We start from the raw sequence: 56,247 nt of genomic DNA on the forward strand, positions 1-56,247 counted from the left end.
GCCGTCGGCGGTGATGAGCGTGGAGAGGATCTTCACGGCGGTGGTCTTGCCGGCGCCGTTCGGGCCGAGCAGCGCGAAGACGGACCCGGCCGGGACGGCCAGATCGATGCCGTCGAGGACGGTCTTGTCGCCGTAGGACTTACGCAGCCCGTTCGCCGCGATGGCCAGGTCGGTCATGGGAGGGACTCCTTCTTCGCAGGTTCTTCTAGAGGCTGCGGGCGGTGATGTCGCCGTAGGCGGTGGTCGCGTGGAGGGTCAGGGCGGCGTCGGCGCCGTCGCTGTTCTTGAGGGAGTTGCTGATCCGGCCGTAGGCGGTGCCGGCGTCCAGGGAGGCGGAGACGCCCTGCGCGGCACCGACCGAGATGTCGCCGTGCTCGGTGCGCAGCGTGACGGTGCCGCGCACGGCCTCGGTGACGCGGACGGCGCCCTTCTGGGTGCTGATCTCGCCGGGGCCGCCGAGCCGTCCGACCGTGATGTCGCCGGCGAGCAGGGTGAGGCGGGTGTCCGCGGACTCGTCGAGCTTGACGGAGCCCTGCGCGCCCTCGAAGACGACGTCGCCGAGCCGTCCGACGCCCCGGAACTCGCCGGCGGCGGTCTTCGCCTCGACACGGGAGCCGGCGGGCAGTTGGACGGTCACCTCGACGGAGCCGGAGGCGCCGAGGATCCGGTTCTTCGCCGCCGGCACCTCGATCCGCAGGACCCCGTCGCCGTAGACGACCTCGGTCTGCTCGGCAGCCTTCACGTCGCGGCTCTTGGTGGCGTCCGCGGGGAGGACCTCGACGGTGGTGTCGGCCCGGTCGGCGGCGATGAACCGGATGTTCCCCGCGGGGACGTCGAGGACGACGGAGACCGGGGCGGGGGTGTCGAACTTCTGCATGGTGCTCTCCTTCAGCCGTGTCGCGGGCTTCTCGCGACTCGTTGTTTCTGATGACGTGAACGCTACGTTGCGTTCATGATTCGGGCAATAAGTTTGTTGCACTGGTTCTTTATTGATGCAGCTCAGAGCGGCAATATCATTGCAATGGCTCTGCCGATAACGCAACGGCATCCATGCAGAACGTTGCAATGGAATGAGAGTGAACGCTATGGTGGAGCCCTCACGCACCACGAAGGAGGCCGGGATGCCGGGAGGCAGACTCACCCAGCAGGAACGTCAGCAGATCGCGCTGGGACTGGCCGACGGCCTCGCCTACGCGGAGATCGCCCGACGCCTCGACCGCCCCACCTCGACGATCACGCGCGAGGTGATGCGCAACGGCGGCCCCACCGGCTACCGCGCCGACCTCGCCCACCGCGCCACGGAGCGCCGCACCCGGCGACGCGGGCAGGCCGCGGCCCAGGGCGCGGAGGCCGCCCCGCAGCCCCACGGGCGCGACGCCGAGGCCGTGCGCGCGTACGAGGAGCTGCTCACCTCCGTGTTCACGCACTCGGGCATGCCCGCGATGATGTCCCGGGTCATGGCCTGTCTGACGATCACCGACGAGGGCAGCCTCACCGCGTCCGAACTCGTCCAGCGCCTCCAGGTCAGCCCGGCGTCCGTCTCGAAGGCGATGGCGTTCCTCGACGGCCAGGGCCTCATCCGCCGGGAACGCGACGAACGCCGCCGCGAGCGGTACGTCGTGGACGACGAGGTCTGGTACGAGTCGATGATGGCCAGCGCCCGCGCCATCACCCAGGTCGTCGACACGGCACGGCAGGGCACCGCCGTCCTCGGCCCCGGCACCCCGGCGGCCGTCCGCCTGGAGAACATCGCCCGCTTCCTGGACTACGTCTCGGAAAGCACGGCCCGCGCGGCGGAACAGGCCCGCGACATACTCCACACGACGGCGGGGACGGTGCCGGCCGAGGATGCGGATCCGGGAACGGATTCATGACGGTCGCGGGTGCTCACCAGCGGAGGAACCGGCCCTGTGGTCGCGCGGGGGTCCCCGGCGCGACCAGGTCGGCGGGTCTGCGGCGCAGCCGGTTCCAGTGATCGCCCGGACGACGGCCGCGGGCGCAACGGCTGTCGTCGGTTCTGCAGACGCGGTACGTCGCCGCGTGCGTGATCCAGCCTTGTTGAACGTCTGTTGCTCGGTGCTCAGTTGCATGCGATGCGGCGAGAGGCAACCTGCCGCTTCACCATGAGTACACGTACTCATGCCCATGCCGGCGTGCGACTTTAAGTTGACGTCATGCCTCGAACAGCAATCACCGCAGCCGCTCTCGCTCTGGGCGCGCTCACCCTCACCGCCTGCTCCAGCACCCCCCAAGCCGCCACCATCGAGACGGACAATGTCGTCTCCGTACCCGAGGGCGAGAACGCCGGCAATCCGCAGCTTGACTTCATGCAACTGTCGCTCAAGATCATCGATGGCTGTCCGCCGCTGGACGGCACCAAGGGGGGCAAGACCTACGGCCCCAGCGACATTCCCATCGTCCCTCAAAGCCCCTCAAGCAAGCGCACCGGCAAGCCCGGCGACCCCGTCCCGCTGCCCGCCGACCCCGCCGACCCGCCCGCCACCGACGACCCCGTTCCGCCCATGCCCGATGGGAACCTCCTGGAGCCGGTCACGCTCACCAAGCCGGAGACCTGCTACGCGGACAAGTTCGCCGCGCACGTCACCACCGCTCTCAAGGGCGTGGGCGAGAACGCCGCCGCGGTGCGAACCGCGCTCCAGCGCGCCGGATACCCCGACGAGCGGATCGTGGACATGAAGCCCGAAGGCGGCTCCCCCCGCGTGCGGATCGACCTGCGCCAACAGGACACCCGCGTCGCCCTCCAGGTCGTGCACGTCGGCACCGGCGGCACCATCGTGGAAAGGTTCGGCGCACAGCCCACAGCGCCCCTCAAGGATGTCCGGTATATCCCGGAGTTGGCGGAATCCCTGAGCTGAGACTCTTTCTCGGCTGGGGCCCAACGTCAGGGGCGGCCTACCAGTGGTGCCAGACCTCAGGAGACTGTCGATCCGCCAGTCCACCGCGGCCGCGGTCTTGCGCTGCGTGGCCCGTACTCGGCGCGGTGTGTCGAGGGTTGTCCGCGAGTGCCCTCCGGGGCGGGGCAGGGTCCCTGGGGCGGAGCGCCCCGTACGTCAGGCGCTCCGCCCCAAGGCGTGGCCGGGGTCAGCCGAAGGCGCGGACGGCCTGGTAGTACGTCCAGGCGGTGCTGTTGCAGGCGGTCTTGGTGGCGCCGCTGTAGCCGTTGCAGACGCGCTTCAGGTCCTCGTAGAAGGCGCTGTCGAGGCGGGCCTTGTTGGCGCTGAAGGAGCCGGCGGCCTTGTAGTTGCGGTACCCGAAGTCGTGGCGGGCGCAGGAGGTGGAGAAGGGGAAGCCGAAGGGGTTGTCGGGCGAGGAGGAGCAGTAGTCGGTCGACCAGTCGAATCCGTACGCGGCCCAGGCGCCCTGGTTGGCGCGGGCGGCGTTCCAGGCGTTGTAGCTGGACGCGCTGGTCTGCGTCCAACTGGACAGCACCTGGGGCTTGTCGGCAGGAGCGGCCCCGGCGGTCGTCGCGGTGGCGACGACGGTGACCAGGGAGAGGGTCGCGGTGGCGAGAGCGGTCGCGAATCTGCGGTGCATTCCCACACCTCCATGAGGCTGTCGCCCGCCTGTCGGGCTACAGGTTCATGACAAGATGATTGACATCGCAACAGTTCCTTCACACCTCACGAGCCCGACAGATCCCTGAACTCTCGGCGCGGACCGGGGATCGGAACGTGAACCTCCGGGGCAGAAGTGACAGAACGTCAATTATTCGCGCCCCAATGCCTCTTGGTTCGGAGCCCGGACACGACTCGGCCGCGGCGGCTCCCCTCCGCGCCGCCGCGGCCGTACCCCGTCGGGATGGCTCAGTTGGCCGGCTCGCTCGTCGCGTGCTGGTCCAGCGGCGCGGCCTCGCCGCCGGTCGCGTGCTGGTCCTGGGTCTTCAGTTCCCCGCCGGTCGCGTGCTGGTCGAGGAGCTTGGCTTCCCCGCCGGTCGCGTGCTGGTCGAGGAGCTTGGCTTCCCCGCCGGTCGCGTGCTGGTCGAGGAGCTTGGCCTCGCCGCCCGTGGCGTGCTGGTCCTGAGTCGTCACCTCGCCACCGGTGGCGTGCTGGTCCTGCGGCGTGACGACGGGCTCGGTCTTCTTCTCGCTCATGACGGTCAACTCCCAGTTCATTTCTCAGGCCAGAGGTCCGACGCCCGGACGGCGACTCCCCCGAGGGCCGCCGTCCGGGCGTCGAGCGGCCGATCAGACTAACCTCACGGCCCGCGTGTCGCTCCGCATCCCCCGCTTGCGGAGAACGACATGACCGAGGATGCCGGACCCCGATAAACGTTCGCTGAACGCCCGAACCCCGCGACGCACTTGGCTCCGCCTCGGCTCGGCCTCGCCACCCTGATGGCGCGAGGACAACGGACCTTTGCCTGGCCGGAGTCCGGCTTCCGGGCCGTGGCAGCGTGTTGGCCGCAGCAGGGCGTTGCTTCAGGGTCTGCGCCGACGGGCTCTCAGGCGTCGGCGCAGCCCTTCGCCGACCTCACCGACGACGACCAGCAGCGCGGCGGACGCCGCGCACGCCGCTAGGGAGGTGCGCTGGTCCAGGGCCTTGCTCAGAAGCCACAGGGCGAGGGCCAGCAGCACCCACCATGCGGTGACCGACCGGACGGTGCGCCACCGGCTGCGCGTGTCGGTCATGACGGGGGTCGCCTGCGGCCCGCCGTCGGCAGCCAGTGAGCCGGCCGACACGCGAGTCCGGTGATCAGGACGGCGAGGCCGGTGACCAGAACGGGGAGACCAGGACCGGGCAGGACGTACAGGGCGGCCCCGGCCGTGGTGAGTGCGGCGCCGACGGCTGTGAGCGCGGTACCGGTGCGTCTTCGCGTCATGGGGTTCCTCATGGTCCGAAGGGTCGGGGACGGTGGGTGCCTGGAGTACCAGGTCGTGGGGGAGTTCCCGAAGGGAAGTGTCCGCCCCCGCGCCCCCTCAAGCCACCGCCACCGGTGTCAGCAGTCCCCGGACCTCCTCCGCCTCCGGTGCGTCCAGTTCCTCGTAGATGCCGAGTGCCTCCCGCCAGCAGACCTGGGCGCGGTCCGTCTGGCCGATGTCGTTCAGGGCGCGGCCGAGGACGGTGAGGACCAGGCCACGCCGCCACTCGCCGCCGATGCCGCGCAGCACGGTCAGCGCCCGGTCCGCGTGGGACGCCGCCTTGGCGGGGTGCCGGGCCGCGAGGTCCACCTCGGCGAGGCGGAAGAGCGTCATGCCGCCCCAGAGGCGCTGGCGGCTGTCCTTGAAGGTCTCCAGCGCCTCGCCCAGGCTCTCCGCCGCGAGCCGCAGGTCGCCGCTGCGGGTGAGCGCCAGCCCCAGCGCGTAGCGGGCGTTGGCCCCGCGCAGCGCGTTGCCCATCCCGTCGTAGATGTCGATGCCCTGCCGGGCGAGGGCGATGGCGCTGTCGACCCGCCCGGTGGCCAGGTGGATCCGGGACAGGTTGCACAACGCGCTGGCCTCGCCCGGCCGGTTGCCGTCGTCGCGGAAGTTGTCGATGGCCGTGTTGAGGTGCAACTCTCCTTCGGCGTGGCGGTTCTGGTAGATCGCGATGATGCCCCGGGTGTTGGGGGCCCAGCAGCCGACCACCGGGTCGGCCGCGTCGCGCGCCATGCGCAGGGCCTCGACGGCCGCCGCGTCGGCCTGGTCGAAGCGCCCGGCGACCATGTGGACGTCGGTGAGCGTGGTCAGCGCGCGCCCGGCCGCCCACGCGTCCCGGGCGGCATGGGCCCGCTCCAGCGCGGCGTTGGCGGCGATCTCGTACTCGCGGGCGTTGGCCCCGGACTCCGCCAGGTCCTTGGCCGCCCACAGCAGGTCGACCGCCCGCCGCAGCCGCCCGTCGCCGACGGACCGGCGCACGCAGGACAGCAGGGCGCCCGCCTCGGCGTACAGCCAGTCCTGGGCGGCGTGCCGGTCGGCGAAGGACAGCCCCGGGTACCTCGTCGCCTCCAGGTGGTCCACCAGCCGGTCGCCGGGCCTCTCCATCGCGTAGACCTCGGCGGCGGTGGCCAGATAGAAGTCCAGCAGCCGCGACATCGCCGCCGCCCGCTCGCCCGGCGGGTGCTCGTCCCGCTCGGCGCACGCACGCGCGTAGAGCCGTACGAGGTCGTGGAAGCGGTAGCGGCCGGGTGCCGCCGATTCGAGCAGCGACATGTCGACGAGGGACTCCAGCAGGTCCTCGGCGTCCTCGGCGGCCAGGTCCAGCACCGCCGCCGCCCCGGCCAGCGAGATGTCCGGCCCGTCGGCGAGGCCCAGCAGCCGGAACGCCCGTGCCTGGGCGGGCTCCAGCTGTCCGTACCCCAGCTCGAAGGTCGCCTTCACCGCCAGGTCGCCGGCCTGGAGTTCGTCCAGCCGGCGGCGCTCGTCGGCGAGCTTGGCCGCGAGGACCGAGACCGTCCAGGTGCGGCGGGCCGCGAGGCGGGACGCGGCGATACGGATCGCGAGCGGCAGGAAACCGCACGCCGCGACCACGTCCAGGGCCGCCTCCCGCTCGGCGGCGACCCGCTCCGCACCGACGATCTTCGTGAACAGCGACAGCGCCTCGTCGGGCGACATCACGTCCAGATCGACCAGATGCGCCCCGGCCAGGTCCACCATCCGCACCCGGGACGTCACCAGCGCCGCGCACCCGTCCGCGCCGGGCAGCAGCGGCCGTACCTGCGCGGCGTCGCGGGCGTTGTCCAGGAGCACCAGCACCCGGCGGCCGTCCAGCACCGAGCGGTACAGCGCCGCGCGCTCCTCGAGCGAGTCGGGGATCGCCGAGTCGGCCGTGCCGAGGGCGCGCAGGAACGAGCCCAGCACCGCCTCTGGCTCCGCCGCCCGCGAACCGGCGCCCTGCAGGTCGACGTACAACTGCCCGTCCGGGAAGACCGTTCTGGCCCGGTGCGCCACATGGACGGCGAGCGTGGTCTTGCCGACCCCGCCGATCCCGGCCAGCGCCGACACGGCCATCACCCGGCCCTCCGCCGACGACAGGACCTCGCTGAGCTCCGTCACGAACGAGGCGCGTCCCGTGAAGTCGGGCACGGTGGCGGGCAGCTGAGCCGGGCGCACCGGGGCGGCCGGCGACTCGGCGACCGGAGCCGACGGCTCCGCGAGACCGGGGTCGGCCGTCAGGATGCGCTGCTGGAGCTCGCGCAGTGCCGGGCGGGGATCGACCCCCAGCTCGTCCGCCAGCAGGCGGCGCGTGTCGGCGTACACCGCGAGCGCCTCCGCCTGCCGGCCCGACCGGTACAGCGCCAGCATCAGCAGTTCCCGAGGCCGCTCCCGCAGCGGGTGCGCCGCCGTCAGCGCGGTCAGCTCGGAGACGGCCTCCGCGTGGAAGCCCTGCTCCAGGTCCATGTCCAGCCGTGACTCCTGGAGTCGCAGCCGCCACTCCTCCAACCGGACGCGCTGCGCCTCCGCGTACGGCCCCGGCACGCCCGCCAGCGCCTCGCCGTCCCACTGGTCCAGCGCCCGCGCCAGCGACTCGCGCGCCCGGCCCAGGTCCCCGGCGCCCCGCGCCCTCTCGGCCTCCGCCGCCAGGTCCTGCGCGACCGCCAGGTCCAGGGCGCCGTCGCCGACCGAGCGGATCGCGTAGCCGCCGGACTCGCTCACCAGCACGTCCGCATCGAGCACCTTGCGCAGCCGGGAGGCGTACGTCCGCAGCGCCGCCAGCGCCTGCGACGGCGGCTCCTCGCCCCACAGGGCGTCGATCAGCTGCGCCGCGGTGGCCGTACGGCCACCGCGCAGCAGCAGCGCGGCCAGCAGGGCGCGTTGCTGCGGGGAACCCGTGGCCAGCGGCTCGTCGCCGCGCCAGGCACGCACCGGTCCGAGCACACCGAAGCGCAGCGTGACGGGCTCTCCCGCTCCGTCCGGACGCCTCTGTGCCGGCACCCCGTCCATAGCCGTCCCCCTAGACAACATCACCGATGCTGCCAGTCTGCCTTGCCCGGGCGGATGCGTCAGCCGCCCGAGACGGCGCTCACAGCCGGGCGTACGGGATCCCACAGGCCCCACACACCCTCTTCGCACACTTCCGCACTGAACTGAGCGCGAAGGGCCGTACGAGATACACCCCTGCCCACGCCCACTAGCTGACGGACCGTCAGATCAGCGCTACCGTGCCCCCATGGACACTGGATTCCCGCAGATCATCTCCGTCGACGACCACACCGTCGAACCTCCGGACGTCTGGCAGGACCGCCTCCCGAGGAAGTACGCCGACACCGGCCCCCGCATAGTCCGCGCCCCACTGAAGGAGATGAGCTTCCTCGGCGGCCGCTTCAAGCCCGTCATGGGCCGGCCCGGCGACGACGGCCCGATCGGCGACTGGTGGATCTACGAGGACCTGCACCGTCCCCTGACCCGCCTCGACACCGCCGTGGGCTACAGCAGGGACGAGATCAAGCTGGAGGTCATCACCTACGAGCAGATGCGCCGGGGCTCGTACGACGTCCCCGCCCGCCTCGCCGACATGGACGTCAACCACGTCCAGTCCGCCCTCTGCTTCCCGACCTTCCCGCGCTTCTGCGGCCAGACCTTCACCGAGGCCAAGGACCACGAGCTCGGGCTGCTGTGCATCCGGGCCTACAACGACTGGATGGTCGAGGAGTGGTGCGGGCCGCAGGCGAGGGGCCGGCTCCTCCCGCTCACCATCATCCCGCTGTGGGACGCCGGGCTCGCGGCGGCGGAGGTCCGGCGCAACGCCGCCCGGGGCGTGCGCGCCGTCGCGTTCTCCGAGATCCCCCCGCACCTCGGCCTGCCCTCCGTCCACACCGACGACTGGGACCCGTTCCTCGCCGCCTGCGACGAGACCGGCACAGTCGTCGCGATGCACATCGGCTCCAGCAGCCGGATGCCCTCCACCTCCGCCGACGCGCCGCCCGCCGTCGGCTCCACCATCACCTTCGCCAACTGCTGCTTCTCGATGGTCGACTGGCTGATGAGCGGCAAGTTCGAGCGTTTCCCGAACCTCAAGGTCATGTACGCCGAGGGCCAGATCGGATGGATCCCGTACATCCTGGAGCGCGCCGACGTGGTCTGGGAGGAGAACCGGGGCTGGGGCGGCGTCGCCGACAAGGTCCACCGGCCGCCGTCCGAACTGTTCGCCGAGCACGTCTACGGCTGCTTCTTCGACGACGCCTTCGGGCTGCGCAACCTGGACTCCATCGGCGTCGGCAACGTGCTCTACGAGACCGACTACCCGCACTCCGACTCGACCTGGCCGAAGTCCAGGGAGGTCGGCGAGGCCCAGATGGGGCATCTGGACGCGGAGGTGGTCGAGCGGATCGTGCGCGGCAACGCGATCGAGCTGCTCGGGCTGACGGAGGACGGCCTGTGGCCCGGGGCGACGCGGTGACCGGCCCGGACGGCGCCGGCGGCGGCGTTCTGGAGTACGGCATCCAGCTCCCGGTCCAGTCCCAGAGCACGATCTACGCCGAGCCCTGGGAGGCCGGCGCGGGACCGGACGACCTCGTGGCCGTCGCCCGCGCCGCCGACCGCGCCGGGTTCGCCTACGTCGCCTGCTGCGACCACGTCGGCGTCCCGCGCCGCCTCGCCTCCGCGATGAGCACCGTCTGGTACGACCCCGTGGCCACCCTGGCCCACCTGGCCGCCGTCACCGAACGCGTCCGGCTGCTCTCCCATGTCGCCGTGGTCGGCCTGCGCCACCCCCTGCTCACCGCCAAGCAGTACGCCACCCTCGACCGTCTCAGCGGGGGGCGGCTGATCCTCGGCGTCGGCGCCGGTCACGTACGGGAGGAGTTCGAGACGCTCGGGGTGGACTTCACCCGGCGCGGGGCCGTGCTGGACGAGACCATCGACGCGCTGCGGGCCGCGCTCGGGCCCGAGGAGTTCCCCGTCCACCACGGAAAGCTCTACGACTTCGAGGGACTCGGGCAGCTGCCCCGGCCCGCACAGCCGCACGTCCCCCTGTGGGTCGGCGGCTCGTCCCCCGCGGCCGTGCGCCGGGCCGCGCTCAGGGGCGACGGCTGGCTGCCCCAGGGCGACCCCCGCGACCGGCTGCCCGGCCAGATCGCCACGCTGCGGCGGCTGCGCGCGCGGGCCGGCGTCGACACGCCGCTCACCGTCGGCGCGATCGCCGAGCCGCTGTACGTGGGCCGCCCCGACTGGGACGTCGGCCGGCGCACGCTCAGCGGCCCGCCCGAGGCCCTCGCCGAGTCGCTGCGCGAGTACCGGGCGATGGGCGTGGACCAGATCCAGGTGCGCTTCCGCAGCCGGGGCACCAGCGAACTCGTCGACCAGATCGAGGCGTTCGGCGCGCGGGTCGCCCCGGCGCTGTGAGGGCGGGCGCCGCCCTCAGGAGCGCCGCGCGTCGTCGGAGGGCGGCCTGACGAGATAGGTCGCCCCCGGGTCCAGGCGCGGGGCGTTGAAGAGGGTGGGGAGGTCGTGGTCGGTGAGCCCCGCGAGTTCGATCGCGACCTTCCCGACGGCGTGGGCCCCCCGGAGGGACTGTCCTTCGCACAGGGCGGTGTAGAAGCCGGCCGCGTAGGTGATGGCGTCCATGTCCCCGATGGAGTCGGACATGCCGATGGCGAAGGGGACCGTGCCGATCAGCTTCTCGGCCTGAGGCGCGGACGCGCAGGAGTTCAGCACGACCAGTCGCGGCGGCTCGTCGACGGCCGCGAGGGCTCGGGCGAAAGCCTGGGCCGTGACGGCGGCGCCGTAGTGCCGTTCGTCGATGTCCCGCTCGAAGTAGAGCAGTTCCTCGCTGCTATGACCGGAGAAGTGGACGACGTGCGGCCGGAAGCGCGGGAGGTGGGTGACCAGATGCGCGGCCGTCGCGGCCGGGTGCGGGTCGATCTCCACCAGGTCCCGGTGCGTGGCGGCCTGTACGGCGTCGCGGATCCTGGCCTGCTCCCGGGCGATCCGCAGTTCCCCCTCGGGCCCCGCCCCGAGCATGAGCACGCGCAGCTTCTCCGGCCTGGCCGTGTTCGGCCCCTCGCCCTCGTGCTGCTCGGCCAGTCGCAGCAGGGCCTCGATCACCGCCGACTCACCACGCAGTTCGGTCACTCTGCGGCTCCACAGGTCGGCCTCCCGGGCGGCTCGGGCGGCCTGGCTCTCGTGCTGTTCGGCGATGGCCAGGTCCGCCGACGCGTCCACGCCCGTCCCGCTCGACGCGCTCGCGCGGGCCTTTGACGCGAACGCGCGTTCGCGGGCCTCTTTGCGTCCGAATGCGGCGGCCGACTGTTCCGCCTCACTGCGTTCCCTGCGTTTCTGCCCCAGCCGTTCGCGAAGGTCGCTCGCGTTCATCTCCTGCCTCCTTCACGGAATGATCACTACCGGATTGTTGGGTGCCGTGGTGTCGCATGGTTTCCGTTCTGGGTGGGAATCGACCCTCCACATCTTCTTCACGGATCGGGGGGTAATGGACGCCGATGACTACTTACGGCAGATGGTGAGCGAAGCCGACCCACGCGTTGTCGACTTGCTCAACAGATACGCCGCCGCCCACGATTCCGGCGACGCGGACGGAAATGCGGACGGCAACTCGGACGGTGACGGCGGCGGGCACGACTGGGGGGACGGACTGGCGGCCGCCGGAGGTCTCGCGGCGATTCTCTCAACGGGGAACAACGCGGTGAAGTTCTTGCGCAGAAAGTGGCAGGGCCGCACCACCGCACCGGCCACCGCGCCGACCGCGGCACAGGCCACCGCACCGAAAGAGCTGCCGGAGCGGCGGAGCGAACCGGACGCCGACCGGCCCGCGGGCGAAGGGGAGCCCGCGCAGCTCTCCAAGGACCAGCTGGTGGATGTGGCGAAGCGCTACCTCGTGAGAAAAGAGGGAATCTCCGAGAGCAACCTGACTCTTCGCTGGGTGAATGAGGATGTCCAGGATTCGTGGTGCCTGGTCTCGTTCGACCTGGCGAAGGGCGGCGTGTGGCACGTGCTCATCAAGACGGTGAAGGGCCACGCCGCGGTCGACAAGGCGAAGTTCCTGACAGAGGAATGAGGGGGGAAGTCGAATGAGTTCGGACAGGCCCGGACATGTGACGGCACACGATCGGTTCCAGGTCGACGTCAGGCTGAGGACGGGAGCCTCGACGACGTTGCTCGTCGAAGACGTCCAGTTCCAGATAGCGCCCCACGAGCAACTGCACAGGCTGCTCCACAGCCGGAATCCGGTGGTGCGGCACTTCCTGGCACTTCTGGACGACGGCCCGGTGGACGTCGCGTACCACCCGGGGCTCGCGTCGAACGCGAAGCACGTGGCGGAGGAGGCCGCCCTGAGCCTGTTCCACGGGCTGGCACTCGCGGAGATGCTGAGGAAGACGGACGGGAAGTACCGGGACAGCGGGACGGAGATAGCCTCCGCGTCGACGGGCGGGTACGCGCCGGCCTACTCGTACCACACCCCCGCGAAGGTCATGGACGCCCTGGGCATCGTCTCTGCCGGGGAGAGGACGGGAAGGCACCTCATCGGGGGCTTCAAGGACGCCCGGGCGACGCTGAACGATCTCGTGACGTGGGCCATGGGGCTGCCCACGCAGGGGTACTACGTCGTCGAGGACGGCACGCCACAGGTGCTGCCCGTGATCGAGCACGAGATCAGGTTCCGCGACCTGGATCCGGTGGGCGGCCGGCACTGACGGCCGCTCCGCCCCGAAGAGAGGGTGCCCATGCCCACCACCGGCGGTGGCCTCCTGCTGCTGGTCGTGCTGCTGCTGCCCGGACTGACGTTCGTCGTCCTGCGGGAGCGCCGGAGCAGTGAGCGGCGGCCCAGCGCCTTCCGGGAGAGCGGTGCGGTCGTCTTCTGGAGCGTCTCGACGGAGTTCGTGACGCTGGCGCTGTTCGCGCTGGTGAGGAGTCTTCTGCCGGGGCTGACACCGGATGTCGGCCGGCTCGTCCGGGAGGGCGGGGCCTATGCGCGGGAGCACTACGTGTCACTCGGCTGGTGGGGAGCGGGCCTGCTGGCCTTCTCGTGCGGTCTGGCCGCGGCTGCGGCGATGCGCGCCGCGGCCGGACGCCACCCGTCCGGCATGTCCGCCTGGTGGATGCTTTTCGACGGGTGGTACCCCGGGGAGAACCCCGTGGTCGGGTGCCTGTTGGAGGACGGCTCCTACCTGGAGGGCCGGCAGGCGTCCTTCAACGTGAGCGCCGACGACTCGCCGGACCGGGACCTCGTGCTGGTGCAGCCGCTGAAGTACCGGCCGCCCGGCGGCACCGAGGTGCGGCCCCTCCCCTGGAGCGCCGCGTGCGTGTCGGCCCGCCGGATCGTCACGGTCTTCGTCAGCTACCCGCTCGCTGAGCCGGGGGCGGCGGCGGGGGAGGCGGGGGCGGCGGCGGGTGAGGGGTCCGGCCCGGCCGCACCGTAGCGTTCTGGCCGCGTTTGCCTGATGCCATGGGAGCCTCTCCTCACGCGGGGGTGCCACGCCTCGCCGCAGGACGACCTCGGCGGCCCGTCCTCTCGAGGGTAGCGGCCCCGCGTCCGCCCCGGCATGGTTCCGCCGGGCTTCTGATGTGACGACTCGTCAGCTACCGTGCCCGACGCCGTTTCCTGAAGGAGGAGCGATGGGCAAGCTGGACGGACGGGTCGTGATCGTCACCGGTGCGGCGAGGGGGCAGGGGGAGCAGGAGGCCCGGCTCTTCAGGGCGGAGGGCGCCGACGTCGTCGTCGCCGACGTCCTCGACGACCAGGGTGAGGCACTCGCCAAGGAGATCGGCGCGCGCTACGTCCATCTCGACGTGGGCCGCGAGGACCAGTGGTCCGCCGCCGTGGCCGCCGCCAAGGAGGCGTACGGCCGGATCGACGGGCTGGTGAACAACGCCGGCATCCTGCGCTTCAACGCCCTGGTGGACACGCCGTTGGCCGAGTTCATGCAGGTCGTGCAGGTCAACCAGGTCGGCTGCTTCCTCGGCATCAGGGCGGTCGCCCCGGAGATGGCGGACGGCGGCACGATCGTGAACACCGCCTCGTACACGGGGATGACCGGCATGGCCGCCGTCGGCGCCTACGCGGCGACCAAGCACGCCGTCCTCGGCCTGACCCGCGTCGCCGCCCTGGAGCTCGCCCCCCGCCGGATACGGGTGAACGCGATGTGCCCCGGCGCCATCGACACGGCGATGTCCAACCCGGCCGCGCTGGACCCGGACGCCGACCCCGAGGCGGCCCGCCGGGGCCTCGACGGTTTCTACCGCAAGCTGGTGCCGCTCGGCCGGGTCGGGCGGCCGGAGGAGGTGGCCAAGCTGGCCCTCTTCCTCAGCTGCGACGACTCCTCCTACATCACCGGCCAGCCGTTCGTGATCGACGGCGGATGGCTGGCCGGGGTCACCGTCATCTGACCTCATCTGATGGTTCGTCAGCTATTGACGGTGCACACCGCTGGTGCCAGAGTCGGCCACACAATGATCTGACGAAGTGTCAGAAACAGAGGACGGTGAACCTCCGTGGAATTCGGGCTCTTTGTACAGGGATACGTGGGCAAGCGCGCCGGGACCGACCCGCTCGCCGAGCACAAGGCGCTGATGGAGGAGACCGAGTACGTCATCGAGGCGGACCGGTCCGGCTTCAAGTACGCCTGGGCGTCCGAGCACCACTTCCTGGAGGAGTACTCGCACCTCTCCGCCAACGACGTGTTCCTCGGCTACCTCGCGCACGCGACCGAGCGCATCCACCTCGGCTCCGGCATCTTCAACCCGCTCGCCCAGGTCAACCACCCGGTGAAGGTCGCCGAGAAGGTCGCCATGCTCGACCACCTCAGCGGCAACCGCTTCGAGTTCGGCAGCGGCCGGGGCGCCGGTTCGCACGAGATCCTCGGGTTCCTCCCCGGCATCACCGACATGAACCACACGAAGGAGATCTGGGAGGAGACGATCGCCGAGTTCCCCAAGATGTGGCTCCAGGACGAGTACGAGGGCTTCCAGGGCAAGCACTGGTCGCTGCCGCCCCGCAAGGTGCTGCCCAAGCCCTACGGGAAGTCCCACCCCGCGATGTGGTACGCGGCCGGATCGCCGCCGTCGTACGCCATGGCGGCGCGCAAGGGGCTCGGGGTGCTCGGCTTCAGCGTGCAGAAGGTGTCCGACATGGAGTGGGTGCTGGAGCAGTACAAGACGGCCGTCGTGGACGCCGAGCCGATCGGGGACTTCGTCAACGACAACGTGATGGTGACGACCACCGCGATCTGCGCGCCGACGCACGACGAGGCGATACGGATCGCCGTGAACGGCGGGCTGCACTACCTGCCGTCGCTGGTGTTCCGCTACCACGACACCTTCCCCCGGCCCGAGGGCTTCCCCGTGTGGCCGGAGACGCTGCCCGAGTACACGGCGGAGTTCGTCGAGGTGCTCATCGAGGAGGAGCTGCTGATCTGCGGCGATCCGGACGAGGTGCTGCGGCAGTGCAAGCGGTGGGAGCAGGCGGGCGCCGACCAGCTGAGCTTCGGCCTGCCGGTGGGGGTGCCGAAGGAGGAGACCCTGCAGACGATCCGGCTGATCGGGGAGCACGTCATTCCGAAGATCGACACGGATCCGGTGCACAGGACCTCGCGGTTCCGGGCAGGGGCCTGAGCGTTGTTCGGCGGGTGGGCGGGGGCTGGTCGCGCCCACGCGGCGGAGCCGCACAGCGATGGCGCCCCGCGCCCCTGCCCGCATCGTCGCAACGCCAACCAGGAGGTGAACCCATGCTCGATCACGTCATCAAGGGCGCGTCCGTCGTGGACGGCACCGGCGTGCCCGCTCGCACCGCGGACGTCGGCATCCGGGACGGCCGGATAGCCGCGGTCGGCGACATCACCGAAGAGGCCCGGACCACTGAGGACGCCGCCGGGCTCGTCCTCGCGCCCGGCTTCGTGGACCCGCACACGCACTACGACGCCCAGCTCTTCTGGGACCCCTACGCGACGCCCTCGCTCAACCACGGGGTCACCACCGTCGCCGGCGGGAACTGCGGCTTCACGCTCGCCCCGCTCCACCCCGACCGGCCCGAGGACGCCGACTACACGCGCCGGATGATGTCCAAGGTCGAGGGGATGTCGCTGGTCGCGCTGGAGGAGGGCGCGCCCTGGAACTGGCACGGGTTCGGCGAGTACCTGGACGCCCTGGAGGGGCGGATCGCGGTCAACGCCGGCTTCATGGTCGGACACTGCGCGCTGCGCCGGTACGTCATGGGGCCCGACGCGGTGGGCGGGCAGCCGACCGACGAGCAGCTCGCCGCCATGGTGAGGCTGCTGCACGACGCCATGGACGCCGGGGCCTGGGGGCTGTCCACCACGCAGTCCTCCACCCACTCGGACGGCGACGGGCAGCCGGTCGCCTCGCGGCACGCCGGCCCCGCCGAGCTGCTGGCCCTCGCGCGCGCGGTCGGCGAGCGCGAGGGGACGCAGATCGAGGCCATCGTCGCGGGCTGCCTGGACCAGTTCAGCGACGCCGAGATCGACCTGTTCGTGGAGATGAGCGCGGCGGCCGGACGCCCGCTGAACTGGAACGTCCTGACCGTCGACGCGTCCGTCCCGCAACGCGTGCCCCGGCAGTTGCTGGCCAGTGAGCGGGCCCGCAAGGCGGGCGGCCGGGTCGTGGCGCTGACGATGCCGATCCTCACGCCCATGAACATGTCTCTGGGCACCTTCTGCGCGCTCAACCTCATCCCCGGATGGGGCGAGATCCTCGGCCTGCCCGTGCCCGAGCGGATGCGGCGGCTGCGGGACCCCGCCGTCCGGGAGCGGATGCTGGAGCGGGCGTCGTCCAAGGAGGCGGGTGTCTTCCGGCGGCTGACGGACTTCGGCCGGTACGTCGTCGGCGACACCTACACCGCCGAGAACGCCGGGCTGTCGGGCCGGGTCGTGCGCGACATCGCCGCCGAACGCGGTCAGGACCCCTTCGCCTGCCTGGTCGAGATCTGCGCCAACGACGACCTGCGGACGGTCCTGTGGCCGATGCCCACCGACAACGACCCCGCGTCCTGGGCGCTGCGCGCCGAGACCTGGCAGCACGAGGACGTCCTGCTCGGCGGCTCCGACGCCGGCGCCCACCTGGACCGCATGTGCGGGGCCCCGTACACCACGCGCTTCCTCGGTGACTGCCTGCGGGGCCGGAGACTGGTGGGTCTGGAGCAGGCGGTGAAGATGCTGACCGACGACCCGGCCCGGCTCTTCGGGCTGCGCGACCGGGGCCGGATCCAGGAGGGCTTCCACGCCGACCTCGTCCTGTTCGACCCGGAGCGCGTCGACGCCGGCCCGGCCACCCTGGTGCACGACCTGCCCGGCGACAGCCCCCGGCTCGACTCCCGGGCGATCGGCGTGCGGGCGGTCTGGGTCAACGGCGTCGAGGCGATCCGGGACGACGTGGTGAGCGGGGCGGTACCGGGGCGGGTGCTGCGGTCGGGGCGGGACACCCGCACGGTGAGCACCCGGTGAGCCGACGGCTGTTCATCGACGGGACGTGGGTCGAGCCGGACGGCGGCTCCTACGAGGTGACCGACCCGGCGACCGAGGAGACCGTCGGGTGGGCGCCGGAAGCCTCGCACGAGCAGGTGCGCCAGGCATGCGCCGCCGCCCGCGAGGCGTTCGGGCCCTGGTCGCGCACGGCCCCCGAGGAGCGGGCGGCGATCCTCGCCCGTGCGGCGGACGTCATCGCGGGGCATCTGGAGCCGTACACGGAGCTGGCCCGGGCGGAGACCGGGGCGACCACGCTCACGGCGCGGCGGATGCAGGTCGGGATCGCCGCCGCCCGCTTCCGCCGGTACGCGCGCGTCGAACCGGCCGAGTGGCCGATCGCGCCGCAGATCAACGAGGCCGGCCCGATGGGGAAGGCGGGCGTGATGGGCGCGCTGGCCGTGCGTCAGCCGGTCGGGGTCGTCACCTGCGTCACCTCGTACAACAACCCGTGGGCGAACACGGCCGGGAAGGTCGCCCCCGCGCTGGCCATGGGCAACACGGTGGTGGTGAAGCCCGCCCCGCAGGACCCGCTCTCCGTGTACCGGATGGCGGAGGCGCTGGAGACGGCCGGGGTGCCGAGGGGTGTCGTCAACGTGGTCTCCGGCCGGTCGGCCGCCGTCGGCGAGGCAGCCGTCGGGTCCGCCGACGTCGACATGGTGAGCTTCACCGGCTCCACGGCCGTCGGGCAGCGCATCGCGGAGGTGTGCGGGCGCTCCATGAAACGCCAGTTGATGGAGCTGGGCGGCAAGGGCGCGGCGGTCGTGTTCGACGACGCGGACCTCGCCTCGGCCGTGGCCGGCATCGGCACGACGTTCTCCTTCTACAGCGGCCAGATCTGCACGGCACCGACCCGGGTCCTGGCCCAGCGGGGCGTGTACGACCGTCTGGTAGAGCAACTGGCGGCCTACGCGGGCCGACTGAAGGTCGGCGACCCCCGCCAGCGGGACACGGTCGTCGGCCCGGTGATCTCGGCGGCACACCGGGACCGCGTGGAGTCGTACGTCGAACTCGGGCGCAAGGAGGGCGCGGTGGTCGTCACCGGAGGCGAACGGCCCGCCCTGGAAACCGGCTTCTACGTCGCGCCGACCCTCCTCGCCGACTGCACCAACGACATGCGGGTGGCCCGCGAGGAGATCTTCGGCCCGGTGGTCGTCGTGGTCCCCTTCGACGACGAGGACGAGGGCGTCGCCCTGGCCAACGACAGCGACTACGGCCTGATCGACTACGTCTGGTCCGGTGACGTGGCCCGCGCCTTCCGGGTGGCCCGCCGCCTGCGGGCCGGCGGCGTCGGCGTCAACACCGTCGGCCGCAACATGGAGGCGCCGTTCGGCGGCTTCAAGCGCAGCGGCGTGGGCCGCGACGTCGGCTCGTACGCCCTGCACGCCTACAGCGAGGTGCAGGCGATCGTGTGGCCGGGGTGAGGCGGCCGGGGGTGCTTTGGCCGGGGTGCGTCGGCGGGAGGGGCGTCGGCCGGGGCGAGGCGGCCGGAGGTGCGTCGGCGGGAGGGGCGTCGGCCGGGGCGAGGCGGCCGGAGGTGCGTCGCCGGGTGAAGCGGCCGGGGGTGCGTCGGCCGGGGTGAGGCGGTGGCCGGGTGAGGTGCCGCCGGGAGGTCAGCCGCCCGGCAGCGTCTCGTCCAGCCAGTCGAAGACCACCTCGCAGTGCTGCTGCGGAGCCATCGGGGAGCAGTGCAGCTGCGCCCCGGTGGCGGCGGTGAGCTTCACGTAGTCCTTGGGCGAGGTCAGCTTGTCGAACATCTGACGGGGCTGGCCGGGGTAGAACTGCTCGTCCTCGTAGTCCAGGACCAGCGTGGGCATCTTGATCCGGCCCACCACCTGCGTGATGTCCAGCGCCTCGATGCGCCGCGCGGCCGTGTAGAAGTCGGTGAACATCCTGCCCTGGCGGGCGTCGAGCATGGCCGGCACGGAGAACGGCTCGAAACGCTTCCTCAGCGTCGCGGCGTCGGCCGCGGACAGCTCCGGGACGACCTCCTTGTTCCAGACGTTGTTGGTCTCGGCCTTGTCCGGCGTGAGGATCTCCCGGATCTCCGGGGGGAAGCCCAGCCACGGCGTCAGACAGCCGGGCATCGCCACCACGGCCGCGAGCCGGCTCTCGAAGGCCGCGGCCCGCGGCGCCAGGTCGCCCGCCATGCTCAGCCCGGTCAGGGCGATGCGGTCCGGATCCACGTCGGAACGCGCGGCCAGCCAGTCGACGAGCGGGCCGACGACCTTCTCCCAGGTCGGGGTGAACACCACCTGGTCCACGAAGAGCAGCTGCCCCTGGCCGGGACCGTCGTAGACGAGCGCGTTCCAGCCCCGGTCCAGCGCGGCCTGGACGCCGTACGTCCACATGTCCACGTTCTGCCCGTCGCTGCCGTTGGTGAGGATCACGGTGCGGCGGCGCCCCGCGGCCGTGTCGGGGCGGAAGAACCACACCGGCAGCGGCGTCCTCCCGTACGGCACGTTCCCGGTCACCGGCGCCGGGTCGCACAGGCCGCAGAACTTGTCCCACGCCCCGCGGCCCGCCTTGTAGAGCTGCTCCTCGCCGCCCGGATCGTCGGAGCCGAGGACGAAGAACAGTGCCTGGGCGTAGTACTGAGCGGCCCGCAGCGCACGCCATCGCGTGGTCCGGGCGTCGGGCCGGCTGCCCTGGGGCGCCGCCATGAGCAGGTCGCCGAGCTTCTTGAAGGTCTCGACGTACGACTGCGAGGACAGGCCCGCCTTGTTCACGGCGTTGACGGCGGTGAGCACCTCGCCGACCTCGGCGGCGCGCTGACCGGACCCGCCGAGCGCGAGCAGGGCGCTGAAGTTGAAGCCCGGGTCGTCGAACAGCGTCATCACGCCGGGGGTGGGGCCGCCGGCCGTGGCGGAGGCGGTGGTGGTGGCGCGGGCCGCGGGCGCGCTGGCGCCGGTCGGGGTGCACCCGGCGGCCAGCACGGCGCCGGCTCCGCCGACCAGCCCGGCGAGTGCGCTGCGGCGGGTGGGCGGGGGCGTGCGGTCTCCGGAATCGTCCTTCATACGAAGTGAACGTAGGACTCCGGTCGTCGGGTCCCGGCACGCCACGCGCCCGTCCTCGCCCGAACGGCCGTCAGGGCCGGGCCCCGCCGTCCTCCAGGTCCACCCGCACCGTCAGCAGGTCCGTGCCGACGGCCCGCACCGCCGAGCTGTTCATCACCGGCAGCTCCCGCAGCCGGGCCCTCGGGTCGTCGTCCGGCAGCAGGTGGGCGGTCCCCTCGTGCCACCGCCCGCCGAGCCGCACCCGCACCCTCGGGTTCGCGCGGATGTTGCGGACGTACTGGGAGCGGTCGCCGAACTCGGAGACCAGCCAGAAGGAGCCGCCGGTGCGACGCCCGCCCACCGGGGTGCGGCGGGGGAGGCCGGACACGCGGCCGGTGGTCTCCAGCAGGGTCTGGAGGGGCACCCGGCGCAGGACGGGATTGAGGACACGGCGCTGGAAGGTCGTGGCGACGCGGAATCTAAGATCGTCGACGCGGCTCATGGGTGTGGCGACTCCTGTCTCGTGACGGGTCCGGTATTGCTTCAATGGTCCTCGGAACGTGGCGCGACGAGGACGGTGGGCATGCGGGTCGTGACCTGGAACCTGTGGTGGCGGTTCGGGCCCTGGGAGCAGCGGCAGAAGGCGATCCTCGGGACGCTGCGCGAGCTGCGCCCCGACGTCGTGGGCCTTCAGGAGGTGTGGGAGGCCGACGGCGAGAACCTCGCCGGGTGGCTGGCGGGCGAACTGGGCCTGCCCCACTGGGCCTGGGCCCCCTCGCACGCCCCCGAACGCTGGCAGCGGCGCATAGACGACCCCGCGGTAGGCATAGGCAACGCCGTCCTCAGCCGCTGGCCGATCACCGAACAGGCCGTCCTCCCCCTCCCGGCGCCCGCGGACGTCGACGACGGCCGCCTGGCCCTCTGCACCCGCCTGGCCACCCCTTCGTACGACGTGCCCTTCTTCACCACCCACCTCACCTCGCCGCTGCACGCGTCGGCGACCCGCTGCCGACAGGTGGGCGCGCTGGCCGAGTTCATCGCGGAGCACCGGGGCGGCACCCCGTACCCGCCGGTCGTCACCGGCGACTTCAACGCCTTCCCCGACTCGGACGAGATCCGCCTCTTCGGCGGCTACCGCACCGCCCCGGCCGTCCCCCGCCAAGTCCTCATCGACGCCTGGGAGTACGCGGACCCCGCTGCCCCGTCCCACACCTGGGACCCGGTGAACCCGTACGTGGCCGCCGGCCACACGCCCGGCGCCCGCATCGACTACATCCACGTCGGCCCGCCCGGCCCGGACGGACTCGGCCATGTCCGCGCGGTCCGGCGAGCGGGCGACGGCCCGGTGGACGGCGTCTGGCCCTCCGACCACCTGGCCGTCGTCGCGGACCTGGCCCTGTAGGTCACCTCACCCGCGCCGGTCCTCGCCCAGGAAGACCGGGTTGGTGAACGCCGCCATCGCGCCGGGCAGGGGCGGGAGAACCGCCTCGTGTCGCAGTTCGGCGCGGACGTACGCCGCGTGGGCGGGCGTCGTGCGCCACTCCACGACGCCCGCACCGGACGCCGGCAGCGGGGCGCTGGTGTGCAGCGCGCCCTGGTCGGTGACGAGGCGGACCACGCACCGCGGGGCACCGCTCACCTCCAGTCGGACGGTCACCGGCGTGTCCCGGTCGACCTCCAGCCGCTCCCCGATCCCGGCGTGCCGGGCACGACCGCCGGACACCGTGAAGGACAGCGACACATGCCGTGACTCGGCGACGTAGGAGCGTCCGGAGCGGATGCCCTCCTGGACGGCCTCGCGGGTCAGGTCGTCGGCGAGGACGACGGTCTGCGGGTGGCCGACGACGTCCGGGTCCCGGTGGGCGTCGCTGCTGCCCATCGCCGGGATCCAGTCCCGCCCCGCCTCCCGGCCCCGCGCGGAGGCGACGAGCATGCTGTCCCAGTCGGCCAGCGCCATCTCGTCGTCCGGAGTCCAGGGGCCGTTCCACACCTCGATCACGTCCGCCTCGCCGAAGCCGAACTTCCAGTTGCAGCCGATGCAGTTGGAGTGCGGGTGGGCCGGGACGACCAGGCCGCCGGCCTTGCGGACCTGGCGGGCGAACCGGCCGTAGCGGTTCTCGCGGGCCCGGTAGCGCCAGTCGACGAAGGTGCCGGGGCCGGTGCCGAGCGCCACGACATGGCCGTTGCGGGTGGTGATCTCCTCGCCCAGCATCACCAGCAGGTCGTCGCCCGCGACGTCGGCCCAGTGCGCGTGCGCGGAGTGGGTGTTGTGCTCCGAACTGTTGACGAAGTCCAGCCCCGCCGCCCGCGCCAGCGCCCCGATCTCGGCGGGGGTGCGGCGGCCGTCGGAGTGCCAGGAGTGCAGATGGCAGTCGCCCCGGTACCAGTCCCGGCCCCGTCCCTCGGCCCGCTCCGGCGGGTACACGACCGCCGGTGCCTCGCCGGGCTCGCCGTGGGTCAGCGTGATCGTGATCTCGTACGTCAGCCCCTGCGGTGCCACCGTGTAGGGGCCGAGCGCGATGTGCCAGGTGCCGCGCCGCACCGGGCCCGGGAGATAGCCGGGGGTCGCCTCGTCGGCGCGGAGGAAGAACTCCGTGCGCGCCCCGCCCGACCAGCCGCGGAAACCCCGGCCGCCCAGGTCGGTGCCGCGCTCGTCGAAGATGCCGATGTCGAGGGCGTTGCCCGGCGTTCCGGCGGGGACCGAGGGACGGTCGTAGGTGTAGGCGACCTTGAGCTCCCGTACCCCGGCGGGGATGTCCACCGGCAGGTACACGAAGTCGGGTGAGCCGGGCGGGAGGGTGCCCCGCACGGTCCTCGTCTGCTGCCGGTCGGCGCCCGACGCGAAGCTCACACCCGAGAGGGTAAGCGCGGCGGCGGTCCCGGTCACGAACAGCGTGCGTCTTCCGATCACTGAGTCGTCGTCAACCATGCGGACCAGGATGGGCGTCCGGCGTGAACTGCGGAACACCTCGGGGCGACAGCTTGGGCAGACCGTGATCCCGAGAGGACGGGCTCGATCCTGGCGGACGGAAGCTGATCCCGACCAGTCGGTATGGACAGATGAACGTCACCCCGGTAGAGATGGGGGCATGCGCATCGCCGTCACGATCTTCCTCACGGACGAGACCATCGCCCCGACCCGGCTCGCCCGGGAGCTGGAGCAGCGGGGCTTCGCCGGGCTGTATCTGCCCGAGCACACCCACATCCCGGTCGAGCGGACCACCCCGTACCCGGCGGGCGGCGACCTGCCGCCCGAGTACGGCCGCACCCTCGACCCCTTCGTCGCCCTCGGCCAGGCCGCCGCCGTCACCGAGCGCCTCGGCCTCGGCACCGGCATCACGCTGGTCGCCCAGCACGACCCGATCGACCTGGCCAAGCAGGTCGCGACCCTCGACCACCTCTCCGGCGGCCGCTTCACCCTCGGCCTCGGCTTCGGCTGGAACGTCGAGGAGGCGGCCGACCACGGCGTCGAGTGGCGCACGCGACGCGAACTGGTCCGGGACCGGATGGCGTTGATGCGCGCCCTGTGGTCGGAGGAACCGACCGCCTACGAGGGCGAGTTCGGTGGCGTACGCGCCAGCCACGCCTTCCCCAAGCCGGTGCAGAAGCAGCGCGGCCCGGTCGTCGGCCCTCGCACCCTCGTCGGCGGCGCCGCGGGCCCGAAGCTGTTCACGCACATCTGCGAGTACGCCGACGGCTGGCTGCCCATCGGCGGGCGCGGCCTGTCCGAGTCCCTGCCCCGGCTGCGCGACGCCTGGTCCGATGCCGGCCGCGACCCGTCCGCCCTCCAGGTCGTCCCGTACGCCGTGTTCCCCACGCCGGGCAAGCTCGCGCACTACGCGGACCTGGGCATCGAGGAGGTCGTCGTGCAACTGCCCCCGGCCGGCGAGGCGGAGGTGCTGCGGGCGCTGGACGGGTGCGGCGGCTTCCTGGCGTGACCGCGGGGCGCTGATCGGCTCGACCTTATGCTCGAACAATGACGACTTCCGCGACCTCCGGAACCGGCTCCACCGACCGCCCCAGCGGCACCGGCCCCACCGAGAACTCCCTGCGTCGCGCCCTCAAACGCGCTCGTGACGGCGTCGCCCTCGACGTCGCCGAGGCGGCCGTACTGCTCCAGGCCCGCGGCGAGGCCCTCACGGACCTCGCCGCGTCCGCCGCCCGGGTGCGGGACGCGGGACTGGAGGCGGCCGGCCGCCCCGGCGTCATCACGTACTCGAAGAGCGTCTTCATCCCGCTGACCCGGCTGTGCCGGGACAAGTGCCACTACTGCACGTTCGTCACCGTGCCGGGCAAGCTGCGCCGCGCCGGGCACGGGATGTTCATGTCCCCGGACGAGGTCCTCGACGTCGCCCGCAAGGGCGCGGCCCTCGGTTGCAAGGAAGCCCTCATCACCCTCGGCGACAAGCCCGAGGACCGCTGGCCCGAGGCGCGCGAGTGGCTCGACGCGCACGGCTACGACGACACCATCGCCTATGTCCGCGCGATCTCCATCCGCATCCTGGAGGAGACGGGCCTGCTGCCCCACCTCAACCCGGGCGTCATGAGCTGGACGGACTTCCAGCGCCTGAAGCCCGTGGCGCCGAGCATGGGCATGATGCTGGAGACGACGGCCGAACGCCTGTGGTCGGAGCCCGGCGGACCGCACCACGGCTCCCCGGACAAGGAACCCGCCGTGCGGCTGCGGGTGTTGGAGGACGCGGGCCGCTCCTCGGTCCCCTTCACCTCCGGCGTCCTCATCGGCATCGGCGAGACCTACGAGGAGCGCGCCGAGTCCCTCTTCGCGCTGCGCCGCGTCTCCCGCGCCTACCACGGCGTCCAGGAACTGATCATCCAGAACTTCCGCGCCAAGCCGGACACGGCGATGCGCGGCATGCCGGACGCGGAACTCGACGAACTGGTCGCGACGGTGGCGGTGGCCCGGCACATCATGGGCCCCTCGGCCTGCCTCCAGGCCCCGCCCAACCTGGTGGACGCGGAGTACGGGCGGCTGATCGGCGCGGGCATCGACGACTGGGGCGGTGTCTCCCCGCTGACCATCGACCACGTCAACCCCGAGCGCCCCTGGCCGCGGATCGAGGAACTGGCGGCGAGGTCGGCGGAGGCCGGCTTCGAGATGCGTGAACGCCTCTGCGTCTACCCGGAGTTCGTACGCCGTGGGGAGCCCTGGCTGGACCCGCGCCTGCGCCCGCACGTGGCGGCACTCGCCGACCCGGAGACGGGCCTGGCGCGGGAGGGGGCGCTGCCCGAGGGGCTGCCCTGGCAGGAGCCGGACGAGGCGTTCGTCGCGTCCGGCCGCACGGACCTGCACACCGCGATCGACACCGAGGGCCGCACCTCGGACCGCCGCGACGACTTCGACGAGGTGTACGGCGACTGGGGAGCCCTGCGCGAGGCGGCCGCCCCCGGCATGGTCCCGGAGCGCGTCGACGCCGACGTGCGAGCGGCGCTGCGGACGGCCGCGGACGACCCGACGCGCCTGACGGACGAGGAGGCGCTGGCGCTGCTGCACGCGGACGGCCCGGCGCTGGACGCCCTCACCCGTGTCGCGGACGACGTGCGCAAGTCGGTGAACGGGGACGACGTGACGTACATCGTCACCCGCAACATCAACTTCACCAACGTCTGTTACACGGGGTGCCGCTTCTGCGCCTTCGCGCAGCGCCGCACGGACGCCGACGCGTACACGCTGTCCCTGGACCAGGTGGCGGACCGCGCCCAGCAGGCGTGGGACGTGGGCGCGGTGGAGGTCTGCATGCAGGGCGGCATCCACCCCGACCTGCCCGGCACGGCGTACTTCGACATCGCGAGGGCGGTCAAGGAGCGCGTCCCCGGCATGCACGTGCACGCCTTCTCGCCGATGGAGGTGGTGAACGGCGCGACTCGCACGGGCATGTCGATCCGGGAGTGGCTGACCGCCGCCAAGGAGGCCGGCCTGGACTCCATCCCCGGCACGGCGGCGGAGATCCTGGACGACGAGGTCCGCTGGGTCCTGACCAAGGGCAAGCTGCCCGCGGCCACCTGGATCGAGGTCGTCACCACGGCCCACGAACTGGGCATCCGCTCCTCGTCCACGATGATGTACGGCCATGTGGACCAGCCCCGCCACTGGCTGGGCCACCTGCGCACCCTGGCCGGCATCCAGCAGCGGACGGGCGGCTTCACGGAGTTCGTCACGCTCCCCTTCATCCACACGAACGCGCCCGTCTACCTGGCGGGCATCGCCCGCCCCGGCCCCTCGGTGCGGGACAACCGCGCGGTGACGGCCATGGCGAGGCTGCTCCTCCACCCGCACATCCCGAACATCCAGACAAGCTGGGTCAAACTGGGCGCGGAGGGTGCGGCGGAGATGCTCCGCTCCGGCGCCAACGACCTGGGCGGCACCCTCATGGAGGAGACGATCTCCCGCATGGCGGGCTCGTCCTACGGCTCCTACAAGTCGGTGCGCGACCTGGTCGCGGTGGCCGAGTCGGCGGGCCGTCCGGCCCGTCCGCGCACCACGCTGTACGGCGAGGTCCCGCAGGAGCGGCAGCGGACGGCGGCGGCGTCCGACGGCCACCTTCCGGAACTGCTGCCGGTGCTGGACTGAGGGAAGGGCGTTCAAGCACGGGCAGTACGATGATCCGACCCTCGGTGTGTCGGGGGTCGGAGACTGAGGAGATGCGTGCCCGTGCCTGCCCGACGGCTTCCCTCCTGGGCCTGGGTGTCCGGCCTCACCGCGGGGGCGATCGCGGCGGTCGTCGTGCTCGCCGTACAGGCCGGGCAGGGGCAGCGCCCCACGGCCGCGGCGACGACCCGCACCGACCCCTCCTCGACCCCGGCCGCCACCGCGAAGCCCAAGCCGAGCAAGCCGGCCCCGCCGGCCGTGCCCGACGCCTCGGGGACCGGACGGCGGATCGTCTACGCGCTCGGGGAGCGGCGGGTGTGGCTCGTCGACGCCAGTGACAGCCCCCGTCGTACGTTCACGGTCTGGCCCGGCACGGTCGACCCCGACGCCGGCACGTACACCGTCGGGACCCGGACCGAGGCCACCACCGGCTCGGACGGCGTCGAGATCGAGCACATCGTCTACTTCGCCGCCAAGTCGGGCGTCAACATCGCCTTCTCCGCCGCGGTGGACGGCTCCTCGCCCCCGCCGCCCGCGTCCGGCACGCAGACCGGCGGCATCCGCATGAAGTCGGCGGACAGCGAGGCGCTGTGGACGTTCGGCACGGCGGGGACGAAGGTCACGGTCGTCAAGTAGCCGGTCCGGCCTGGCCGGCGGGCAGGTGGTTCACCAGCAGGACGACACCGCTGACCAGGAAGATCCGGGTCGCCGCGTCCAGCCCGTTCCAGTCCTGCGACTGCCACATCGCGAACCACTCCCCGCCGATCGCGACGAACCCGGCGCCGAACAGCAGCATCACCATCAGCAGCCCGTACGTGGATATCCGCCGCGCCAGTGGGTGCGCGCCGCGGGCCCAGAACCAGGTGCCGGCGACGAGGACGAGCGCGGCGACGGTCTCCCACACGATGATCGCGACATAGGCCGCGTCCTGGAGCGCGGTGTCCGTGATCGCCCGCCACATCAGGTCGTCGTCCTTGAACGTGGTGTCCATGGCGAGGACATGCCGCACGAAGTCCTGGTTGGTCCCGAAGTCCGTGATGTTCCCGAAGGCGACAAGGGTCATGTAGAGGGCCACGGTTCCGGTGAGGACGGTGGCGGCGACGGGGAGCGCGCGTCCGGTGGTGCGCGTGGTGGTTGTGGACATGCCCTTTCTCTACCAACGCCGGGGCATGTCCAAGCCGGCGCATACAGCGGCCCTCGGAGTCGAGGACGGCCCGGTTCCTGTCCGTGCCGAGGCACGATTGCGTCTATCTGTGCAATGTGACGTGGTACGGCCCGTAGGCGTCCATTCGCGACTACTTTCGCCACACCCCCTATACCGATCCGCCCCCTGAACCGATCGTTCCCCGTCGCATACAGTGCGAGCTGTCGTACATACGGACGGTGCCCTGGGGAGGTCTGGTGGAGGCGACAGCGGGCGCCGTGTGGGGCCGTGCCGAGCAGCAGGACTTCCGCAGCCGCGTGCGCGGAACGCTGCTCGGTGTCGCCGTGGGGGACGCGCTGGGCGCACCCGTCGACGGCATGGATGTCGACGCCATCCGCGCGGCGCACGGCCCGGAGGGCGTCGTCGACCTCGCCCCGGCCTACGGCAGACGCGGCGCCGTCACCCACCTCACCCAGCTCACCCTGTTCTCCGTCGACGGGCTGATCCGCGCCCAGGTCCGCCGCGACACCGGCGCCTGGCACCCGCCGACCGACCTCCACCGGGCGTATCTGCGCTGGGCGGCCACCCAGCGCGACTGGGGCCCGGACGAGCGCCGCAGGGACGACGGGTGGCTCGCCCGCGAGGAGTGGCTGTACGCCCGCCGGGACCCCGCCCGCTTGCTGATGCTCGGTCTCGGCGACGAGATCATGGGCACGCCGGAGGCGCCCAAGAACCCCGGCGAGGCCGGTCCCGAGGCCGCCGCCCGCTCCGCGCCCTTCGGGCTGCTCGTCGGCTGGGAGCCGCAACTCGTCTGCCAGCTCGCGGTGGAGTGCGCCGCCCAGACCCACGGCCACCCCGTCGCGTACCTGGCGGCGGGGGCGTACGCCGTGATCGTGCACACCCTGGCGCGCGGCGAGAGCCTCGACGCGGCGGTGCAGCGGGCGCTGGCGCTGCTCGTTGCCCGGCCCGGTCACGAGCCGGTCTCCGCCGCCCTCCAGCAGGCGCTGGGCGCCGTACGGCAGGGCATCCCGACGCCGGACCGGGTCGCCGACCTGGCCGGTGACGGCACCGCAGACCGGCTTGTCTCCGCCGCCGTCTACTGCGCCCTGGTCGGTGAGGACGTACGCCACGGCCTGCGTCTCGCCGCCAACCACGACGGCCCCTCCGCCGCCACCGCCTCCCTCACCGGCGGCCTCCTCGGCGCCCTGCACGGCGAGACCGCGCTGCCCCCGGCCTGGCTCGCCGAGCTGGAGGGCCGCGCCACGATCCTCGAACTCGCCGACGACTTCGCCATGGAGATGACCCAGGGCCCGGCCCTGCACACCCCGGCCACCGCCTCCCCGGCCTGGCTGGCCCGTTACCCGCGTTCCTGACCCGGGCGCGCGGCTTTCCTCCCGGCGCCTCACTCCTGCAAGATGACCCTCGCTCATCCCACTTTCCTCTTGTGCGACCACCAACGGGAGAAACCTCACGTGTCCGAACAGCCGCAGCAGCCCTCTCAGCCGCCTCAGCCGCCTCAGCCCGGGTACGGCTACCCCGGTGCCGGGCCGTACGGAGGAGGACAGCCCGGGCCGTACGGCTATCCCCCGCAGTACCAGCAGCACCCCGGCTTTGCGGGCCCGGTCCCGCCGGGTACCTACACCGGCGACCCCAACGCGCCCTACGGGTACGACGTCTACGGACGCCCGTACTCCGACAAGTCGAAGATCGTCGCGGGTGTCCTCCAGTTCGTCCTGGGCTGTTTCGGTGTCGGGCGCTTCTACACCGGCCACGTGGGCCTGGCCCTGGGCCAGCTCTTCACCTGCGGCGGGCTCGGCATATGGGCGCTGATCGACGCGATCCTCCTGCTGACCGGCGACCACACCGATGCTCAAGGACGCGTACTGCGTGGCTGAGACGGCCCGTCCGCCCCGCCGCGGCCCGGTGCTTCGGCTCCTGTCGAGGCATCCGGCGGCGGCACCGCTCGCCGTGCTCGCCGCCGGGGCGGCCGGGGCCGTCCACCTCTACGGCACCGACCCGCACGTGCCGGGCCAGTTCCTGCCGCCCTGTCCGTTCCATTTCGTCACGGGGCTGCTCTGCCCCGCCTGCGGCGGCAGCCGCATGGTGTACGACCTGATGCACGGCCGGTTCGACGCCGCCTGGGTGGACAACCGGGCGTTGCTGCTCGTTTCGCCCTTCGCGCTCGCGCTGCTGGGTCGCTGGATCTGGGAGGGGTTGCGCGGTCGGCACTGGCGGCCGCGTGTCGGCGGGCGGGCACAGGTGCTGATCCTCACCGCTGCCGTGGCCTGGACGGTTGCCCGCAACCTCCGCTGACGCCCTGTCCGATGGCCTTAATCACGGAACAGGCACAATCACTTCATGCCACTCCCCCTGACCTCGGCCGTCTCCTTATGCTCCTGGTCATCGGGGGGACGGCCGGGCGTGACGGGGTCACGCGCGGATGTATTTCAAGACACTTCCGCAGTGTGCGGACCTGGTCGGTGACGGCCTCCTCCTGCTGCCGGAACTCCTCGTTCCGGCTTCTCGCGTACATATCAGGAGCAGTGCACATGACCGTCCCCAAAGCCGACGCCCCCTACGGCGTCGACCCGCTCGGCCGCCCGTACTCGGACAAGTCCAAGATCGTCGCGGGTATCCTCCAGATCTTCCTCGGCACCCTCGGCATCGGCCGCTTCTACGTCGGCTCCGTCGGCGTGGGCGTGGCGCAGCTGCTCACCTGCGGTGGCCTGGGCCTCTGGGCGCTGATCGACGGCATCCTGTTCCTCACCAGCAACGACCGCACCGACAAGCAGGGCCGCGTGCTGCGCGGCTGACGCCGGGCGCCTACGGCACAGGGCCCCGCCTCCGTATGGAGCGGGGCCCTGTGCCGTGAACGGGGTGACGGACTCCGGGCGACGACGCGAAGTGCCGGCCAGGTTCTAGTCCTTCACCCGGGCACCGAACTCGTCGTCGACGCCACCCTGCGCCGGTACGGCCGCCGCCGCGCTGTCGTCGTCCGTGTTGATCTTCTCGATGACCGCGAGCCGTTCCGCCGTGTCCTCCGGCTTCAGGAAGCCGATCAGGATGTACAGGACCAGTGACACCGCCAGCGGGATCGACACCTGGTACTGGAGCGGCACCCCGCCCTCGACGTTCCAGTTGATCGGGTAGTTGACCAGCCAGAAGGCCAGCAGACCCGCCGCCCAGCTGGTGAGCGCCGCCGTCGGACCGGAGCGGCGGAAGGGGCGCAGCAGGCCCAGCATCATCGGGATGGCGATCGGGCCCATCAGGCCGGCCACCCACTTGATGACCACGGTGATGATGTCCTGGAACGTCGGCGAGTTCACCTGGGTGGCCACCGCCATGGACAGCGCGAGGAACACGACGGTCGTCAGCCGGGCGCTGATCAGTCCGGACCGCTCCGACCAGGTGCGTGCCTTCGCCGACAGCACGGGAGCGACGTCCCGGGTGAAGACGGCGGCGATCGCGTTGGCGTCCGAGGAGCACATGGCCATCGTGTGGGAGAAGAAGCCGACGATGACGAGACCCAGCAGACCGTGCGGCAGCAGCTGTTCGGTCATCAGGGCGTAGGAGTCGGAGCCGTCCGGCTTCTGTGCCTCGACCAGCAGCGGCGACATCCACATGGGGAAGAACAGGACCAGCGGCCACACCAGCCACAGCGCCGCCGACAGCCGCGCCGACCGCTCGGCCTCCTTGGGGCTCGGGGTCGCCATGTAGCGCTGGGCCTGGTTGAGCATTCCGCCGTTGTACTCGAACAGCTTGATGAACAGGAACGCCAGCAGGAAGACCGTGCCGTACGGCCCGACCAGCGGCTCTTCGTGGCCGGCCAGCTCCGGCCGGTCCCAGACGCCGAAGAAGCCGCCGTAGTCGCCGAGTTTCACCACGACCGCGACGAACATCGCGACACCGGCGAGGAGCTGGATCACGAACTGCCCCAGTTCGGTGAGCGCGTCGGCCCACAGCCCGCCGATCGTGCAGTAGACGCCGGTGACGACACCGGTGATGAGGATGCCCTGGTTCAGGGAGACACCCGTGAACACCGACAACAGGGTCGCGATCGCGGCCCACTTGGCGCCCACGTCCACGATCTTCAGCAGGATGCCGGACCAGGCCAGCGCCTGCTGGGTCTTCAGGTCGTAGCGGTTCTTCAGATACTCCAGCGGGGAGGCCACATGGAGCCGGGAGCGCAGCCGGTTGATCCGGGGCGCGAACAGCTTCGACCCGATGGCGATGCCCAGCGCGATCGGGAAGGACCATGTCACGAAGGACGTGACGCCGTAGGTGTAGGCGATCCCCGCGTACCCGGTGAACATCACCGCGCTGTATCCCGACATGTGGTGCGAGATGCCCGACAGCCACCAGGGCATCTTGCCGCCGGCGGTGAAGAAGTCGCTGACGTTGTCGACGCGTTTGTGCGACCACACGCCGATCGCGATCATCACGCCGAAGTAGCCGATGAGCACGGCCCAGTCGAGACTGTTCATGGGTCAACCTTCCGGGGTCCGCCTGGTGAACGGCCCGCTCATCGTGGGTGCGTCGACGCGAGCACGACAAGCAAGAGGAAGGTCAAGAGCGAGTAAAAATGTTCTGTACGGTGACTTGAGTTCACCTATCTGAACATGCGTGGAAGGCTCACCGCATCAACTCCCCTGCGTTGACCAGCAACGACTGCCCCGTGACGGCCCGTGCCCGGTCCGACGCCAGGAACGCCACCGCGTCCGCCACGTCCCCGTCCGTGGCCAGCTCCGGCAGCGCCATCCGGTCCGCCAGACGCGCCAGCACCTCCTCCTCCGGCACCCCCTCGGTGTGCGCGGTGAACCGCACGTACGCCTGCACCGGCGGGCCCCACATCCAGCCCGGGAGCACGGTGTTGACCCGGATCCGATCCGGCCCCAGCTCCCGCGCCAGCGAGTACATCGCGCTGGTCAGCGCCCCCTTCGACGCCGCGTACGCCGCCTGCCGCACCTGGGAGGGGGCCGCCACCGCCGACTGCGTCCCGATGAACACCACCGACCCGCCGCCCCGCTCCCTCATCCCCGGCAGGCTCGCCCGCGTCATCCGCAGCGAGCCCAGCAGGTTCACGTCGAGCACCGACAGCCAGGTGGCGAAGTCCGCGTCCGCGAGACCCCCGAAGTAGCTGTCCCAGGCGGCGACATGGACCACCGCGTCGATCCCCCCGAACCGCTCCCGCGCCAGCCCCGCCAGCGCCTCGCACTGCCCCTCGTCGGTGATGTCGGTCGCGCGGTACGCGGTGCGCGCCCCGTCCGGATCGATCGCGGCGGCGCTCTTGGCGAGGTTCTCCTCGGTCCGCGCGCCCAGCACCGCGTTCCCGCCGTCCCGGACGACGGCGGCGGCGACCTGGTGCCCGAGTCCGGCTCCGACGCCCGAGACGACGACGGTCCTGCCCGCGAGCAGCGACATGGGGGCCTCCCTGGGTCTGGCAAGTCATCTGACGGAGCGTCAGAGTAGGGGGGAGCGCAGGAGGAGGGAAGGTTCCATGTCCGAAGAGACCCGCAGCGACCTCTACGCCGGCCTGGCCGCCGTCGGCCCCTACGGCGTCCGCCCCGGCCACGCCCTGATCACCATGGTCGAGCCGCACCCCGGCCACGAGTACGCCTACAACCGCTGGTACGAGGACGACCACTACTACGCCGGCGCGATGGCCATGCCCTGGATGTACGCCGGCCGCCGCTGGGTCGCCACCCGCGACCTGCAACTCCTGCGCCGCCCCGAGAAGTCGGCGATCGCCCAGCCCGTCACCGCCGGCTGCTACCTCTCCACGTACTGGATCACCGAGGGCCGCCACGCCGACCACATGCAGTGGACCGTCGCCATCAACAAGCGCCTCAACCGCGACGCCCGCGTCCACCACGCCCGCACCCACGTCTTCACCGCGTTCCAGGACCACGAGACGACCGTCTACCGCGACGGCGCCGCCGGGCCCCGGGACTTCCACGCCCTCGACCACCCCTACGCGGGACTCGTCCTCCAGGTCGTCGACGCCGAGTCGGCGGGGCGGCGCGCCGCACTTCTGGAGTGGCTGCGCGACCGCCATCTCCCCGGGCGGCTCAGGAACTCCCCGGCCGCCCTGGTGACCGTCTTCCGCCCGGTCCCGCTGCCCGGCGACCGCATGACCTACGTCAAGCAGGTCGAGGGCGTCGACACCCGGCTGACCCTGCTGTGGTTCCTGGAGGCGGACCCGAGGGATTGCTGGGAGGAGCACTTCGGCGACCTCGACGTACCCGAGGAGCTGGGCCGCACCGAGCTGGTCGCCCCGTTCGTCCCGACGGTGCCGGGCACGGACCGCTACGTCGACCGGCTCCGCTGATCACCTGAGCTCCTCCGGGCACGGCGTCCCCCGCGGCCACTCGTAGGGGGACGCCAGCCGGTACGTCCCGGCGCTCGGCGCCACCAGCACCGTCCAGCTGTCGCCCTCCGCGTCCTCCTCGGTCTCCATCAGACAGCCGTTCACGTTCCGGTACGTTCTCGGCGTGCCCTTGGGCCGGTCCTCGGACGCCTCGGTCTCCTGGGGCGCCTGGACGCCCTCGCCCTCGGCGTCGACCAGCTTCAGCCACGGCGAGTACGGCACCCGGATCAGCACCCGGCCCGGCTGCCGCACCCGGAGCGTCATCTCCCCCTGCTCGGCACGCTCGACGGTGGCCGGCGGATCGGCGAGCGGAGCCGGGGCGCTCACCCGGAACAGCTGCCAGTTCGCGTCCCCCCAGATCTGCGTCAGATACGGCAGCCCGCGCTGCACCAGCTCCCGCTCCCGCTCACCGCCGTCCCCGTCCGGCTCGTCCTTGGGCAGCACCACGTAGTGCACGGCCCAGCGCTTGAGCCAGTCGTGGTAGTTGGCTGAGTTGAGGGTGTCGTCGTAGAAGAGCGGGTTGCGCTCCATGTCCGCCTGCCGGTTCCAGCCCCGGGCGAGGTTCACGTACGGGGCGAGCGCGGAGGCCTCGCGGTGGGAACGGGCCGGCACCACCTCGACGCGACCCTTCCCGGCTTCGACCTCCTGGAGCTCGTTGACCAGCGGGGCCAGTTCACGCGCCCACGAAGCGCGCGGCGTCGTGTTGACGACGTCGTCCACCGACTTCGCGCCGATCCAGGCGACGAACCCGGTGAAGGCCACCACGATCGCGTACCACTTGCGTGAACGCGGCGCCGCGAACGGCAGCGCGGCCAGCAGCGCCACCCCCGCGAACAGCATCGACAGCCGGGTGATGTTCGACCCGATCTGCGAGCTGACCAGCCACACCAGCAGCACCGACAGGCCGTACACGACCGAGGTGATGCGTACCGTCCGCCAGTCGCGCGGGACCAGCAGGGCGACGAGCGCCGAGTAGACCACGGGCATCAGGGCCGACCCGAACGACATCGGCTGCGTACCGGAGAACGGGAACGCCCACGCCGACACCGCCACCACGGCGGCCGGCGCCAGCCCGAGCGCCCACGCGCCCGGCCGGCGCTTCTGAAGGAACAGCGCGACCGCGACCAGCCCCACGAACAGCCCCGCCACCGGCGAGGACATCGTGGCGAGCGCGGCGAGGGGCGCCGCGCACAGGGCCTTCGCCCACCGCTTGTAGCGCCAGCTGTACGGCCAGCAGAACACCACCGCCACCGCGCCCAGCGCGAACAGCGTGCCGAGCCCGAACGTCACCCGCCCCGACGCCGCGTTGCACAGCAGCCCGAACACCCCGGCGAGCCCAGTCCACAGCGGCTGCCGCACCACCCGGCTGCGCATCAGGATCAGCGTCAGCAGCCCCGCGGAGAGCGTCCCCGCGATCATCATCGTCGTCCGCACCCCGAGCACGGACATCAGATACGGCGAGACCATGCTGTACGAGACGGGGTGCATCCCGCCGTACCAGGCGAGGTTGTACGCCGAGTCCGGGTGCCTGCCGACGAACTCGGCCCAGGCGTCCTGCGCCGCGAGGTCACCGCCGCTGTTCGCGAAGGTGAAGAACCAGGTGATGTGGAGCACCGCCGCCACGACGGTGGTGACGACGACGGGGTGCCGGGCCGACCGCTTCAGCCGCTCACGGACGGGCAGGTCGTGCGGCGCGTCCGGCTCGTGCCGCTGCCGTGGCGTTCCGCCGGACGGCCGGGCGGGCACGCGTATTCGCGGACCGGTTCCCGGTCCCGTACCGGTGTCGTCGGTGCGTGTCGGCTCCGCAGTGGCCACCTGTGGCGCTCCCCGTGTCCCGTCTTCCGCTCTCCCCCGCACACCCCGTTTCCCGGCCGTTCCCGGCCCTGTGGCGAGGTGTTCCCGCCCCCGTCGCGTACGCGGGTGTCCTGTCCCGTTTCGCGACGCTAGCACGCACCCCGCCGGCGGGCGCCCGGTGAGGGCTCCGTCGACGGGGTGCGAGGGCGGTCGTGAAGGGCTGCCGGGCCGCGCGGGTCAGGCGACGCGGGTCAGCCTTTCCAGGAAGGCCGGTTCGGCGAGGTCCGACTGGAGGGCCACCGGCACCTCGACCGCGCCGCCGCTGCCGTCGCCCACGGTGAGCGTGCCCACCTTGGTCCCGGTCTTCGCGCTGTGCGGCACGTCGTCCGCGGTGAACGACAGTTCCACCTCGTGGCCGGCCCAGCCGACCGCGGTGACGTCCTGGGTGGCGACCACCGGCGTCCGGCCGCCGAGCCCGTCGTCGACGTACCCGACGACATCGCCCTTCTTCAGGATCTTCGCCGAGGTCAGGGCCTCGCGCGCGGCCTGCACCGCCGTCTTGCTGACCTCGTTGACGGTCTCGATGATGGGCGCCTTGTGCTGCCCGAGGATGGCGCCGACCACGGTCACCGTCTCACCGCCGACCTCCTTGCGGGCGGCGAAGAGGAGGTTGCCGCCAGCGGCGCTGGTGGTGCCGGTCTTGATGCCGATCCCACCGTCGAACGGGACCAGTTTGTTGTAGTTGTACCACTTCTGCCCGGACGGATCGACCCACTCTCCCATCGAGGTGATCTCCACCAGGCCCGGGTCCTGGACCAGCTCGTTGCCGAGCTTCACCTGGTCCTCGGCGGTGGAGACGGTGGTCTCCTTCAGACCCGAGGCGTCGGTGTACGTGGTGTTCTCCATCCCCAGTTCCCTGGCGGCGTCGTTCATCTTCTCGATGAAGGCGGCCTCGGTGCCGGAGTCCCAACGCGCCAGCAGGCGGGCGATGTTGTTGGCGGAGGGAATCATGATGGCGGACAGTGCCTGGCGAAGGGTGAGCTCGTCGCCCTGCTTGACGGTGTTGAGCGTGGACTCGCCGTCCAGGTTGTAGCCGCCCTCCTTCTCGGCGAGCGCGTCGACCGGGATCTTGGGGCCCTCCTCGCCGGGCTTCAAGGGGTGCTTCTTCAGTACGACGTACGCCGTCATGGCCTTGGCGACCGAGCCGATGGCGACCGGCTCCTGCTTGCCGAAGTCGCTCATCGTGCCGATGCCGTTGACGTCCATCCAGCCCTGCCCCTCACCGGGCCACGGCAGGCTGACGCCCTTGCCCTCGAAGCTGAACGACTCCTCGGCCGTGAGCTCCAGCGTGGGCGTCGGCAGCGGCCGCAGCGCCTGCGCGATCGCAAACGCGACCACCAGCAGCAGGGCCAGCGGCGTCCAGATCTTGACCCGCCGCACCGCCGTGCGCAGCGGAGTCTGCGGGGGCGGCGGGGTGTTGGTGAGCTCGGCCAGCAGATCCAGCGGCGGCTTGGGCGGCAACGGCTGCTGCGTCGTCCGCTCCGGTCCGACCTGCGGCACGGCGGCGGTCCGCTCGGCGGGGGCCTTCGCCTCGCCCGGGGCGACCCGGGGCGGCGCGGTCGTCGTCTCGGCGGGGGGCGGGGGCTTGCGCGTCGACGGGTCGTCCAGCGGCTTGAGCGCCACGAACCTGCTGGTCCGCTCGGACACCGACTCGGGCTCCGGGGCGGGCTCGCGGGCGGGCTCGCGGGCGGGCTCGGCGGCGGGCTTGGCAGCGGGCTCCGGGGCGGGCTCGGTAGCGGGCTCCGGCGCGGGCTTCCTGGTGTCGCTCAGCTTCAGCATGGTCGTCGGCTGGTCGACGGCGGGCTGCGGCTTCAGGGCCCGGAAGACGGCCGTGGGTTGGTCGACGGGGGGCGCGTCGGCCTTGGGGGCGTCGTCGGCGGCATCGGGGTTCTTCTCGGCGTCGTTCTCGGAGCCGCCCTCGGCGTCGTTCTCGGAGCCGCCCTCGGCGTCGTCCGGGGCGGGCTCGGTGTCGTCCGGGGCGAGCTCGGGGGCGTCCGCGGTGTCGGCTTCCGCGGGGGGCGCGGTGTCGTCCTGCGCGTCCTCCCGGGCGTCGTCGGCGGCGTCTTCCGCGTCCTGAGAGCTGTCCTGGGAAGTGTCCTGGGAAGTGTCCTGGGCTTCCTGACGGGCCTCTTGGGAGCCGTCGTTCTCGTCCTCGGCGTCGGCGCGCGAGTCCTCCGGCGTGGCGTCGTCGCCCTCGGCCTTTCCGGCAGGGGCGTCGGCGTCGGCGTCGTCGGCCCCCTCGTCCCGGGCCTCGGGCTCCGCGGTGGAGCCGGACGTCACCCAGGCCGCCACAGCAGCCTTCAGTCGCGCGTCGCCCGAATCCCCCGGCCCCGCCCCGCCGTCGGCCTCCTGGCGGCCCGCGGGCTCCTCTGAGGCCGTCTCCTCGGCAGCCCCCTCCGTCGCGTCCTCGGACCGCTCTCCGGCGTCCTCGGACCGCTCCTTGACCGAGAGCACCCGCGTCGCCGTGTCCGCGCTCCCGCCCTCGGGCTCCCGTGCCACGGCGAGCCGCGGGTCACGGGCGGCGGCGCCGCTCCGGGCCTCGGGAACCGGACTCGCGCTCCCCGGCGTCGGTTCTGCCGACGACTCGCGCTGCTTCGAACTGTCGGGGGACTCGCCCGCCACCGATGCCTCCTCCATGCGCCGCACGCCTCCGTGCGTGTACCGAACCGTGAACCCCTGGCCGGACGTTTGCCCCCGAAGCACTGCCCGAAGCACTGTCCGAACCATGTACCAGTGTCCTGTGTGAGGACCTGGCCAACGCTGAAGACGAGAACGACATACCTACTGGTTCCCTCGCAAACAGGTCACGCGCCCTCGACAGACCAATGTGAGAGGGGTCACCCTGTCATTCATCCACGCGGGGAGGCATGGATGGGCAGGAGCCGCAGAACACTTCCGGAGGAGCTTCTGCTGCTGGCACTGGACCCGGCCACGGGTACCACTGCGCAGCCGCAGTCGCTCGACCTGGGTCTGGCCGGAGCACAGCTAGTGGAGCTGGCGCTGGCCGGACGGATAGCCCCGGACGGGGATCGTATCGCCGTGGTGGTGCCACGGCCGACAGGAGATCCGACACTGGATTGCGCGTTGGAGTTGCTGCGCAGACGCGGCGCCCCCGTACGGGCGGTCCACTGGATCGGCGGGCCAAGATTGGGGCTTCGCCAGACGTACCTGTCACATCTGGAGCGGTGCGGCATGGTGCACGCCGTGGCCGGTCAGATGTGCGGGGTGTTGCCGACGACTCGTTACCAGGCGACGGACAACGCCATCAGCCGGGAGATCAGGGCCCGGTTGGACTCGGCGATCCGCACCGGCGTACCGCCGGACCCGCGGACCGCGGCGCTCGCCGCACTGGCCCACGCGGTCGGCCTCGGCAAGCACCTGTATCCGGGCAACGAGGGACGCTCGTCCCGCTCCCGGCTGCGGGACCTGATCAGGCACGACCCGATGGGCGGCCTCGTGGCGCACGCCGTGATGGACGTCCAGAACGGTGTGGCCGCACAGCCGCGCCGCAGCCCGGCCCCGGCAGGCCGTCAGGCCGCCCCCGGAGCCAGGCCCGCGGAACCGGCCCGGGGCGTCCCGGCGCAGCCGCACCGCGGCGCGATGGCCCGCGCCGTGGCCCACTGAGCCGCAGTCCCACGGCAGCGGGCCCGCACGCCGCACCACCGAGCACCACCACGCACCACCGAGCACGCCACGCACCACCGAGCACCGCCAGGCACCGGGCGACGCACCACGCACCACCCGGTAACGCACCAGGATCACCACGCACCGTCAGTACCGCAGCCGAGTCCCCAGGACCCGTTCTGGGAGCCGCAGCGGTCCGCGCGGGGCGGCGGGAGCCGTCGTCGTGACGACGCACGGCCCCGGCCGCCCCGCGCGTCCGCGTGCGCGCGGTGGGACACGTCCGCGTGCCCGCGTCGCGAAGGGCTTCGCGCAACCCTCGTACGAAGTGGCGTCCCACCGCGTTCCCGCCGCATATCCGCTGTTTCCCAGCGGTAAGCGGGACCGTGGTGGCAGTCTGCTCAACAGCAGATACGCATAGTTGCAAGTTCGAGGCACGCAGCCGGAGGTGCACGTCCCGTGGCGTCCAATGTCAATCCCACCGTCAGGCGGCGCCGGCTGGGCCAGGAGCTGCGCCGGCTCCGTGAGCTCAAGGGCATGACGGCCGAGGAGGTCGCCGAGCGGCTGCTGGTGTCCCAGTCGAAGATCAGCCGCCTGGAGAACGGCCGGCGCAGCATCAGCCAGCGTGACGTCCGCGATCTGTGCGGTGTCTACGAGGTGGAGGACCACCGGATCGTCGACTCGCTGATGCAGATGGCCAAGGACTCGCGCCAGCAGGGCTGGTGGCACTCCTTCGGAGACATCCCCTACAGCGTCTACATCGGCCTGGAGACGGACGCGGCGAGCCTTCGGGTGTACGACCCGCAGGTCGTGCCCGGCCTGCTGCAGACCCGTCAGTACGCCGAGGCGCTCATCCAGGGCGCCCTGCCGGAGGCGACCCCGGCCGACATCGACAAGCGCGTGCAGGTGCGTCTGCGCCGGCAGGAGCGCATCGCCGCCGCGGAGACCCCGCTGCGGCTGTGGGCGGTGCTCGACGAGGCGGCCGTGCGCCGCGAGGTGGGCAACAAGCAGGTGATGATCGACCAGTTGGAGCACCTGCTGGAGATGTCCCAGCTGCCGCACGTCACCGTGCAGTTGATCCCGTTCCAGATGGGCGCGCACCCCGGTGTGAGCGGTCAGTACGCGATCCTCGAGTTCCCGGACGCCGCGGACTCCAGTGTGGTCTACATCGAGGGTGTGACCAGTGACCTCTACCTGGAGAAGCCGCTCGACGTGCAGAAGTACAGCGTGATGTACGAGCACTTGAGGGCGCAGGCGCTCAACGTCGACCAGAGCCGGGAATTCCTCTCGGACGCGGCGAAGAGCTACGCCCGCTGAGCCGTCTGTGACGCGTGGCGCGGAAAGATACACCGTCGCCCGGCTTTTGCGGAAGACCTCACTGGAATATGCCAGCCGGTCGAGTGAATGGCCGCTCCGTGCGGCGATGTTGGCGAGTAGCGTCGATCACGCCATCGAGCACAGACGTTGGCGCAATCACAGCAACTCAGCAACTGCTTACCGGAGCGAAAATGGCAATCAAGCAGGGCGCGACGGACACGTGGGTCAAGTCCTCGTACTCCCAGGGCAACGGCGCGTGCGTCGAGATCAAGTCCCCTGTCCTGTCCGCAATCTCCGTCCGGGACTCCAAGGTGACCGAGGGCCCCGTCCTCGCCTTCCCCGCGACCGCGTGGAGCGTCTTCGTGGCCTCGGTCAAGGCGTAAGGGGGAGGACCTCCCTGACACCTTCCGACGACAACTGCACAGCAGGACCACAAGAGCCCTCTCGACCAGTTCGCCGTCCTAGCCGAGAGGGCTCGGTCCTGCCCCGACACCGCCTCCCGCGCTACTCCTCCTGCGCCTCCTGTGCCTCCTGCGCCGCCTTCGTGACGGGGAACGCCACGTCACACACCGGGTCCTCGGCGCCGGCCGAGTCCCAGTCCGCGAAGTAGACCTCCCGGCAGGGCCCGTCGTACGAGAGCCCCTTCTCCCTCGTCCACTCCTCCACCGCCTCGAACGCGGCCAGGATCTGCGGATGCGCCACCTGCGCCTTCGTGATCCGGGTGTACGCCAGCCGCCGCGCCGGCTCCACCCGCACCGTGGCCCGATGGGCCCGCCCGGCACGCTCGGCCCACGCCCGTGCCGCCGCCTCGTCGGCGACCGGCACACACGCCTCCACCGGCCCGTCGCTCTCCGTCGAGACCTCGGAGTGATAGATGACGAACGGCGCCGCGACCACGCCGCCGCACTCGCGGGCCGCCTCCTCCAACCGCCCCAGCGACGCCCCGATCCAGGCCGGCAGCTCGTGCGCCAGCGTGTGCCGGGACTCGGTGATCACCACATGTGCCGGCACCTCGGCCGTCTCGACAACGAACTTCCCGTACATCTCGGAACTCCTCCCTGACAACCGTCCACGGAGGTACGCGGCGAGCGTCCGCTGTTCCGCCACCCGCGCCTCGACGTCGGCCCAGTACGCGGCGAGCCGGTCGGCGGCCCGCGTGCCCTCCGCCTCGACCACCTCGGCGATCCGCGCCAGCGGCATGTCCAGCCGGCGCAGCAGCGCCACCAGCCGGGCGCGTTCCACCTGGCCGGCGCGGTAGTAGCGGTAGCCGCTGGCCTCGTCCACGTACGCCGGGGCCAGCAGCCCCAGACGGTCGTAGAGCCGCAGGGCCTTGGCCGACAGCCGGGCCCGCGCCGCGAACGCGCCGATGGTGAGCAGTTCCTCGTCCTGGGAGTCGGTCACCACGTCATCCTCCGTCACCGGGCGCCTGCCGCCCGGTGACAGGAGACTGAGGTCTGCCCCAGGGGGAGGGTCAACCGGCCAGCTGGGCCTCTACGGCCGCCACCAGCTCGGCCGCCTCCGGCTCGGTCTGCGGCGAGAACCGGGCGACGATCGTGCCGTCCCGCCCGATCAGGAACTTCTCGAAGTTCCAGCGGATGTCGCCGCTGTGGCCCTCGGCGTCGGCGAAGCCGGTCAGCCGCTCGTACAGCGCGTGCCGGCCCTCCCCGTTCACCTCGACCTTCTCGGTCATCGGGAAGGTCACCCCGTAGGTCGCCGAGCAGAACTCGGCGATCTCCTCGGAACTGCCGGGCTCCTGTCCCAGGAACTGGTTGCACGGCACGCCCAGCACGGTGAACCCGCGGTCCGCGTACCGCTCGTGCAGCCGCTCCAGCCCGGCGTACTGCGGGGTCAGCCCGCACTTGGAGGCCACGTTCACGACGAGCACGGCCTGCCCGGAGTACTGCCCCAGATCGGCGGAGCCGCCCTGGAGCGCATCGATGTCGACGTCGAGAATGGATACGTGTGCGTCATTGGTCGTCATGGAGCGGATGCTACGTCCTGCCCGGCGGTCCTCATGAGCACGTCCCCGGCGCCCCTGATGAGGACGTTCTCGTCCGCCGTCCGCCGTCCGCCGTCCGCGAGTGAGGCACGTGGCACCCGGCACCCGGCAAGGCGGCGCTCCACCGGCCCGCGTCCAGCGGGATGCATGCGCGTCGGATGCACGCGCATCCCGGCGCGCGCCCGTCCGGGCACGCGCCGAGATGCGGGAGTCAGGCGTCAGGACGGCGGCTGGAGTACCGCGTCGATGACGTAGATGGTGGCGTTCGCGGCCTTGATGTTCCCGCAGACGATGTTCGCCTTGCCGTCGACCTTGAACTCGGTGCCCGAGCCCGAGGTGGTGAGATCGCTGCCTTCCACCGTCTTGAAGGAGCCGTCCGAGAGTTCGCTCGGGGTGATCTCCTGGTCCACGACGTGGTAGGTCAGCGTCTTCTTCAGCTCCCCCTGGTTGGCGAGGAGCGAGGCGAGCTGTGACGCGGTCACGTTCTGGAAGGCCTGGTCGTTGGGCGCGAAGACGGTGATGTCCGGCATACCGTCGAGAGTGCCGTTCAGGCCCGCCCGGACCGCGGCCGCGACCAGCTGGCTCAGTTCCGGATACGCGGACGCGGCCTCCACGACCTTGTCCCTGGCCGTGTCGGCCTTCTGGGAGAGCCCCGAACAGCCGGGGCCGAAGGTCCCGGAGGGGCTGGGAGACGCCTCCCTCGCCTGTCCGGGCGAGGCCGGACCGAGCGCGAGAGGGACGGCGAGCAGAGCCGCCGCGGCGATCTTCGCCGGGAGCGGGCGGGTGAAGGTGCGGGTGAACCTCATCGCAACATTCCTCCCATGGAGGCGTGGACAGTGCAGAGGTCTGGAACCACTCGGTGAGCGTAACCAGCGGGTGCCGGTGACCGCATCTCGAAGCGTGCGGCCCCGGGCGCGACGGGCCGCCCTCGGAACCCGCGCCGTGGTTCTCACGTCTTCCCACGTCGGGCGGGCCGCCCTCCGTGAGGGAGTGGACAACCCCGACCTTAAGGTGGCGACCGGAACCACTCTGACGTGCACGTGATATCTAGAAAATCGGCCCAAAAAATTGAGAAACGAACCATCGCGGGTTTCCTGGCGAATAGGCCGCGGAGTCCCGTTCTCCCCCTTGCGTCACCCACGGGCGGGACTCTGGGCCGTGGCGGCTGTCGTGGCCACCGGATTCCTCATCGCGCTGGAGATCGCGGCACGCCGCTACGGCTTGCCCGGGCCGATCACCAACCAGGTGCGAGAGGTCGTGTTCGCCCCGAAATCCGGCTTTCTGCTGTACGCCGGCATGGCACTGATGATGGTGGTGCTCACCTGGCGGCAACGATGCGTCGCGCTGGCCGCCGCGATCGGTGTCGACCTCGCCTTCGCCGTGGTCCGACGGGCCGTCGGCGCCGAGGTCACCGATGGCCATCCCTTCGGCAACGGCGCGTTGTGGGTGATCCTCGGCTGTGCCGTCGTCGCTCTCACCCGCCGTACCGGCCGGGAGCGCGTCCTGCTGCTGAAGGGCGCCGGGCTGGCCCTGCTGCTGGTGGCCGGCCGCAAGACCGGTGACATCTGGCTGCTCATCACCTCCAAGAGCCGCCCGGAGGTGCTCGACCAGTACGTCGCGGCCGCCGACCAGGCGCTCGGCAACCCGTCCTGGCTGGCGGGCCGCCTCCTGACGGCCACCGGCCCGATCGGTTTCAACTTCCTCGACGTCGTCTACGGCCAACTCGCGGTGGCGGCCGTCGTCGTCGCGCTGTACCAACTGCGCCACGTGGCGGTGGAACGCCGCTTCCCGAGCCACCACCTGGTGCGCACCTTCCTGGTGATCGGCCTCCTCGGGCCCGCGATCTACATGGTCTTCCCGGTGGTCGGACCGATCTTCGCCTACGGCACCGGCGCCGAGCACTGGGCATCGGTGAGCCTATGGGCGGACACCCCGTCCAGCGCGCGGTGGTCGGTGGGTGACCTGTGGCCGCAGACGCCGCCGCCGATCGACACCCCGCGGCCCATGCCGTTCGACGAGATCACCCCGCGGAACTGCATGCCCAGCCTGCACACGGCATGGGCCACCGCGATCTTCATCCACTCCCGGCGGGGCCCGAGGCTCCTCCGCTTCGCAGGAACGTTCTGGCTGATCGCCACGCTCGCCGCGACGCTGGGGTTCGGCTACCACTACGGCGTGGACCTCGTCGCCGGCGTGGTCTTCACGCTCACGATCGAGGCGGCGCTGCGCGCGCACGACCGCGGCTGGGACCGCCCGGCGATCCGGCTGGTCGCCCACGGCACGGCCGTCTTCGTCGCGCTGCTGCTCGCGTACCGCTTTGTCCCGCTGGAGATGGCGGGGCACCCGTGGCTGGCGGGACCCCTGCTCCTGCTCGCGATGGCCACGGTGATCCACGGCTACGCACGGACCTTCCCGTCACGGGAGGAACCCCGCACGGCACCACCCCGGCAACCGCGACGGCAGGCCCGAGGGGTCCGCGATTCGGTGGGCTGAACAGAGACGGGGGGCTCCACGGTGATCACCGCGAAGCCCCCCGTCCCTGTCCGGGTCAGCCGGCCAGGACCTTCTCGAGCGTCGGCTTGAGGAAGGGCTTCAAGGACTTCGAGTACGTCGACGTGATGTGACTGTCGTCGAAGTAGACGACCTGCTCGCCGATCACCGTCGGACAGACGTCAAGCGCGCAGAACGCGGACGTGGTGTCGATGATGTGGGCTTGGTGCTCCTCGGCCACTTCCCGCTCCATGGCGCGGAACTCGGTGTACTCGAGCGCTTCCCACTGCTTGCGGTTGCAGGAGGAGATGTCGTCCGTGTTCGTGGCGAGGCAGTCGGGTACGTTCCGGTCCGGCTGCGGTGTGTCCGTCATGTAGACGAGCTTGGCGCCGGTCTCCTCGAACACCTTGAACGCGGCTTCGGCGCCCTCTCGAGTCGCCTCTCGGCGCGCCCGGTTGGAGACGACGATGACGTCGGGCTCGATCTTCGCGAGTTCCGCGAAGGCCGATTCGCGCCAGCTGTCGCACTCGGCGTACTCGCGGCCGAGATCGGGATTGACTATGCGGTAGACCTGGGGCGAGCAACCCCCCTTCGCCATCGTCACGACCTTCGCGCCGAGCTCTTCGCCGAGTTCGTGGTAGGCGTCGTTCCACTGCCAGGCATGTGAGTCGCCCATGAGGACGATGGTCTTCTTGCCTTCCGCGTCACCGATGACACAGCCGTCGCGCATCGTGAACTCGGCGACCTCGGTGTTGTCGATGCATCCGCGTGTGGCGTAGTTCTCGGACGTTTTCGGCAGCGCGCTCTGCACGGTGGCGGAGAGCTGCGTCCGGTGGACCGCCTCCTCGACCGAGGCCTGTCCCGTGTACCCGACCGCGAGCGCGCTCGAACCGGACGAGGAGGTCACCAGGTTCAGCGGAACGATCGTGGCGAGAGCCATCGCCCCCGCCGTACCGGCTGTGGTGAACCCGCCGGTGAGAACGCCCTTCCAGGGGCGGGCCACCCACTGCACGTTGTTCTTGAACTTGCGCTCGACGGTGTAGTGCATGACGACCGCCAGCAGGAACGAGAGGACGGCGACCCGCAGACGGTCCTGGAGCGTGAAGTCCCGGTCGACGATGTACGGCCAGAGCACCAGGATCGGCCAGTGCCAGAGATACCAGCCGTAGCTGACGTTGCCGACGAAGTCGAAGACGGGGTTGTCGAGGAGCCGCTCCGCGCCGAACCGGGGGTTGGCGCAGCCACCCGCGATGACCAGGACGGCGCCGAGGACCGGGCCGGCCACCGCGTAGCCCGGCAGCGGGGTCTCGTCCGTGATGAGCATCGAGGTGACGAGCAGCGTGCCGAGGCCCAGCCAAGAGACGACCGCGGCGAGCCCGGAGTTCATCCGGGAGACGAGCGGCGCGGCGAGGGCGAGCAGCACGCCGCAGGTGATCTCCCAGATGCGGGTGTGGGTGCTGAAGTACGCGAGGGGCTGGTTCTCGGGGGTCTGCGACCAGCCCAGGTAGAACGATCCGCCGATCACGGCTGCGAGGAGCAGCCCCACCAGGACGCGGTTGCGGAAGATCTTGCGGCTGATCCAGACCAGCGCCACGAGGAGGATCGGGGCGGCCACGTAGAACTGCTCCTCGATGCCCAGCGACCAGAAGTGCTGGTACGGGGACTGGGAACCGTCGTTGGCGAAGTAGTCGGTGCCGGTCTCGACGAGGCGCCAGTTCATGAAGCTGAGGGCGGCGCTGAGGCCGTCCAGCATGAAGTCGTGGAACTTGAGCGGGCTGCCGTAGATCCACGAAAGGACCGCTGTGCCGAGGATCGTGATGGCCATGGGCGGCGCCAGTCGCCGGAAGCGGCGGGCCCAGAACTTGGTGAGGGACACCTTTCCGGTCTTGTCGATCTCGGCGAAGAGCTGGCCGCCGATGAGGAAGCCGCTCAGCACGAAGCTCACGTCCACGCCACCGTGGATGTCGAGAATGCCGCAGTGCATGCTGACCACCATCATGATGGCGATGGCGCGCAGACCCTGAATGTCAGGCCGGTACTTGCGAAGACGCTCCGTCTCCTCGGCCGTTGTGCGATGGCGGGACATGTTTCTCCAGTGACTGGCTCCGGGGCGAGCCGTGTGGCAGGTGGGCGACCTCAGTGCACCGTCGGGCAGGCGGCAGCCGTGCCGCTGACGCGTACTCCTCGGGCGGGGATGCGGATACCGCATGACAGGCGCAGTCGGGCGGGCAGCTCGTTGTCGGCGCCGACGTGCGTGTGGCAGCCGACCACCACCTCGCGAAGGAGCGATGCGCTGCCGATGAAGGAGTCGTGGTCCACGACGGAGTCGTGGATCCGCGCGTCCTCGTCGACCGTGACGCCCGCGGCGATGATGGAGCGGTCGACGACCGCGTCGCGGCCGATGACGGCGTGCGGGCCGATCGTCGAGCCGCCCGTGACGCGGGCGGTCGGGTCGACCGTGGCCGTCGGGTGGATCAGGGCCTCGGCGGGCTCCTCCACGAGAGGAGAGGTCGTCTTGCCGGTGACCAGGTCGGCGGAGCCGCCCACGAAGGCGAGTGGCGTACCGAGGTCCCGCCAGTAGTCGCTCGTGGCGTGGCCGAACACCCGGCCGCCCTCGGCGACGAGCCGCGGAAAGGTCTCCTGCTCGACGGAGACCTCACGGTCGGCGGGAATGGCGTCCAGCACGGACCGGCGGAAGACGTAGCAGCCGGCGTTGATCTGGTCGGTGACGCACTCCTCCGCGGTCTTGGGCTTCTCCAGGAAGGACAGCACCCTCCCGGTCTCGTCGGTGGGGACGAGGCCGAAGGCGCGCGGGTCGGGGACCCGGGTGAGATGCAGGGTCACGTCCGCCTCGTGCGCCGCGTGCTGCCGGACGATGGCGCGCAGGTCGAGGCCGGAGAGGATGTCGCCGTTGAGGACGAGTACCGGGGCTTCCGCCGGACCGCGCAGCAGTCGCGCGGCGTTGCGGATGGCTCCGCCCGTGCCGAGCGGCACCTCCTCGACGGCGTAGGAGATCTGGAGGTCCTGGGAGAAGTCCCTGAACTCCTGCTCGAAGAGGCCGGCGAGATACGAGGTGGCGAACACCACGTGCTCGACCCCGGCGTCCGTCAGCTTGGCTATCTGGTGCCGGATGAAGGAGGTGCCGGCGACTTGGAGAAGGGGCTTCGGGGTGTGGTTCGTCAGGGGGCGCAGGCGAGTCCCCTTGCCGCCCACCAAGATGATGGCTTCCTGCATGATCGCCTCGCTCGGTCAGTTGGCTGCGTCGGCCCCGGGGCCCGCGTAGTCGGAGGTGAAGCAGTCCTTGACGGCCTTCTCGGTGAGAGGGCGGCCGGCGAAGTCCAGGCGGGACGCGGTGTCGTCGTCCGGCGGCGTGTTCGGATCGTCGTCGAACCAGATGGACCACCAGTACACGCCCTGCATCTGGCGCTCCTGGACGACCTGGCACACGGCGGTGTACCAGTTGGCCTGCACCTGGGGGTTGACGGCGCGCTTGGTGTAGAAGTCGCCCGGTGCGTGGTAGGCGCGGTCCATGGCGCCGATACCGGCCTCGGCGAGGGTGATGTGGGGGAGCTTGCCGGGGGCCTTCTTGTCCAGCCACTCGTGCCAGCCCTCCACGAGGCGCTCGACGGGCGCGGTGTCCGGCACCTTGACGGGGAAGTAGGCGTCGACACCGAGGTGGCTGACCGGCATGTTGATGCGGCCCGCGACGTAGTTGTCCCAGTTCGCGTCGTAGGCGACCTCACCGGAGAAGGTCTCCTCGGCGGACTCGACCAGGCTGTTCCAGCCCGGGTCGCCCTCCATGGAGTTGAGCTCGGTGCCGATGACGAAGGTGGTGGCCTTCTCCTTCTCGGCGACTTCGAGGTACGGCGTCAGGAACTGCTCGTACGACGTGAACCAGGCCGAGCGCGAGGCGGGCTCGATGTTGCCGCGCCAGCCGTCCGGCGGGTTCAGGGACGCCTCGTCCATGATCGGGCGCAGGGTGGTGCGGAAACCGGCGTCCTTGAACACCTTCAGGACCCGCTGGAGGCGTTCCGGGGACGGCGTCTTGGCACCGTTCGCGACCTCGTTGGAGGTGCTGCCCTCCGTGAAGAAGGGGAAGGAGACGGACACCGAGTTCGCGCCCAGGCCGATGAGGTACTCGGCGTGCTTGCGGGCCTGGTTCTCGATGAATGTGGCGGAACGTTTCTTCTGCTCTTCCTCCCAGTAGAGCTGCACGCCCCACTGCGCCATGCCGGGTTTCCACGGCTTGGCGACCTCGAGGGCGGCGGACGAGAGAGGAGCGGAGGACGGTGTGGACGTCGCTCCGGTGGCGCCGTCGGCAGGGGTGCCGGAGTCGGCGTCGCCCTTGACGATTCTGGGCAGGGCCGAGCCCGACTCCCAGCGCACCGGGTGGTCGCCGAGCACGAAGGGGGCGCCCAGCACGATGGTGAGGACGGACACCGGGAAAATGGCAAGCAGAGGCAGTCGTGAGCGCATGTCAGTTGTCTTCCGGGCGGTCAGGCGGGCTTGGCGATCACGACGAACTTGTTCTCCTCGCGCCGGACGAACTTCAGGAAGCCCTTGAAGCCGCCGAGTCCCTCGAGGATGGAGAAGACGGGGATGAGCGCGACCACCACGATCGGCTCCCACCACTTGCGCCGGCCGCTGACCGAGGCGAGGGCGTTCAGCCGCAGCCCCTCCCAGTAGGTCCAGATGACGTAGGCGAAGTTGAGGGCCCACAGGATGACCACGGACTGGGTCACGGGTGAGGTGTTCATGTCGTTGACGAGCCAGCCCAGCAGCAGCACGGCACCGATGTGCTGGAGCGGGCCGAGGATCCAGGTGGCCACGCAGACCGAGAGGAACCAGCGGTAGCGCAGGGGCACGGCCCGGTTGAAGCAGAGTGCCACCAGTCCCCAGGCCCACCGTTCGCGCTGCTTGATGAAGTCCTCCGAGCTGGCGGGGGAGGCGCCGTAGCAGCGGCCGTTGAACCAGTCGCTGCGGCCCGGATACTTGCGGCAGAAGGTCAGGGCGAGCCGGGCGTCCTCGACGATCTCCTTGGGGCCGAAGTCCCAGCCGATGGTGGCCTCGATGGACGCGCGCAGCACCAGGAGCTCGCCGTGCACACCGGCGGCCGGGGTGCCCATGCCGGTCAGGGCCCGGAAGCGGGCGATGTCGTCGGCCGGGCGCACCGCGTCGGCGAGCCAGGTGAAGCGGTTGACCGCGTTCTCGCGGGGGTAGGTCAGGATGCCCTGGGCCATGTGCTTGGCCTCGTCGGGGTGGGCCCGGCGCTGGCGGTTGATGAACTGGGCGAGCGAGGTGGCGGTGTCGGGGCCGACTCCGGTGTCGTCGTCCATGTGCAGCACCCACACATAGTCGAGGGCCTCGCCCTCCTCGATGCGCAGCTCGTGGGCGTAGTGGTTGGCGCGGGCCTTGAAACGGGTCCCGTTGGCCGGGACGTAGTCCTTGGGCACGGTGACCACCCGGATCAGCGGGTGGGAGTCGGCGAGCCGGTCGATGGCCTCCGTCGCCTCGCAGCCCTCCTCGGTGAGGATGTCGACGCGCATGTACGGGAACCATTCCGGCAGGTGCTCGACGTAGGAGAGGATCGAGCGCTCCAGGGCCGGATAGGTGTCGTGCCGTCCGATGGTCGGGCAGAGGACGATCAGGAAGTCCTCCTCGGCGGGCGCGGGAGGCGTCATCCGCTCGTTCTTGCGGACCCGGCGGCGGATCAGCAGCGCGCCCTGGATGCCGACCATCACACCGATCACCGGCAGCGACCAGACGACGGTGAGCGCCCAGCCCAGAGGTGTGGAGCTGGGCCGGTAGGACCAGAGCCCGAGGGCGACCAGCAGGACGAAGGGCAGCAGGAACGGAAGGATGCCGGGCTTCCACGTCGCGGTCCGCTGGGCCAGCTTCTGATGGTGCCGCGAAGGCGGCGTACCCCCGTCGACCAATGTCGATGCCATGACGACTGCGTAACTCCCATAGATCGAGGACGCGTTGGGGGAGCAGCAGACATTGTTCCCGGCGCGGCCAAGCGCGCCACGGCACGTTTGCTCTGGGTCGGAATGCCCCCAACGCCTTCCCTGGCGTTTCTCGGCCGCCCGCCTTTCGGAACCCCCCCAGGCTCTCGAGCTGCTGGCCGAACAGGAACACGATACTCGCATGTATGCGCGATACATGGAACTACGGTGAGGGAGATGTGTTTAAAACTTAATCAAGTGAGTTCTTGTGCCGTGACGACGTGCGGGGAGTGGTAAGTCAGCTTCACATCCTCCAGGGTGTTCTTCTCCCGGGGAGCGGAGACGTTGTCGTACGACAGCGCCTGGCCCCACACCGTCCACAGCACCCAGGGCGTCCGCGCCAGGGTCCGGGGCTGGGCCGCGTTGAGCGGTACGTGGAAGGACTCGGCGACGATCCGGGGCCTGTCGTACTTCTCCAGGCCGCGGTACCACACCTCGGTCCAGGCTCCGCCGCCGAACGGCTCGGCCGGGGTGCCGCTGTAGTCGTCCACGCCGACGACGTCCACATGGCGCGGGCCCGGGTAGTAGGCGTCGGGCTTCAGCCCGTAGGACCCGTCCCAGGAGTTGGGGGCCCACACGAAGATCAGATTGTGCAGGCCGCGGCGGTGCACGAGATAGTCGTACGTCAACCGCCACAGCCTCCGGAACGCCGCCGGGTCCTGCCCCGCCCACCAAAACCCACGGCCGGGTCCCGTGTTCATCTCGTGGTACGGCCGCAGCAGCACCGGCACCCCGCGGTCGGCGAGATAGCCCAGGTGGTCCGCGAGGAAGCGGAGGTCGAGCAGCAGGGCCGCGTGCTCGGAACTGCCCGGGGTGACCACCCTCGCGAACCAGCCCGGGTCCCCGGCGGCGGGGGAGTTGCGCCGCAGGGTCTGCGCGTAGCCCTTGACGGGACTGCCCGGATACGGCTGGTGGAACGAGAAGCCGACCAGGCCCGCCGGCGCGCCCCCGTTGTGCGGAAGGGCCGCCTCGGCTCCGGACACGCACTCCCGGTGGGTGCCGGAGGGACGGTAGGAGCCGTCGTCCGCCCGCGGCAGGCCCGCCCACACGCCGACGGCGAGGTCCACGGCGTCGTCGACGTACCCCCAGTGCGGGCGGCAGCTCGGCCACGCGCCGGAGTAGGAGCGGGCCTGGCCCACCGCCCAGCCCGGTCGGCCGTAGCCCGGGCCGATGTCCAGCTCGACGAAACCCGGCAGGCGCCCGGTGATGTCCCGGGCCTTGCGGTAGTAGTAGCCCGGCGACTTGGTGCCCCGGTAGTCGCCGTACTGCGGGTTGTACCGCTCGTTGTGCAGTTCCACGTGCTGGCCGATCACCGTCCGGCTCGGCCGGCCGCGCCGCGCGCGGTTCTCCAGGCCCGCGAGCATCGCGTACACCTGACGGGCGGCGTCGGTCGCCCCCGGATCCCGCGCCCGCAGCTCCGTCGGCACCTGCCTGGGCCGACGTGCGCCCTGCTCGTCCCGCTCCTCCGGCCAGGTCCGTATCCCCAGCGCCGCCAGCAGCGCCGCGCCCCCCGCCGCTCCGGCCAGCCCGACCCGCCCTCGCATCCGCACCGCGCTACACCCGTCCGACGGCCCGCCGGGGCACCGACGGGGTGTCCAGGACGACGCCTTGGGCGCGGGCGGGGGTGTGGTCGCTGTTGAAGAGGGTGGTGTGCTGGTGGCGGGCGAGGGGGTGGTTGCCGTCGGACCGGGGGGTGTCTTGGTCGCGAGTGGGGGTGTGGTTGCCGTCGGACCGGGGTGTGCCCTGGTGGCGGGCAGCGGCTTGGCCGCCGCCGAACACGAGGGCGCCGGGCGCCCGCGCGGGCAGAAGGCCGGAGGCGGTGACGCCGATCGGCGCCGCGGTTGTCGCCGCGGTCGGCGCCGCGGCGCCGTTCGAGGTGACGGTGCCCAGTCTTGGCATGAATGCCCTCCTTGACCTGGGAGTCCTGGTCGTCCTGGCCTGCCACGATCTCAGGCCGCCCCGGGCCGCGCGGAGCCGCCCCTGGTGGATGTCCGGTTGTCGGAGCTGCCCGGTCTGCGCGCGTCGGCCGAATCGAGGTGCGCGGGGTGCCCCGGGGGATGGAAGGGGGCCAGGAAAAGGGGACGGGGACACCTGGGTCGGACAGGCCGGGGCCGTCGCGGAACTTGGTCGGATGCGCGTGGGCCACCGATCGGGGAGAGGCCGGTCGGCGTACCGTCGGCCGACGGCGGCGGAGCCGCGCGGGTGACATATTCTCGCCGCATCCGCCATGCCCGCGGCCGGGGGGAATCACGGCCGGGGCAGGCCCGAACCCATGGGGAATTCATGCGCGTGAAATCCATAGGTGCCGTCCTGGTCGGCGCCTTGGCGCTTTCTGCCTCCGCAGTCACCGTTCCGGCCGCCCACGCGACGGAGACCGGCGTGGTGATCCAGAAGCTGTCCGTGAACGGCGGCAAGCCCATCGTCCTCGGCACCTCCCAGAACGAGTCGTTCACCATCTCGGTGACCGCCTCGGACGACTCGGGCATCAGCAAGAACCTCGCGTTCCTCCAGATCGATCGGGAGGTCGGCGACAAATACTGGTCGTACCACGGCACCCCGAAATGCACCGCGGGCAACGCCACCACCTCCACCTGCAAGCTCACTTTCAAGCTGGAATCGGACTGGGGCGTGCCCCGTAACAACTTTGCGGGCAAGTGGGACGTGACCGTCCAACTCCAGTCCAAAGACGGCGACCTCTACAACAACGGCGGCGCCGCCAAGCACCCGGTCCTGCGGCGGGGCACGCTGAGCGTCAACGCCGGTCCCGAGCCGGTCGCCAAGGGCAAGCCGATCACGGTCACGGGCAAACTGGCCCGCGCCAACTGGGAGAGGCGCACCTACGCGGGCTACACCGACCAGCCCGTGAAGCTGCAGTTCCGCAAGGCGGGCACCAGCACCTACACGACCCTCAAGACGGTCCGCACGAATTCGACAGGCAACCTCTCGACGAAGGTGACGGCAGCGGCGGACGGCTACTGGCGCTGGTCCTTCGCCGGCACGTCCACCACGTCGGCGGCCAGCGCCGCAGGCGACTACGTCGACGTGCGCTGACGCGATTGCCGTCAAGAGGCCCTGGACCACGACCGGTCCGGGGCCTCGTCCCACCCAGCCGTGGATTCGATGCTTCCGACGTGAACGGACCGGGCAGGGTTCGTATGCGTATCCGATCGGGCTGCGCATCCGGACGCACTACTCGATGTTCATGGCGTTGGCGCACAGGGGCGGCGAGTACAGCGGCCCCGGGGGGATGTGAGGCAGACATGGCGGTGGCGGGCGACGCGGTGCGCAGTGGCACCGTACTTCCGGTGGTCGCGGCGCGACGGGTGATGTGGGCGTTCGTCATCGTCAATGTGGTGATCCTCGAGGCGTTGTTCCTCAGCGCCGGTTCGGGCAAGAACGAGGTGCTCACGGTCGCCAAGTTCTTCGGACTGCACGCGGCCCTGCTGATGCTGCTCCAACTGCTGCTGGTGGCCCGGCTGCCGTGGCTGGACCGCCGTATCGGGATGGACCGGCTCACGGTGTGGCACCGCTGGGTCGGCTTCACCCTGCTGTGGACCGTCCTCACCCACGCCACGCTGGTGGTGCTCGGCTACGCGACACTCGACGACACGTCCATGGGCAGGACGTTCGTCGCCCTGAGCGGGGTGCCGGCCTCCCTGCTGGGCATGCTCGCCGCCGCCGTCATCCTCGTGATCGCCGTGATCTCCACCCGGACCCTGCGACGGCGCCTGCGGTACGAGGTCTGGCACGGTCTGCACCTGCTGCTCTACGTGGCCCTGGGGCTGGCGTTCGTCCACCAGTTGCTGGAGACCACGACGTTCACGTCCTCCGCGTTCGCCTCGGCCTACTGGTGGGTCATGTGGCTGTTCGCTTTCGGAGCCCTGCTGACGGGCCGTCTCGTCATGCCGCTCTGGCGCAACTCCTACCACCGGTTCCGTGTCGCGGCAGTGGTGCCGGAATCGGACAACGTGGTCTCCGTGTACGTCACCGGCCGGCACCTCGACAGACTCCCCGCCCGCGCGGGCCAGTTCTGCATCTGGCGGTTCCCCGGACACCACCACTGGTGGCTGGCCAACCCCTTCTCCCTGTCGGCGGCGCCGGACGGTCAGCAGCTGCGCCTCACGGCCAAGGCGGTGGGCAGCGCCAGCGCGGGCCTGCGGAACGTCCCGGTCGGCAGCCGCGCCTTCGTCGAGGGACCGTACGGGTCGTTCACCTCGCTGCACCGGACCCGGCCCGGCGCCCTGCTGATAGCCGGCGGTGTGGGGATCACACCGGTGCGGGCCCTGCTGGAGGAGCAGGGGACCGGCGACATCGTGGTGCTGTACCGGGTGCGCAGCGAGGCCGAAGCCGTGCTGCTCGACGAGGTACGGCAGTTGGTCGCGCTCCGGGGCGGACGGCTGCACCTGCTCACGGGCAGGACCGGCGAGGCCGGCGCCCCGCCGTTCGACCCGAGCGGCCTGCACCGGCTGGTCCCCGACATCA

51 protein-coding genes (1 of these 51 only partly in view) are annotated in these 56,247 nt (G+C 71.2%); 26 read left to right on the forward strand and 25 right to left on the reverse strand.

Annotated features, from left to right (window positions below; all coding sequences use genetic code 11):
* Together ACWCPM_RS20060 and ACWCPM_RS20065 are read right to left on the reverse strand one after the other, a co-directional pair.
* Positions 1–177 (reverse strand): ATP-binding cassette domain-containing protein (locus ACWCPM_RS20060; RefSeq protein ID WP_450977672.1); only part of this gene is annotated, 177 nt, incomplete at its 3' end.
* A gap of 28 nt (positions 178–205) precedes the next feature.
* Positions 206–877, reverse strand: a complete 672-nt coding sequence (locus tag ACWCPM_RS20065) for a DUF4097 family beta strand repeat-containing protein (RefSeq protein WP_450977551.1) — start codon at positions 875–877, stop codon at positions 206–208.
* Positions 878–1,121: 244 nt separating this feature from the next.
* On the opposite strand from ACWCPM_RS20065, the gene ACWCPM_RS20070 reads away from it, so the two are divergent.
* Together ACWCPM_RS20070 and ACWCPM_RS20075 are read left to right on the forward strand one after the other, a co-directional pair.
* Positions 1,122–1,874 carry a helix-turn-helix domain-containing protein gene (locus ACWCPM_RS20070; protein ID WP_450977552.1) on the forward strand — a complete coding sequence of 251 codons (753 nt, stop codon included), beginning with the start codon at positions 1,122–1,124 and terminating at the stop codon, positions 1,872–1,874.
* 300 nt (positions 1,875–2,174) lie between these two features.
* On the forward strand, positions 2,175–2,876 hold the full coding sequence (locus tag ACWCPM_RS20075; RefSeq protein WP_450977553.1) for a hypothetical protein: 702 nt from the start codon (positions 2,175–2,177) through the stop codon (positions 2,874–2,876).
* 226 nt (positions 2,877–3,102) lie between these two features.
* Here ACWCPM_RS20075 and ACWCPM_RS20080 read toward each other — a convergent pair whose 3' ends face one another.
* The 5 genes from ACWCPM_RS20080 to ACWCPM_RS20100 all read right to left on the reverse strand — a co-directional run bounded on the left by ACWCPM_RS20080 (position 3,103) and on the right by ACWCPM_RS20100 (position 7,880).
* Positions 3,103–3,555: a phospholipase gene (locus ACWCPM_RS20080; RefSeq protein ID WP_450977554.1), complete on the reverse strand. Its 453-nt coding sequence runs from the start codon at positions 3,553–3,555 to the stop codon at positions 3,103–3,105.
* A 269-nt stretch (positions 3,556–3,824) separates the two neighbouring features.
* Positions 3,825–4,112: a hypothetical protein gene (locus ACWCPM_RS20085; protein ID WP_450977555.1), complete on the reverse strand. Its 288-nt coding sequence runs from the start codon at positions 4,110–4,112 to the stop codon at positions 3,825–3,827.
* Between the two features lie 327 nt (positions 4,113–4,439).
* Complete coding sequence (locus ACWCPM_RS20090) at positions 4,440–4,649, reverse strand: hypothetical protein (RefSeq protein WP_450977556.1); 210 nt, start codon at positions 4,647–4,649, stop codon at positions 4,440–4,442.
* Positions 4,646–4,840 (reverse strand): PGPGW domain-containing protein, encoded by a 195-nt coding sequence (locus tag ACWCPM_RS20095; RefSeq protein ID WP_450977557.1) that lies wholly within the window; start codon positions 4,838–4,840, stop codon positions 4,646–4,648. Before ACWCPM_RS20095 ends, ACWCPM_RS20090 begins: the two co-directional genes overlap by 4 nt.
* Before the next feature lie 97 nt (positions 4,841–4,937).
* A complete protein-coding gene (locus ACWCPM_RS20100; RefSeq protein ID WP_450977558.1) occupies positions 4,938–7,880 on the reverse strand; it encodes a BTAD domain-containing putative transcriptional regulator in 2,943 nt (980 codons plus the stop codon).
* Between the two features lie 226 nt (positions 7,881–8,106).
* Here ACWCPM_RS20100 and ACWCPM_RS20105 point away from each other — a divergent pair, with 226 nt between their 5' ends.
* A complete protein-coding gene (locus tag ACWCPM_RS20105; RefSeq protein ID WP_450977559.1) occupies positions 8,107–9,336 on the forward strand; it encodes an amidohydrolase family protein in 1,230 nt (409 codons plus the stop codon).
* A gap of 29 nt (positions 9,337–9,365) precedes the next feature.
* Entirely contained in the window at positions 9,366–10,280 is a 915-nt protein-coding gene (locus tag ACWCPM_RS20110; protein ID WP_450977673.1) for an LLM class F420-dependent oxidoreductase, read from the forward strand.
* 15 nt (positions 10,281–10,295) lie between these two features.
* On the opposite strand, the gene ACWCPM_RS20115 is transcribed toward ACWCPM_RS20110, so the two are convergent.
* Positions 10,296–11,249 carry a CHAT domain-containing protein gene (locus ACWCPM_RS20115; protein ID WP_450977560.1) on the reverse strand — a complete coding sequence of 318 codons (954 nt, stop codon included), beginning with the start codon at positions 11,247–11,249 and terminating at the stop codon, positions 10,296–10,298.
* A gap of 19 nt (positions 11,250–11,268) precedes the next feature.
* Here ACWCPM_RS20115 and ACWCPM_RS20120 point away from each other — a divergent pair, with 19 nt between their 5' ends.
* The 7 genes from ACWCPM_RS20120 (at position 11,269) to ACWCPM_RS20150 (ending at position 18,789) form a co-directional block, all read left to right on the forward strand.
* Positions 11,269–11,949 (forward strand): hypothetical protein, encoded by a 681-nt coding sequence (locus ACWCPM_RS20120; RefSeq protein WP_450977561.1) that lies wholly within the window; start codon positions 11,269–11,271, stop codon positions 11,947–11,949.
* Positions 11,950–11,962: 13 nt separating this feature from the next.
* Positions 11,963–12,586 (forward strand): hypothetical protein, encoded by a 624-nt coding sequence (locus ACWCPM_RS20125; protein ID WP_450977562.1) that lies wholly within the window; start codon positions 11,963–11,965, stop codon positions 12,584–12,586.
* A gap of 30 nt (positions 12,587–12,616) precedes the next feature.
* On the forward strand, positions 12,617–13,312 hold the full coding sequence (locus ACWCPM_RS20130) for a DUF6338 family protein (protein ID WP_450977563.1): 696 nt from the start codon (positions 12,617–12,619) through the stop codon (positions 13,310–13,312).
* 196 nt (positions 13,313–13,508) lie between these two features.
* The gene (locus ACWCPM_RS20135; protein ID WP_450977564.1) at positions 13,509–14,279 is read left to right on the forward strand and encodes an SDR family NAD(P)-dependent oxidoreductase; all 771 of its coding nucleotides are present in this window, start codon (positions 13,509–13,511) and stop codon (positions 14,277–14,279) included.
* 105 nt (positions 14,280–14,384) lie between these two features.
* The gene (locus tag ACWCPM_RS20140; protein ID WP_450977565.1) at positions 14,385–15,503 is read left to right on the forward strand and encodes an LLM class flavin-dependent oxidoreductase; all 1,119 of its coding nucleotides are present in this window, start codon (positions 14,385–14,387) and stop codon (positions 15,501–15,503) included.
* A gap of 113 nt (positions 15,504–15,616) precedes the next feature.
* Positions 15,617–17,347, forward strand: coding sequence for an N-acyl-D-amino-acid deacylase family protein (locus ACWCPM_RS20145; protein WP_450977566.1), 1,731 nt, complete (start codon positions 15,617–15,619; stop codon positions 17,345–17,347).
* Positions 17,344–18,789 carry an aldehyde dehydrogenase family protein gene (locus tag ACWCPM_RS20150; protein ID WP_450977567.1) on the forward strand — a complete coding sequence of 482 codons (1,446 nt, stop codon included), beginning with the start codon at positions 17,344–17,346 and terminating at the stop codon, positions 18,787–18,789. Before ACWCPM_RS20145 ends, ACWCPM_RS20150 begins: the two co-directional genes overlap by 4 nt.
* 189 nt (positions 18,790–18,978) lie before the next feature.
* On the opposite strand, the gene ACWCPM_RS20155 is transcribed toward ACWCPM_RS20150, so the two are convergent.
* The gene (locus ACWCPM_RS20155) at positions 18,979–20,382 is read right to left on the reverse strand and encodes an alpha/beta hydrolase family protein (protein WP_450977568.1); all 1,404 of its coding nucleotides are present in this window, start codon (positions 20,380–20,382) and stop codon (positions 18,979–18,981) included.
* A 70-nt stretch (positions 20,383–20,452) separates the two neighbouring features.
* Positions 20,453–20,863, reverse strand: a complete 411-nt coding sequence (locus tag ACWCPM_RS20160; RefSeq protein ID WP_450977569.1) for a nitroreductase/quinone reductase family protein — start codon at positions 20,861–20,863, stop codon at positions 20,453–20,455.
* An 81-nt stretch (positions 20,864–20,944) separates the two neighbouring features.
* Here ACWCPM_RS20160 and ACWCPM_RS20165 point away from each other — a divergent pair, with 81 nt between their 5' ends.
* On the forward strand, positions 20,945–21,763 hold the full coding sequence (locus tag ACWCPM_RS20165) for an endonuclease/exonuclease/phosphatase family protein (protein WP_450977570.1): 819 nt from the start codon (positions 20,945–20,947) through the stop codon (positions 21,761–21,763).
* A 6-nt stretch (positions 21,764–21,769) separates the two neighbouring features.
* Here ACWCPM_RS20165 and ACWCPM_RS20170 read toward each other — a convergent pair whose 3' ends face one another.
* Positions 21,770–23,290 (reverse strand): CehA/McbA family metallohydrolase, encoded by a 1,521-nt coding sequence (locus ACWCPM_RS20170; protein WP_450977571.1) that lies wholly within the window; start codon positions 23,288–23,290, stop codon positions 21,770–21,772.
* A gap of 160 nt (positions 23,291–23,450) precedes the next feature.
* Here ACWCPM_RS20170 and ACWCPM_RS20175 point away from each other — a divergent pair, with 160 nt between their 5' ends.
* The 3 genes from ACWCPM_RS20175 to ACWCPM_RS20185 all read left to right on the forward strand — a co-directional run bounded on the left by ACWCPM_RS20175 (position 23,451) and on the right by ACWCPM_RS20185 (position 27,604).
* On the forward strand, positions 23,451–24,299 hold the full coding sequence (locus tag ACWCPM_RS20175) for an LLM class F420-dependent oxidoreductase (RefSeq protein WP_450977572.1): 849 nt from the start codon (positions 23,451–23,453) through the stop codon (positions 24,297–24,299).
* A gap of 38 nt (positions 24,300–24,337) precedes the next feature.
* A complete protein-coding gene (locus tag ACWCPM_RS20180) occupies positions 24,338–26,950 on the forward strand; it encodes a bifunctional FO biosynthesis protein CofGH (RefSeq protein ID WP_450977573.1) in 2,613 nt (870 codons plus the stop codon).
* 75 nt (positions 26,951–27,025) lie between these two features.
* Complete coding sequence (locus ACWCPM_RS20185; protein ID WP_450977574.1) at positions 27,026–27,604, forward strand: hypothetical protein; 579 nt, start codon at positions 27,026–27,028, stop codon at positions 27,602–27,604.
* Here ACWCPM_RS20185 and ACWCPM_RS20190 read toward each other — a convergent pair.
* Entirely contained in the window at positions 27,597–28,112 is a 516-nt protein-coding gene (locus ACWCPM_RS20190) for a DUF2165 domain-containing protein (protein WP_450977575.1), read from the reverse strand. The two genes, ACWCPM_RS20185 and ACWCPM_RS20190, sit on opposite strands and share 8 nt — an antisense overlap.
* 257 nt (positions 28,113–28,369) lie before the next feature.
* Here ACWCPM_RS20190 and ACWCPM_RS20195 point away from each other — a divergent pair, with 257 nt between their 5' ends.
* The 4 genes from ACWCPM_RS20195 (at position 28,370) to ACWCPM_RS20210 (ending at position 30,925) form a co-directional block, all read left to right on the forward strand.
* Positions 28,370–29,485: an ADP-ribosylglycohydrolase family protein gene (locus ACWCPM_RS20195; RefSeq protein ID WP_450977576.1), complete on the forward strand. Its 1,116-nt coding sequence runs from the start codon at positions 28,370–28,372 to the stop codon at positions 29,483–29,485.
* A 99-nt stretch (positions 29,486–29,584) separates the two neighbouring features.
* A complete protein-coding gene (locus tag ACWCPM_RS20200) occupies positions 29,585–30,007 on the forward strand; it encodes a TM2 domain-containing protein (protein ID WP_450977577.1) in 423 nt (140 codons plus the stop codon).
* Entirely contained in the window at positions 30,000–30,425 is a 426-nt protein-coding gene (locus ACWCPM_RS20205; RefSeq protein WP_450977578.1) for a DUF2752 domain-containing protein, read from the forward strand. The genes ACWCPM_RS20200 and ACWCPM_RS20205 overlap by 8 nt, the downstream gene beginning before the upstream one ends.
* A gap of 236 nt (positions 30,426–30,661) precedes the next feature.
* The gene (locus tag ACWCPM_RS20210) at positions 30,662–30,925 is read left to right on the forward strand and encodes a TM2 domain-containing protein (RefSeq protein WP_450977579.1); all 264 of its coding nucleotides are present in this window, start codon (positions 30,662–30,664) and stop codon (positions 30,923–30,925) included.
* Between the two features lie 105 nt (positions 30,926–31,030).
* On the opposite strand, the gene ACWCPM_RS20215 is transcribed toward ACWCPM_RS20210, so the two are convergent.
* Together ACWCPM_RS20215 and ACWCPM_RS20220 are read right to left on the reverse strand one after the other, a co-directional pair.
* Positions 31,031–32,596, reverse strand: a complete 1,566-nt coding sequence (locus ACWCPM_RS20215; protein WP_450977580.1) for a sodium:solute symporter family protein — start codon at positions 32,594–32,596, stop codon at positions 31,031–31,033.
* A gap of 148 nt (positions 32,597–32,744) precedes the next feature.
* Positions 32,745–33,533 carry an SDR family oxidoreductase gene (locus ACWCPM_RS20220; protein ID WP_450977581.1) on the reverse strand — a complete coding sequence of 263 codons (789 nt, stop codon included), beginning with the start codon at positions 33,531–33,533 and terminating at the stop codon, positions 32,745–32,747.
* Positions 33,534–33,609: 76 nt separating this feature from the next.
* On the opposite strand from ACWCPM_RS20220, the gene ACWCPM_RS20225 reads away from it, so the two are divergent.
* Positions 33,610–34,440: a hypothetical protein gene (locus ACWCPM_RS20225; RefSeq protein WP_450977582.1), complete on the forward strand. Its 831-nt coding sequence runs from the start codon at positions 33,610–33,612 to the stop codon at positions 34,438–34,440.
* On the opposite strand, the gene ACWCPM_RS20230 is transcribed toward ACWCPM_RS20225, so the two are convergent.
* Positions 34,441–36,294 (reverse strand): MFS transporter, encoded by a 1,854-nt coding sequence (locus tag ACWCPM_RS20230; protein ID WP_450977583.1) that lies wholly within the window; start codon positions 36,292–36,294, stop codon positions 34,441–34,443.
* A gap of 216 nt (positions 36,295–36,510) precedes the next feature.
* On the reverse strand, positions 36,511–38,970 hold the full coding sequence (locus ACWCPM_RS20235) for a D-alanyl-D-alanine carboxypeptidase (RefSeq protein ID WP_450977584.1): 2,460 nt from the start codon (positions 38,968–38,970) through the stop codon (positions 36,511–36,513).
* Between the two features lie 234 nt (positions 38,971–39,204).
* Here ACWCPM_RS20235 and ACWCPM_RS20240 point away from each other — a divergent pair, with 234 nt between their 5' ends.
* The 3 genes from ACWCPM_RS20240 to ACWCPM_RS20250 all read left to right on the forward strand — a co-directional run bounded on the left by ACWCPM_RS20240 (position 39,205) and on the right by ACWCPM_RS20250 (position 41,654).
* On the forward strand, positions 39,205–39,957 hold the full coding sequence (locus ACWCPM_RS20240) for a GOLPH3/VPS74 family protein (protein ID WP_450977585.1): 753 nt from the start codon (positions 39,205–39,207) through the stop codon (positions 39,955–39,957).
* A 456-nt stretch (positions 39,958–40,413) separates the two neighbouring features.
* Positions 40,414–41,271: a helix-turn-helix domain-containing protein gene (locus ACWCPM_RS20245; RefSeq protein WP_450977586.1), complete on the forward strand. Its 858-nt coding sequence runs from the start codon at positions 40,414–40,416 to the stop codon at positions 41,269–41,271.
* A gap of 191 nt (positions 41,272–41,462) precedes the next feature.
* The gene (locus ACWCPM_RS20250) at positions 41,463–41,654 is read left to right on the forward strand and encodes a DUF397 domain-containing protein (RefSeq protein ID WP_141311170.1); all 192 of its coding nucleotides are present in this window, start codon (positions 41,463–41,465) and stop codon (positions 41,652–41,654) included.
* Between the two features lie 121 nt (positions 41,655–41,775).
* Here the strand turns inward: ACWCPM_RS20250 and ACWCPM_RS20255 are convergent, their stop codons facing one another.
* The 3 genes from ACWCPM_RS20255 to ACWCPM_RS20265 form a co-directional block, all read right to left on the reverse strand.
* On the reverse strand, positions 41,776–42,690 hold the full coding sequence (locus tag ACWCPM_RS20255) for a MerR family transcriptional regulator (protein ID WP_450977587.1): 915 nt from the start codon (positions 42,688–42,690) through the stop codon (positions 41,776–41,778).
* A gap of 52 nt (positions 42,691–42,742) precedes the next feature.
* Positions 42,743–43,252, reverse strand: coding sequence for a glutathione peroxidase (locus ACWCPM_RS20260; protein WP_450977588.1), 510 nt, complete (start codon positions 43,250–43,252; stop codon positions 42,743–42,745).
* A 236-nt stretch (positions 43,253–43,488) separates the two neighbouring features.
* Positions 43,489–44,076 (reverse strand): fasciclin domain-containing protein, encoded by a 588-nt coding sequence (locus tag ACWCPM_RS20265; protein WP_450977589.1) that lies wholly within the window; start codon positions 44,074–44,076, stop codon positions 43,489–43,491.
* Between the two features lie 352 nt (positions 44,077–44,428).
* Here ACWCPM_RS20265 and ACWCPM_RS20270 point away from each other — a divergent pair, with 352 nt between their 5' ends.
* Complete coding sequence (locus ACWCPM_RS20270) at positions 44,429–45,763, forward strand: phosphatase PAP2 family protein (RefSeq protein WP_450977590.1); 1,335 nt, start codon at positions 44,429–44,431, stop codon at positions 45,761–45,763.
* 55 nt (positions 45,764–45,818) lie between these two features.
* Here ACWCPM_RS20270 and ACWCPM_RS20275 read toward each other — a convergent pair whose 3' ends face one another.
* The 6 genes from ACWCPM_RS20275 to ACWCPM_RS20300 form a co-directional block, all read right to left on the reverse strand.
* The gene (locus ACWCPM_RS20275; protein WP_450977591.1) at positions 45,819–47,846 is read right to left on the reverse strand and encodes an acyltransferase family protein; all 2,028 of its coding nucleotides are present in this window, start codon (positions 47,844–47,846) and stop codon (positions 45,819–45,821) included.
* Between the two features lie 50 nt (positions 47,847–47,896).
* On the reverse strand, positions 47,897–48,994 hold the full coding sequence (locus ACWCPM_RS20280) for a sugar phosphate nucleotidyltransferase (RefSeq protein ID WP_450977592.1): 1,098 nt from the start codon (positions 48,992–48,994) through the stop codon (positions 47,897–47,899).
* A 15-nt stretch (positions 48,995–49,009) separates the two neighbouring features.
* Positions 49,010–50,200 (reverse strand): glycoside hydrolase family 113, encoded by a 1,191-nt coding sequence (locus ACWCPM_RS20285; protein WP_450977593.1) that lies wholly within the window; start codon positions 50,198–50,200, stop codon positions 49,010–49,012.
* 56 nt (positions 50,201–50,256) lie between these two features.
* On the reverse strand, positions 50,257–51,708 hold the full coding sequence (locus ACWCPM_RS20290) for a glycosyltransferase family 2 protein (RefSeq protein WP_450977594.1): 1,452 nt from the start codon (positions 51,706–51,708) through the stop codon (positions 50,257–50,259).
* Positions 51,709–51,959: 251 nt separating this feature from the next.
* A complete protein-coding gene (locus ACWCPM_RS20295) occupies positions 51,960–53,309 on the reverse strand; it encodes a glycoside hydrolase family 26 protein (protein ID WP_450977595.1) in 1,350 nt (449 codons plus the stop codon).
* Positions 53,310–53,319: 10 nt separating this feature from the next.
* Entirely contained in the window at positions 53,320–53,664 is a 345-nt protein-coding gene (locus ACWCPM_RS20300; RefSeq protein WP_450977596.1) for a hypothetical protein, read from the reverse strand.
* Between the two features lie 384 nt (positions 53,665–54,048).
* Here ACWCPM_RS20300 and ACWCPM_RS20305 point away from each other — a divergent pair, with 384 nt between their 5' ends.
* Both ACWCPM_RS20305 and ACWCPM_RS20310 read left to right on the forward strand, forming a co-directional pair.
* The gene (locus ACWCPM_RS20305; RefSeq protein ID WP_450977597.1) at positions 54,049–54,816 is read left to right on the forward strand and encodes a hypothetical protein; all 768 of its coding nucleotides are present in this window, start codon (positions 54,049–54,051) and stop codon (positions 54,814–54,816) included.
* Between the two features lie 209 nt (positions 54,817–55,025).
* Positions 55,026–56,247, forward strand: the 5' portion of a protein-coding gene (locus ACWCPM_RS20310; RefSeq protein ID WP_450977598.1) for a ferredoxin reductase family protein. The gene runs 119 nt beyond the window's last position; 1,222 of the gene's 1,341 nt are visible here — the first part of the coding sequence; the start codon lies at positions 55,026–55,028; its stop codon lies off the right edge, out of view.

The sequence above is a fragment of the Streptomyces sp. NPDC002309 genome (assembly GCF_053593375.1).

Bases quoted from the DNA above. Each gene is read 5' to 3' on its own strand.
- ACWCPM_RS20065 (WP_450977551.1), bottom strand. From the start codon at position 877: ATGCAGAAGTTCGACACCCCCGCCCCGGTCTCCGTCGTCCTCGACGTC.
- ACWCPM_RS20070 (WP_450977552.1), top strand. From the start codon at position 1,122: ATGCCGGGAGGCAGACTCACCCAGCAGGAACGTCAGCAGATCGCGCTG.
- ACWCPM_RS20075 (WP_450977553.1), top strand. From the start codon at position 2,175: ATGCCTCGAACAGCAATCACCGCAGCCGCTCTCGCTCTGGGCGCGCTC.
- ACWCPM_RS20080 (WP_450977554.1), bottom strand. From the start codon at position 3,555: ATGCACCGCAGATTCGCGACCGCTCTCGCCACCGCGACCCTCTCCCTG.
- ACWCPM_RS20085 (WP_450977555.1), bottom strand. From the start codon at position 4,112: ATGAGCGAGAAGAAGACCGAGCCCGTCGTCACGCCGCAGGACCAGCAC.
- ACWCPM_RS20090 (WP_450977556.1), bottom strand. From the start codon at position 4,649: ATGACCGACACGCGCAGCCGGTGGCGCACCGTCCGGTCGGTCACCGCA.
- ACWCPM_RS20095 (WP_450977557.1), bottom strand. From the start codon at position 4,840: ATGACGCGAAGACGCACCGGTACCGCGCTCACAGCCGTCGGCGCCGCA.
- ACWCPM_RS20100 (WP_450977558.1), bottom strand. From the start codon at position 7,880: ATGGACGGGGTGCCGGCACAGAGGCGTCCGGACGGAGCGGGAGAGCCC.
- ACWCPM_RS20105 (WP_450977559.1), top strand. From the start codon at position 8,107: ATGGACACTGGATTCCCGCAGATCATCTCCGTCGACGACCACACCGTC.
- ACWCPM_RS20115 (WP_450977560.1), bottom strand. From the start codon at position 11,249: ATGAACGCGAGCGACCTTCGCGAACGGCTGGGGCAGAAACGCAGGGAA.
- ACWCPM_RS20120 (WP_450977561.1), top strand. From the start codon at position 11,269: ATGATCACTACCGGATTGTTGGGTGCCGTGGTGTCGCATGGTTTCCGT.
- ACWCPM_RS20125 (WP_450977562.1), top strand. From the start codon at position 11,963: ATGAGTTCGGACAGGCCCGGACATGTGACGGCACACGATCGGTTCCAG.
- ACWCPM_RS20130 (WP_450977563.1), top strand. From the start codon at position 12,617: ATGCCCACCACCGGCGGTGGCCTCCTGCTGCTGGTCGTGCTGCTGCTG.
- ACWCPM_RS20135 (WP_450977564.1), top strand. From the start codon at position 13,509: ATGGGCAAGCTGGACGGACGGGTCGTGATCGTCACCGGTGCGGCGAGG.
- ACWCPM_RS20145 (WP_450977566.1), top strand. From the start codon at position 15,617: ATGCTCGATCACGTCATCAAGGGCGCGTCCGTCGTGGACGGCACCGGC.
- ACWCPM_RS20155 (WP_450977568.1), bottom strand. From the start codon at position 20,382: ATGAAGGACGATTCCGGAGACCGCACGCCCCCGCCCACCCGCCGCAGC.
- ACWCPM_RS20160 (WP_450977569.1), bottom strand. From the start codon at position 20,863: ATGAGCCGCGTCGACGATCTTAGATTCCGCGTCGCCACGACCTTCCAG.
- ACWCPM_RS20165 (WP_450977570.1), top strand. From the start codon at position 20,945: ATGCGGGTCGTGACCTGGAACCTGTGGTGGCGGTTCGGGCCCTGGGAG.
- ACWCPM_RS20170 (WP_450977571.1), bottom strand. From the start codon at position 23,290: ATGGTTGACGACGACTCAGTGATCGGAAGACGCACGCTGTTCGTGACC.
- ACWCPM_RS20175 (WP_450977572.1), top strand. From the start codon at position 23,451: ATGCGCATCGCCGTCACGATCTTCCTCACGGACGAGACCATCGCCCCG.
- ACWCPM_RS20180 (WP_450977573.1), top strand. From the start codon at position 24,338: ATGACGACTTCCGCGACCTCCGGAACCGGCTCCACCGACCGCCCCAGC.
- ACWCPM_RS20190 (WP_450977575.1), bottom strand. From the start codon at position 28,112: ATGTCCACAACCACCACGCGCACCACCGGACGCGCGCTCCCCGTCGCC.
- ACWCPM_RS20210 (WP_450977579.1), top strand. From the start codon at position 30,662: ATGACCGTCCCCAAAGCCGACGCCCCCTACGGCGTCGACCCGCTCGGC.
- ACWCPM_RS20215 (WP_450977580.1), bottom strand. From the start codon at position 32,596: ATGAACAGTCTCGACTGGGCCGTGCTCATCGGCTACTTCGGCGTGATG.
- ACWCPM_RS20220 (WP_450977581.1), bottom strand. From the start codon at position 33,533: ATGTCGCTGCTCGCGGGCAGGACCGTCGTCGTCTCGGGCGTCGGAGCC.
- ACWCPM_RS20225 (WP_450977582.1), top strand. From the start codon at position 33,610: ATGTCCGAAGAGACCCGCAGCGACCTCTACGCCGGCCTGGCCGCCGTC.
- ACWCPM_RS20235 (WP_450977584.1), bottom strand. From the start codon at position 38,970: ATGGAGGAGGCATCGGTGGCGGGCGAGTCCCCCGACAGTTCGAAGCAG.
- ACWCPM_RS20240 (WP_450977585.1), top strand. From the start codon at position 39,205: ATGGGCAGGAGCCGCAGAACACTTCCGGAGGAGCTTCTGCTGCTGGCA.
- ACWCPM_RS20250 (WP_141311170.1), top strand. From the start codon at position 41,463: ATGGCAATCAAGCAGGGCGCGACGGACACGTGGGTCAAGTCCTCGTAC.
- ACWCPM_RS20260 (WP_450977588.1), bottom strand. From the start codon at position 43,252: ATGACGACCAATGACGCACACGTATCCATTCTCGACGTCGACATCGAT.
- ACWCPM_RS20265 (WP_450977589.1), bottom strand. From the start codon at position 44,076: ATGAGGTTCACCCGCACCTTCACCCGCCCGCTCCCGGCGAAGATCGCC.
- ACWCPM_RS20275 (WP_450977591.1), bottom strand. From the start codon at position 47,846: ATGTCCCGCCATCGCACAACGGCCGAGGAGACGGAGCGTCTTCGCAAG.
- ACWCPM_RS20280 (WP_450977592.1), bottom strand. From the start codon at position 48,994: ATGCAGGAAGCCATCATCTTGGTGGGCGGCAAGGGGACTCGCCTGCGC.
- ACWCPM_RS20290 (WP_450977594.1), bottom strand. From the start codon at position 51,708: ATGGCATCGACATTGGTCGACGGGGGTACGCCGCCTTCGCGGCACCAT.
- ACWCPM_RS20295 (WP_450977595.1), bottom strand. From the start codon at position 53,309: ATGCGAGGGCGGGTCGGGCTGGCCGGAGCGGCGGGGGGCGCGGCGCTG.
- ACWCPM_RS20300 (WP_450977596.1), bottom strand. From the start codon at position 53,664: ATGCCAAGACTGGGCACCGTCACCTCGAACGGCGCCGCGGCGCCGACC.
- ACWCPM_RS20305 (WP_450977597.1), top strand. From the start codon at position 54,049: ATGCGCGTGAAATCCATAGGTGCCGTCCTGGTCGGCGCCTTGGCGCTT.